This is a genomic window from Pseudomonas proteolytica, assembly GCF_007858275.1.
GTDB lineage: Bacteria > Pseudomonadota > Gammaproteobacteria > Pseudomonadales > Pseudomonadaceae > Aquipseudomonas > Aquipseudomonas proteolytica.
The window spans coordinates 57,672-113,076 of the sequence record NZ_VFEV01000012.1 but is presented as its reverse complement, the minus strand read 5'-3'; the positions used below and the strand labels follow the sequence as shown (position 1 = coordinate 113,076).

Annotated in this window: 59 protein-coding genes and 2 tRNA genes (2 of these 61 only partly in view); 27 read left to right on the top strand and 34 right to left on the bottom strand. The window is 60.1% G+C overall.

Going from position 1 to position 55,405, the window contains the following annotated elements; translation table 11 throughout:
- Both FIV38_RS11165 and FIV38_RS11160 read left to right on the top strand, forming a co-directional pair.
- On the top strand, positions 1-1,555 hold the 3' portion of the coding sequence (locus FIV38_RS11165; RefSeq protein WP_029295351.1) for a proline--tRNA ligase. It extends 161 nt beyond the left edge of the window; 1,555 of the gene's 1,716 nt are visible here — the last part of the coding sequence; its start codon lies beyond the left edge, outside the window; it ends in the stop codon at positions 1,553-1,555.
- Between the two features lie 20 nt (positions 1,556-1,575).
- Entirely contained in the window at positions 1,576-2,529 is a 954-nt protein-coding gene (locus FIV38_RS11160) for a hypothetical protein (RefSeq protein ID WP_029295348.1), read from the top strand.
- Positions 2,530-2,557: 28 nt separating this feature from the next.
- Here FIV38_RS11160 and dinB read toward each other — a convergent pair whose 3' ends face one another.
- The gene (gene dinB / locus FIV38_RS11155) at positions 2,558-3,616 is read right to left on the bottom strand and encodes a DNA polymerase IV (protein ID WP_092237906.1); all 1,059 of its coding nucleotides are present in this window, start codon (positions 3,614-3,616) and stop codon (positions 2,558-2,560) included.
- Positions 3,617-3,907: 291 nt separating this feature from the next.
- Here dinB and FIV38_RS11150 point away from each other — a divergent pair.
- From FIV38_RS11150 to FIV38_RS11135, 4 genes are all read left to right on the top strand, one after another.
- Positions 3,908-3,984: transfer RNA gene (locus FIV38_RS11150), tRNA-Met, on the top strand.
- A 269-nt stretch (positions 3,985-4,253) separates the two neighbouring features.
- A tRNA-Met gene (locus FIV38_RS11145) sits at positions 4,254-4,330 on the top strand.
- 279 nt (positions 4,331-4,609) lie between these two features.
- Positions 4,610-7,252 (top strand): bifunctional lysylphosphatidylglycerol flippase/synthetase MprF, encoded by a 2,643-nt coding sequence (mprF, locus tag FIV38_RS11140; RefSeq protein WP_029295344.1) that lies wholly within the window; start codon positions 4,610-4,612, stop codon positions 7,250-7,252.
- Positions 7,252-8,532 (top strand): virulence factor family protein, encoded by a 1,281-nt coding sequence (locus FIV38_RS11135; RefSeq protein WP_029295343.1) that lies wholly within the window; start codon positions 7,252-7,254, stop codon positions 8,530-8,532. The genes mprF and FIV38_RS11135 overlap by 1 nt, the downstream gene beginning before the upstream one ends.
- 80 nt (positions 8,533-8,612) lie before the next feature.
- Here the strand turns inward: FIV38_RS11135 and FIV38_RS11130 are convergent, their stop codons facing one another.
- On the bottom strand, positions 8,613-10,514 hold the full coding sequence (locus FIV38_RS11130) for a potassium transporter Kup (protein ID WP_092237909.1): 1,902 nt from the start codon (positions 10,512-10,514) through the stop codon (positions 8,613-8,615).
- Between the two features lie 303 nt (positions 10,515-10,817).
- Between FIV38_RS11130 and rimO the strand changes: the two genes are divergently transcribed.
- From rimO to tsaA, 5 genes are all read left to right on the top strand, one after another.
- Complete coding sequence (rimO, locus tag FIV38_RS11125; RefSeq protein WP_029295337.1) at positions 10,818-12,158, top strand: 30S ribosomal protein S12 methylthiotransferase RimO; 1,341 nt, start codon at positions 10,818-10,820, stop codon at positions 12,156-12,158.
- Between the two features lie 103 nt (positions 12,159-12,261).
- Positions 12,262-12,732: a GNAT family N-acetyltransferase gene (locus FIV38_RS11120; protein ID WP_029295335.1), complete on the top strand. Its 471-nt coding sequence runs from the start codon at positions 12,262-12,264 to the stop codon at positions 12,730-12,732.
- A 425-nt stretch (positions 12,733-13,157) separates the two neighbouring features.
- Positions 13,158-13,868 (top strand): rRNA pseudouridine synthase, encoded by a 711-nt coding sequence (locus tag FIV38_RS11115; protein WP_029295333.1) that lies wholly within the window; start codon positions 13,158-13,160, stop codon positions 13,866-13,868.
- 66 nt (positions 13,869-13,934) lie between these two features.
- Positions 13,935-14,396: a YehS family protein gene (locus FIV38_RS11110; protein WP_029295331.1), complete on the top strand. Its 462-nt coding sequence runs from the start codon at positions 13,935-13,937 to the stop codon at positions 14,394-14,396.
- Positions 14,397-14,399: 3 nt separating this feature from the next.
- Positions 14,400-15,095 (top strand): tRNA (N6-threonylcarbamoyladenosine(37)-N6)-methyltransferase TrmO, encoded by a 696-nt coding sequence (gene tsaA / locus FIV38_RS11105; RefSeq protein WP_092237912.1) that lies wholly within the window; start codon positions 14,400-14,402, stop codon positions 15,093-15,095.
- 177 nt (positions 15,096-15,272) lie between these two features.
- Here tsaA and fpr read toward each other — a convergent pair whose 3' ends face one another.
- Positions 15,273-16,052 (bottom strand): ferredoxin-NADP reductase, encoded by a 780-nt coding sequence (gene fpr, locus FIV38_RS11100; protein WP_003172178.1) that lies wholly within the window; start codon positions 16,050-16,052, stop codon positions 15,273-15,275.
- Positions 16,053-16,177: 125 nt separating this feature from the next.
- Here fpr and FIV38_RS11095 point away from each other — a divergent pair, with 125 nt between their 5' ends.
- Entirely contained in the window at positions 16,178-17,104 is a 927-nt protein-coding gene (locus FIV38_RS11095; RefSeq protein WP_029295328.1) for a LysR family transcriptional regulator, read from the top strand.
- Here the strand turns inward: FIV38_RS11095 and FIV38_RS11090 are convergent.
- The 3 genes from FIV38_RS11090 to FIV38_RS11080 form a co-directional block, all read right to left on the bottom strand.
- Complete coding sequence (locus FIV38_RS11090) at positions 17,101-17,463, bottom strand: diacylglycerol kinase (RefSeq protein ID WP_029295326.1); 363 nt, start codon at positions 17,461-17,463, stop codon at positions 17,101-17,103. The two genes, FIV38_RS11095 and FIV38_RS11090, sit on opposite strands and share 4 nt — an antisense overlap.
- A gap of 74 nt (positions 17,464-17,537) precedes the next feature.
- On the bottom strand, positions 17,538-18,188 hold the full coding sequence (erdR, locus tag FIV38_RS11085; RefSeq protein WP_029295324.1) for a response regulator transcription factor ErdR: 651 nt from the start codon (positions 18,186-18,188) through the stop codon (positions 17,538-17,540).
- A gap of 161 nt (positions 18,189-18,349) precedes the next feature.
- Positions 18,350-19,060, bottom strand: a complete 711-nt coding sequence (locus tag FIV38_RS11080; RefSeq protein WP_092237915.1) for a tRNA-uridine aminocarboxypropyltransferase — start codon at positions 19,058-19,060, stop codon at positions 18,350-18,352.
- Between the two features lie 193 nt (positions 19,061-19,253).
- Between FIV38_RS11080 and FIV38_RS11075 the strand changes: the two genes are divergently transcribed.
- Both FIV38_RS11075 and FIV38_RS11070 read left to right on the top strand, forming a co-directional pair.
- Positions 19,254-19,688 carry a PA3611 family quorum-sensing-regulated virulence factor gene (locus tag FIV38_RS11075; RefSeq protein ID WP_092237918.1) on the top strand — a complete coding sequence of 145 codons (435 nt, stop codon included), beginning with the start codon at positions 19,254-19,256 and terminating at the stop codon, positions 19,686-19,688.
- 273 nt (positions 19,689-19,961) lie between these two features.
- Positions 19,962-21,074 (top strand): LOG family protein, encoded by a 1,113-nt coding sequence (locus FIV38_RS11070; RefSeq protein WP_092237921.1) that lies wholly within the window; start codon positions 19,962-19,964, stop codon positions 21,072-21,074.
- A 168-nt stretch (positions 21,075-21,242) separates the two neighbouring features.
- Here FIV38_RS11070 and recX read toward each other — a convergent pair whose 3' ends face one another.
- From recX to FIV38_RS10955, 23 genes are all read right to left on the bottom strand, one after another.
- A complete protein-coding gene (recX, locus tag FIV38_RS11065; protein WP_092237924.1) occupies positions 21,243-21,710 on the bottom strand; it encodes a recombination regulator RecX in 468 nt (155 codons plus the stop codon).
- Positions 21,711-21,718: 8 nt separating this feature from the next.
- Positions 21,719-22,777 (bottom strand): recombinase RecA, encoded by a 1,059-nt coding sequence (recA, locus tag FIV38_RS11060; RefSeq protein ID WP_029295312.1) that lies wholly within the window; start codon positions 22,775-22,777, stop codon positions 21,719-21,721.
- A gap of 83 nt (positions 22,778-22,860) precedes the next feature.
- The gene (locus FIV38_RS11055) at positions 22,861-23,361 is read right to left on the bottom strand and encodes a CinA family protein (RefSeq protein ID WP_029295310.1); all 501 of its coding nucleotides are present in this window, start codon (positions 23,359-23,361) and stop codon (positions 22,861-22,863) included.
- A gap of 81 nt (positions 23,362-23,442) precedes the next feature.
- Entirely contained in the window at positions 23,443-23,931 is a 489-nt protein-coding gene (locus FIV38_RS11050; protein ID WP_235861105.1) for a lysis system i-spanin subunit Rz, read from the bottom strand.
- 8 nt (positions 23,932-23,939) lie between these two features.
- Positions 23,940-24,488 (bottom strand): glycoside hydrolase family 19 protein, encoded by a 549-nt coding sequence (locus tag FIV38_RS11045; protein ID WP_029295304.1) that lies wholly within the window; start codon positions 24,486-24,488, stop codon positions 23,940-23,942.
- Positions 24,489-24,507: 19 nt separating this feature from the next.
- On the bottom strand, positions 24,508-25,518 hold the full coding sequence (locus FIV38_RS11040) for a contractile injection system protein, VgrG/Pvc8 family (RefSeq protein WP_092237930.1): 1,011 nt from the start codon (positions 25,516-25,518) through the stop codon (positions 24,508-24,510).
- 9 nt (positions 25,519-25,527) lie between these two features.
- The gene (locus FIV38_RS11035) at positions 25,528-25,740 is read right to left on the bottom strand and encodes a tail protein X (protein ID WP_070994803.1); all 213 of its coding nucleotides are present in this window, start codon (positions 25,738-25,740) and stop codon (positions 25,528-25,530) included.
- Positions 25,733-26,116: a phage tail protein gene (locus FIV38_RS11030; protein WP_029295297.1), complete on the bottom strand. Its 384-nt coding sequence runs from the start codon at positions 26,114-26,116 to the stop codon at positions 25,733-25,735. Before FIV38_RS11030 ends, FIV38_RS11035 begins: the two co-directional genes overlap by 8 nt.
- Positions 26,116-27,480 (bottom strand): hypothetical protein, encoded by a 1,365-nt coding sequence (locus FIV38_RS30340; RefSeq protein WP_235861108.1) that lies wholly within the window; start codon positions 27,478-27,480, stop codon positions 26,116-26,118. The genes FIV38_RS11030 and FIV38_RS30340 overlap by 1 nt, the downstream gene beginning before the upstream one ends.
- A 128-nt stretch (positions 27,481-27,608) precedes the next feature.
- A complete protein-coding gene (locus tag FIV38_RS11020) occupies positions 27,609-28,175 on the bottom strand; it encodes a phage tail assembly protein (RefSeq protein ID WP_029295295.1) in 567 nt (188 codons plus the stop codon).
- 170 nt (positions 28,176-28,345) lie between these two features.
- Entirely contained in the window at positions 28,346-28,852 is a 507-nt protein-coding gene (locus FIV38_RS11015; protein WP_092237933.1) for a phage major tail tube protein, read from the bottom strand.
- Entirely contained in the window at positions 28,852-30,018 is a 1,167-nt protein-coding gene (locus FIV38_RS11010) for a phage tail sheath protein (RefSeq protein WP_092237936.1), read from the bottom strand. Before FIV38_RS11010 ends, FIV38_RS11015 begins: the two co-directional genes overlap by 1 nt.
- A gap of 2 nt (positions 30,019-30,020) precedes the next feature.
- The gene (locus FIV38_RS11005) at positions 30,021-30,224 is read right to left on the bottom strand and encodes a hypothetical protein (protein ID WP_029295291.1); all 204 of its coding nucleotides are present in this window, start codon (positions 30,222-30,224) and stop codon (positions 30,021-30,023) included.
- 92 nt (positions 30,225-30,316) lie between these two features.
- Positions 30,317-30,589, bottom strand: coding sequence for a UBA domain-containing protein (locus FIV38_RS11000; RefSeq protein ID WP_092237938.1), 273 nt, complete (start codon positions 30,587-30,589; stop codon positions 30,317-30,319).
- Entirely contained in the window at positions 30,589-31,434 is an 846-nt protein-coding gene (locus FIV38_RS10995; RefSeq protein ID WP_092237941.1) for a hypothetical protein, read from the bottom strand. The genes FIV38_RS11000 and FIV38_RS10995 overlap by 1 nt, the downstream gene beginning before the upstream one ends.
- Before the next feature lie 39 nt (positions 31,435-31,473).
- Positions 31,474-32,004 (bottom strand): phage tail protein, encoded by a 531-nt coding sequence (locus FIV38_RS10990; protein ID WP_092237944.1) that lies wholly within the window; start codon positions 32,002-32,004, stop codon positions 31,474-31,476.
- Complete coding sequence (locus tag FIV38_RS10985) at positions 32,001-32,639, bottom strand: phage tail protein I (protein ID WP_092237947.1); 639 nt, start codon at positions 32,637-32,639, stop codon at positions 32,001-32,003. The genes FIV38_RS10990 and FIV38_RS10985 overlap by 4 nt, the downstream gene beginning before the upstream one ends.
- Entirely contained in the window at positions 32,636-33,631 is a 996-nt protein-coding gene (locus tag FIV38_RS10980; RefSeq protein WP_029295282.1) for a baseplate J/gp47 family protein, read from the bottom strand. The genes FIV38_RS10985 and FIV38_RS10980 overlap by 4 nt, the downstream gene beginning before the upstream one ends.
- A complete protein-coding gene (locus tag FIV38_RS10975) occupies positions 33,628-33,960 on the bottom strand; it encodes a phage baseplate protein (protein ID WP_029295280.1) in 333 nt (110 codons plus the stop codon). The genes FIV38_RS10980 and FIV38_RS10975 overlap by 4 nt, the downstream gene beginning before the upstream one ends.
- 9 nt (positions 33,961-33,969) lie before the next feature.
- Positions 33,970-34,581, bottom strand: a complete 612-nt coding sequence (locus tag FIV38_RS10970; protein WP_092237950.1) for a phage baseplate assembly protein V — start codon at positions 34,579-34,581, stop codon at positions 33,970-33,972.
- A 3-nt stretch (positions 34,582-34,584) separates the two neighbouring features.
- Complete coding sequence (locus tag FIV38_RS10965) at positions 34,585-35,097, bottom strand: hypothetical protein (RefSeq protein ID WP_092237953.1); 513 nt, start codon at positions 35,095-35,097, stop codon at positions 34,585-34,587.
- Between the two features lie 21 nt (positions 35,098-35,118).
- A complete protein-coding gene (locus FIV38_RS10960) occupies positions 35,119-35,451 on the bottom strand; it encodes a phage holin family protein (protein ID WP_029295276.1) in 333 nt (110 codons plus the stop codon).
- A 601-nt stretch (positions 35,452-36,052) separates the two neighbouring features.
- Positions 36,053-36,781 carry a LexA family transcriptional regulator gene (locus FIV38_RS10955; RefSeq protein WP_071610020.1) on the bottom strand — a complete coding sequence of 243 codons (729 nt, stop codon included), beginning with the start codon at positions 36,779-36,781 and terminating at the stop codon, positions 36,053-36,055.
- 406 nt (positions 36,782-37,187) lie between these two features.
- Between FIV38_RS10955 and mutS the strand changes: the two genes are divergently transcribed.
- The gene (mutS, locus tag FIV38_RS10945) at positions 37,188-39,779 is read left to right on the top strand and encodes a DNA mismatch repair protein MutS (RefSeq protein WP_070994791.1); all 2,592 of its coding nucleotides are present in this window, start codon (positions 37,188-37,190) and stop codon (positions 39,777-39,779) included.
- Positions 39,780-39,921: 142 nt separating this feature from the next.
- Positions 39,922-40,245, top strand: a complete 324-nt coding sequence (gene fdxA / locus FIV38_RS10940) for a ferredoxin FdxA (protein WP_029295271.1) — start codon at positions 39,922-39,924, stop codon at positions 40,243-40,245.
- 497 nt (positions 40,246-40,742) lie between these two features.
- On the opposite strand, the gene apbC is transcribed toward fdxA, so the two are convergent.
- Positions 40,743-41,837: an iron-sulfur cluster carrier protein ApbC gene (apbC, locus tag FIV38_RS10935; RefSeq protein ID WP_092237956.1), complete on the bottom strand. Its 1,095-nt coding sequence runs from the start codon at positions 41,835-41,837 to the stop codon at positions 40,743-40,745.
- A 171-nt stretch (positions 41,838-42,008) separates the two neighbouring features.
- Here apbC and metG point away from each other — a divergent pair, with 171 nt between their 5' ends.
- The 8 genes from metG to FIV38_RS10895 all read left to right on the top strand — a co-directional run bounded on the left by metG (position 42,009) and on the right by FIV38_RS10895 (position 48,918).
- Positions 42,009-44,060: a methionine--tRNA ligase gene (gene metG / locus FIV38_RS10930; RefSeq protein ID WP_029295265.1), complete on the top strand. Its 2,052-nt coding sequence runs from the start codon at positions 42,009-42,011 to the stop codon at positions 44,058-44,060.
- A 106-nt stretch (positions 44,061-44,166) separates the two neighbouring features.
- Positions 44,167-44,718 (top strand): Rnf-Nqr domain containing protein, encoded by a 552-nt coding sequence (locus FIV38_RS10925; protein ID WP_092237959.1) that lies wholly within the window; start codon positions 44,167-44,169, stop codon positions 44,716-44,718.
- Complete coding sequence (rsxB, locus tag FIV38_RS10920; protein ID WP_092237962.1) at positions 44,715-45,923, top strand: electron transport complex subunit RsxB; 1,209 nt, start codon at positions 44,715-44,717, stop codon at positions 45,921-45,923. The genes FIV38_RS10925 and rsxB overlap by 4 nt, the downstream gene beginning before the upstream one ends.
- On the top strand, positions 45,910-46,875 hold the full coding sequence (locus tag FIV38_RS10915) for an RnfABCDGE type electron transport complex subunit D (protein WP_092237965.1): 966 nt from the start codon (positions 45,910-45,912) through the stop codon (positions 46,873-46,875). Before rsxB ends, FIV38_RS10915 begins: the two co-directional genes overlap by 14 nt.
- Positions 46,872-47,477, top strand: a complete 606-nt coding sequence (locus FIV38_RS10910) for an RnfABCDGE type electron transport complex subunit G (RefSeq protein ID WP_092237968.1) — start codon at positions 46,872-46,874, stop codon at positions 47,475-47,477. Before FIV38_RS10915 ends, FIV38_RS10910 begins: the two co-directional genes overlap by 4 nt.
- On the top strand, positions 47,470-47,973 hold the full coding sequence (locus FIV38_RS10905) for an Rnf-Nqr domain containing protein (RefSeq protein ID WP_092237971.1): 504 nt from the start codon (positions 47,470-47,472) through the stop codon (positions 47,971-47,973). The genes FIV38_RS10910 and FIV38_RS10905 overlap by 8 nt, the downstream gene beginning before the upstream one ends.
- A 16-nt stretch (positions 47,974-47,989) precedes the next feature.
- Entirely contained in the window at positions 47,990-48,628 is a 639-nt protein-coding gene (gene nth, locus FIV38_RS10900; RefSeq protein ID WP_029295251.1) for an endonuclease III, read from the top strand.
- 107 nt (positions 48,629-48,735) lie between these two features.
- The gene (locus FIV38_RS10895; RefSeq protein WP_029295249.1) at positions 48,736-48,918 is read left to right on the top strand and encodes a PA3496 family putative envelope integrity protein; all 183 of its coding nucleotides are present in this window, start codon (positions 48,736-48,738) and stop codon (positions 48,916-48,918) included.
- Positions 48,919-48,979: 61 nt separating this feature from the next.
- Here the strand turns inward: FIV38_RS10895 and FIV38_RS10890 are convergent, their stop codons facing one another.
- The 3 genes from FIV38_RS10890 to FIV38_RS10880 all read right to left on the bottom strand — a co-directional run bounded on the left by FIV38_RS10890 (position 48,980) and on the right by FIV38_RS10880 (position 52,574).
- Complete coding sequence (locus FIV38_RS10890; RefSeq protein ID WP_029295246.1) at positions 48,980-49,612, bottom strand: response regulator transcription factor; 633 nt, start codon at positions 49,610-49,612, stop codon at positions 48,980-48,982.
- 623 nt (positions 49,613-50,235) lie between these two features.
- Entirely contained in the window at positions 50,236-51,453 is a 1,218-nt protein-coding gene (locus tag FIV38_RS10885) for an argininosuccinate synthase (protein ID WP_029295244.1), read from the bottom strand.
- A gap of 212 nt (positions 51,454-51,665) precedes the next feature.
- Positions 51,666-52,574, bottom strand: coding sequence for a flagellar protein MotY (locus FIV38_RS10880; protein ID WP_070994784.1), 909 nt, complete (start codon positions 52,572-52,574; stop codon positions 51,666-51,668).
- A gap of 156 nt (positions 52,575-52,730) precedes the next feature.
- Here FIV38_RS10880 and pyrC point away from each other — a divergent pair, with 156 nt between their 5' ends.
- Together pyrC and rnt are read left to right on the top strand one after the other, a co-directional pair.
- A complete protein-coding gene (gene pyrC / locus FIV38_RS10875) occupies positions 52,731-53,777 on the top strand; it encodes a dihydroorotase (RefSeq protein WP_070994783.1) in 1,047 nt (348 codons plus the stop codon).
- Complete coding sequence (gene rnt / locus FIV38_RS10870) at positions 53,774-54,445, top strand: ribonuclease T (protein ID WP_029295237.1); 672 nt, start codon at positions 53,774-53,776, stop codon at positions 54,443-54,445. Before pyrC ends, rnt begins: the two co-directional genes overlap by 4 nt.
- A 70-nt stretch (positions 54,446-54,515) precedes the next feature.
- Here rnt and FIV38_RS10865 read toward each other — a convergent pair whose 3' ends face one another.
- The gene (locus tag FIV38_RS10865; protein ID WP_003172097.1) at positions 54,516-55,118 is read right to left on the bottom strand and encodes a peroxiredoxin; all 603 of its coding nucleotides are present in this window, start codon (positions 55,116-55,118) and stop codon (positions 54,516-54,518) included.
- A gap of 235 nt (positions 55,119-55,353) precedes the next feature.
- On the opposite strand from FIV38_RS10865, the gene FIV38_RS10860 reads away from it, so the two are divergent.
- Positions 55,354-55,405: the start of a bacterioferritin-associated ferredoxin gene (locus FIV38_RS10860; protein ID WP_038442994.1), read on the top strand. 167 nt of this gene lie beyond the right edge of the window; only the first 52 of its 219 coding nucleotides appear in the window; it begins with the start codon at positions 55,354-55,356; the stop codon falls past the right edge of the window.

Below are 55,405 nucleotides of genomic sequence, written 5' to 3'. Positions count from 1 at the left end.
AGCGATCGTTCGCGAAGAAATGAACGCCGCCGGCTCTCTGGAAGTATTGATGCCGAGCACTCAGCCGGCTGAACTGTGGCAGGAATCCGGGCGCTGGGAAGAGTACGGTCCGGAATTGCTGCGCTTCAAGGATCGTCATGGCCGCGACTTCTGCGCAGGCCCGACCCATGAAGAAGTGATCACCGACCTGATGCGCAACGAGTTGAGCAGCTATAAACAGCTGCCCCTCAACCTGTATCAGATCCAGACCAAGTTCCGTGACGAAATCCGCCCACGCTTCGGCTTGATGCGTGGCCGCGAATTCATTATGAAGGACGCCTATTCGTTCCACGCCGACCAGCCTTCGCTGCAAGTCACCTATGACCGCATGCACCAGGCCTATTGCAACGTGTTCACCCGCCTGGGCCTGAAGTTCCGCCCAGTGGAGGCGGATAACGGTTCGATCGGCGGCGCGGGCTCCCACGAGTTCCACGTACTGGCAGAATCTGGCGAAGACGACATCGTCTTCAGCGACGGCTCCGACTACGCAGCCAACATCGAGAAAGCCGAAGCCGTGCCACGGGAAACGTCCCGTCCGGCGCCGGCTGAAGAGCTGCGCCTGGTCGATACCCCAGACACCAAGACCATCGCGGCCCTGGTCGAGAAATTCAATCTGCCGATTGAAAAGACCATCAAGACCCTGATCGTGCATGCCGAAGAAGAAGGCAAGCTGATCGCCCTGGTTATCCGTGGCGACCACGAGCTCAACGAAATCAAGGCGGCCCAGCAACCTGGCGTGGCCAGCCCGCTGGTCATGGCCTCGGACGCCGAACTGCGTGACGCCATTGGCGCCGGCGCTGGCTCCCTGGGCCCGCTGAACCTGCCACTGCCGATCATCATCGACCGTTCGGTCGAGCTGATGAGCGACTTCGGCATCGGTGCCAATATCGACGACAAGCACTACTTTGGCGTCAACTGGGAACGTGACCTGCCGGTGCCTACCGTGGCCGACCTGCGCAACGTGGTTGCCGGTGATCCAAGCCCGGATGGCAAGGGCACCCTGGAAATCAAGCGCGGTATCGAAGTGGGGCACATCTTCCAGCTGGGCAACAAGTACAGCAAGGCGATGAAGTGCGAAGTACTGGGCGAAAACGGCAAGCCGGTAACCCTGGAAATGGGTTGCTACGGCATTGGTGTTTCCCGCGTGGTGGCGGCTGCCATCGAGCAGAACCACGACGACAAAGGCATTATCTGGAGCGACACTTTGGCGCCGTTCCAGATCGCCCTGGTACCCCTGCGCTACGAAACCGAGCAAGTTCGCGAAGCCACCGACAAGCTGTATGCCGAACTGACGGCCGCTGGCTTCGAAGTACTGCTGGACGATCGCGACAAGAAGACCAGCCCGGGCATCAAGTTTGCCGACATGGAACTGATTGGCATCCCTCACCGGATCGTGGTCAGTGACCGCGGCCTGGCCGATGGCAATCTGGAATACAAGAGCCGGACCGAAGCCCAAGCCCAACCGTTGCCGGTGGCTGACGTGCTGCCCTTCCTTCAGGCGCGTATTCGTCGCTGAAAACCAGATCAAGAGAAGTCATGTTCAAGCGAAACACCAAAGCCCTGGGGGGCGCCGCCTTGTGCGGCGCCCTGCTGGTCAGCGGCTGTGCCAATCAGATGTCGCAGCGTAGCGAGCACGAGGAACGGATCGAGCGCAAATTGCTCGACCACAGCCTGCAGATTGATGTGGGCGAACCCAAAGTACTCGAGTTGCCGCAACGCCGCGTGCGCATTCATGAGCAGCGGACTTTCGAAGTCACTGAATTTGAAGTCACGCGTCACTATGATCGCTACACGCCCTACCAGCCCTGGCGCGAACTCTACGAGATCCCGCTGGGTGCCGTGGCAGTGGTGGCGGGCGCCGGGGCCAATGTGGCGAACATCTTTGCCCTGGGCAACCTGCCAGACAGCATGACCCATGACTGGATCAGCTACGGCGTGGCCGGGCTCAACCCGTTCATGAACGTGCAGTCCCATGGCAGGGCGCAACAGAACCTGGCAGGTATCGATGAAGTCCAGCGTGACCGACGCCTGGAATACACCAGCCTGCCGTGGAGCGAGCGACCGGTGCAGGTAAAGGCCGGCAAGCAGACCCACGAGATGACCACCGACCGCAACGGCGTCCTGCGCCTGAACCTGTTGGACAGCCCGTTTGCCGAGCAGGACCTGAGCAAGGTCCGCACCTTGCGGATCAGCATTGAAGATGCTCAGGACGATGTGCATTCGGACTCATCCCTGGCCATCAGCACCACCCTGCGTGGCAAGCTGCTGGAAGCACACGCCTTGATCTACGACGACCTGGAGGATGACGAAGTGAACCAATGGGTCCATCGAGTCAAGCGCTTGTCGGAACTGGGCCTGGAAGAAGAAGCCAGCGAACTGGAACAGAGCCTGATTGAACTGACACGCAATGATCCTGAATTGCAGCAGGAATTTCTCAAGGCCCTGACCAAGGACGGCGGCCGACTGGTGGCCGACCCCGGCACCCGCTGACCCTCTGTAGGAGCCGGCTTGCCGGCTCCTACAGGGACAGCTCTAGCTGTTCATTTCCTACGCTCAAATCGAGCAGCCGCACACCAATCCCCAGCAAACGCACCGGTTTTGCGCCGCGATTGAACGCCTGGGTCAGCAACTGCCGATAGCTCTCCAGATCCCGCCCCGCACCCGCCTGCTCCAGAGTGGTCTGGGTAAAGTCATGGAACTTCACTTTGACAAAGGGTTTGCCCGGCCGATAACTGCTGTCGATACGCTGCATGCGCCCGGCCAGGGTTTCCATCAGTTCCGGTAGCTTTTCCAGGCAACTGGGCAGGTCCGGCAGGTCGACATCGTAGGTGTTCTCCACGCTGATCGATTGACGGCGACTGTCGTTATGCACCGCGCGATCATCAATCCCACGCGCCAAACTCCATAACCGCTCACCAAAGCTGCCGAATTCGCGCACCAGCGCCAGCTTGTTCCACTCGCGCAATTGCAGGCAATCCTCGATCCCCAGGCGTGCCAGCTTGTCGGCGGTGACCTTGCCGACGCCATGCAACTTGCTCACCGGCAGCTGCGATACGAAGTCTTCCACCTGGTTCGGGGTGATCACAAACAGCCCATTGGGCTTTTTCCAGTCGCTGGCGATCTTGGCCAGAAACTTGTTGGGGGCAACTCCCGCAGAAACCGTGATGTGCAACTGATTGGAAACGCGCCGACGGATATCCTGGGCAATGCGCGTGGCGCTGCCGCCAAAGTGCGCGCAATCGGAAACATCCAGGTAAGCCTCGTCCAGGGACAACGGCTCGATCATGTCGGTGTAGTCACGGAAAATCGTGTGGATTTCCTTGGACGCTTCTTTATAGGCATCCATGCGCGGCTTGACGATGGTCAGGTCAGGGCAGAGCTTCAACGCATGGCGCGACGACATCGCCGAACGCACGCCGTAGGCCCGGGCCTCGTAGTTGCAGGTAGCGATCACCCCGCGCCGATCAGCCGAGCCCCCTACCGCCAGCGGCTTTTGCGCCAGGCTCGGGTTATCCCGCATTTCGATGGCAGCGTAGAAACAATCACAGTCGACATGGATGATTTTGCGCTGCGTCATATAAAGGGAGGCGTGATCGGGACATAAAGTAGACGGATCGCCAGTATCGCATTCACACCTGTATATAGCACCAGTACTTTGAATCATCTGACAAAGCAGTCGGAAAAAACCTTGATGAATTCATTTTCTCAATCGAAAGGCTCCCCTCAATAGAGCTGGAAGCCACGGCCAGACTGGCCCCAAACCCTTCCAGCAGCCCTCTTGGAGAGCTAAGCGATTGAAGCACAAGCGCTTTTCTTTAAATCAGCGGTTGACACACCGCCATTCCTCTGTAGAATGCCGACACACAGACGCGGGATGGAGCAGTCTGGTAGCTCGTCGGGCTCATAACCCGAAGGTCGTCGGTTCAAATCCGGCTCCCGCAACCAAACATCAAAAAAGGCTACTCGAAAGAGTGGCCTTTTTTGTGCGCGTCTATTTCCTCCCCCCTGTAGGAGCGAGCTTGCTCGCGAAGGTCGTCAACGATAACGCGCACATCCAGCATCAACCCGCCGCCCTCGAGCTTTTCGCGAGCAAGCTCCCCCTACAGTGAAAACTCGTTTTCAATCGAGCACTTAGGCTGATTGGCAGTTATTTTGCCCTTTATGTCATTAACGGTTGACACCTCGTCGCTGCGCTGTAGAATGCCGCCCACAGACGCGGGATGGAGCAGTCTGGTAGCTCGTCGGGCTCATAACCCGAAGGTCGTCGGTTCAAATCCGGCTCCCGCAACCAAACATCAAAAAAGGCTACTCGAAAGAGTGGCCTTTTTTGTATCCGTAGAAAAAGTTCTTTTGAAACAATGGCATGGCATCTTTCATGAAACCGCGCGCGGGTTTCGGAGTCCTTCCATTTGCAGGCTATGCTCAAGTCTCGAGCACATCCTTGCGCGACTAATGGACGCTGTCGCCGGCCCCGGTGATCCGCGTTACTATTTGTAATTATTTTGTCCATAGGGATTGGTAACTTGGCTGGATACCCCCATCCTGTCGCGCACAATCCAAGAGGTGATTGATGCGCGCCAATTCGTCTGAACCACAAGACAACATCACAGCTACACAACCGATCGCGCCCACCCGCCTGCGCTGGCTGGATCTGTTGAGCAAGTATCGACAACCCATTGGGTTGGCGGTCACGTTGCTGCTATTTGCAATCGCTTTGATCGCCTGCCGCCACTTGCTGCTAGAGCTGGATCTGTACGCCCTCCACGATTCGATCCTGGAAGTACCGAAGCCGTCCCTGTTGGGCGCCTTCGCCGCTGCGATCGCCGGGTTCATCATTCTATTGGGCTACGAATTTTCCGGGGCGCGCTATGCCGGAGTAAAACTTCCCGCCAGGACCCTGGCCTACGGCGGCTTTACTGCTTTCGCCATCGGCAATGCGATTGGCCTGTCGATGCTGTCTGGCGGCTCAGTGCGCTACCGTTTATATGCACGGCATGGCATTGGGGCTTCGGAAGTGGCCCATATGACCGTATTTGCCAGCCTGGCCCTGGGCTGCGCCCTGCCGCCGCTCGCCGCACTGGCGACCTTGAGCAACCTGCCCGCCGCGTCCAGTGCCTTGCATTTGCCTGCAGCACTGCTCGGCGCAATCGCAGGCGCGGTACTGCTGCTCTCTGCCGTGCTGTGTATCGGGATCTATCGCCGCCGTCTGCCAGAACAACCCTACCCCGATAACCTGCTGGTCAAGGCCGGCCGCCGCACCTTGCGCCTGCCTGGGCGCCGCCTGACCTTCCTGCAATTGATCATCACTGCCCTGGATGTCGCTGCCGCCGCGACCGTTCTCTATCTGTTGCTGCCAGAAGCCCCGCCGTTCGGCCCGTTCCTGCTGGTGTACCTGCTGGCGCTGGCGGCGGGTGTCCTCAGCCATGTACCGGGCGGCGTCGGCGTGTTCGAAGCGATTTTGCTGGCCGCGTTTGCCGACAAGCTCGGCGCCGCGCCGCTGGCCGCCGCCCTGCTGTTGTATCGCATGATCTACGTTGTGCTGCCGTTACTGATCGCGTGCATCTTCCTGCTGATCAACGAGGCCCAACGGCTGTTCCAGACCCAGCAGAGCCTGCGGGTCGCCTCAGGCCTCGCGGCCCCGGTACTGGCCGTGCTGGTTTTTTTGTCCGGGGTGGTGCTGCTGTTCTCCGGCGCCACCCCGGAAATCGACTCACGCCTGGAAAACATCGGCTTCCTGATTCCCCACCGCCTGATTGACGCCTCGCACTTTGGTGCCAGCCTGATCGGCGTGCTGTGCCTGCTGCTGGCCCAAGGCCTGCGTCGACGCCTGTCGGCAGCCTGGATGCTGACCATGGTGCTGTTGCTGGTGGGCGCCCTGCTCTCGCTGCTCAAAGGCTTCGACTGGGAAGAAGCCAGCCTGATGACCACCACCGCAGTGCTGCTGGCGATCTTCCGGCGCTCGTTCTACCGTGCCAGTCGCCTGACCGAGCTGCCCTTTTCGCCGCTGTACCTGGTGGCCAGCGTCTGCGTGCTGGGCGCTTCGATCTGGCTGCTGCTGTTTGCTTACCAGGATGTGCCTTATAGCCATCAACTGTGGTGGCAGTTCACCCTCGACGCCAACGCCCCGCGCGGCCTGCGCTCGCTGCTGGGCGCCGCCATCTTGCTGGTGATTGTGTCCCTGACCTGGCTGTTGCGCACCGCCCGCCCTGTGATCCACCTGCCAACCGCCGATGAACTGGAGCGCGCCACCAAGATCCTGATGGCCTCGTCGCAACCCGACGGCGGCCTGGCACTGACCGGCGACAAGGCCCTGCTATTTCACCCCAACGACGAAGCGTTCCTGATGTACGCCCGGCGCGGCCGCAGCCTGGTGGCGCTGTACGACCCGATCGGCCCGACCCAGCCCCGGGCCGAGATGATCTGGCAGTTCCGCGACCTCTGCGACATTCACCACGCCCGCCCGGTGTTCTACCAGGTGCGCGCGGAGAACCTGCCCTTCTATATGGACATTGGCCTGACTGCGATCAAGCTGGGCGAAGAGGCCCGGGTCGACCTCAAGCGCTTTGACCTGGAAGCCAAGGGCAAGGAGATGAAGGATTTGCGCTACACCTGGAACCGCGGGACCCGGGACGGCCTGTCCCTGGAAATCTTCGAGGCGGGCCAGGCGCCGATGGACGCACTGAAAGTCATCTCCGATGCCTGGTTGACCGGTAAGAACGTGCGCGAAAAAGGCTTCTCCCTGGGCCGTTTCAGCGACGAATACCTCAAGCACTTTCGCATTGCGGTGATTCGCTTCGAAGGCCAGCCGGTGGCCTTCGCCAACCTGCTGGAGACCTACAGCCATGACCTGGCCAGCCTCGACCTGATGCGCGCGCATCCCGAGGCGCCAAAGCTGACCATGGAGTTCATGATGATCGGCTTGATCCTGCACTATAAGAGCCACAACTATGCACGCTTCAGCCTCGGCATGGTGCCGTTGTCGGGCCTGCAGCCGCGCCGTGGCGCACCGCTGACCCAGCGCCTGGGCTCGATGGTGTTCCGCCGTGGCGAGCAACTGTATAACTTCCAAGGTTTGCGCCGCTTCAAAGACAAGTTCCAGCCTGACTGGGAACCTCGTTACATGGCCGTGCCCGCAGGACTTGATCCGCTGGTGGCACTGGCCGATACCGCCGCCCTGATCGCGGGCGGCTTGACTGGATTGGTGAAACGCTGATGATTCGACGCTCCTGGCGGTATGTATTGGCAAGCCTGGTGGTGCTGGCCCTGATCCTCGGTGGCGGCTACTGGTACTGGAATCGCCCCGCCCCTCAACCGACCCTGGAACAACTGCCCCAGGCCGACGGCTCGACCATGACCCGTGTGACCCCAGGCACCAGCGCCAAGGCCCGTGTAGCGGTAGCCGTGATGGCCGACGCCAGCCTGACCGACAGCCAGCTGATTGCCCTGAGCCAGGGCGGCAGCGCGCAGATCGTGCAAGTGATCCTGCCCAAGGACGACTGCAAGCTGCAAGAACAAGCCCTGCAAGCGGCCCTCGGCCAGCTCAAGGGCCCGGCCACCCTGGTCAGCGGCATCGGCCCTGGCGCCGCGCTGGCCTGGCGCTGGCTGGCAACGCAGAACGACGACAAGGCCAACGCCATCTCCGTAGGCTTCGCCCTGGTCCAGGAAGGTTGCAAGGACCCGCTGCCCAAGACTGCCGCCCACGGCAACTGGCTGGTGGCCTGGAACGATAACCCTGACGACGAAAGCGCCAGCTTCGTACGCGACACGCCGCGTGCCACCACCAGCATCAGCGACTACGACATCAACTACCCGCAGGTATTGAACAACGAGCTGCGCAAGCAACTGGTGGGTTCGGACAATGGCGGCCTGGCGATCCCGGTGGTTGAAGTGCCGGCTGGCCAGGCCAAGGACACCGTGACCCTGTTCCTTTCCGGCGACGGCGGCTGGCGCGACCTGGACCGCGACGTGGCCGGCGAGATGGCGAAGATCGGTTACCCGGTGGTCGGTATCGACACCCTGCGCTACTACTGGCAGCACAAAAGCCCGGAGCAGAGCGCCAAGGACCTGACCGAGCTGATGCAACACTACCGGCAAAAATGGGGCACCAAGCGTTTTGTGCTGACCGGCTATTCGTTCGGCGCCGATGTGCTGCCAGCCATCTACAACCGCCTGCCGGAAGCCGAACAGCAACGGGTAGACGCTATTATCCTGCTGGCCTTCGCCCGCACCGGTAGCTTTGAGATCGAAGTGGAAGGCTGGCTGGGCAATGCCGGCAAAGAGGCAGCCACCGGCCCGGAAATGGCCAAGCTGCCAGCGGCCAAGGTGGTGTGCATCTACGGCGAAGAAGAAGTCGACGAGAGTGGCTGCACCGACAAGACCGCCGTGGGTGAAGCCATGAAGCTACCGGGCGGCCATCACTTCGACGAGAACTACCCGGCACTGGCCAAGCGCCTGGTGGATATCATCGAGAAGCGCCAGGCCAAGGCCGAGTAAACGCCCATCCTGTAGGAGCCAGTTTCCTCAGGCACTAAAAAGCCCCCGCTGCCGCACGGCAACGGGGGCTTTTTGTTGGGCTACATTTCTACCTGGGTGCCCAGCTCAATCACCCGGTTCACCGGCAGCTTGAAGAAGCGCAGGTTGCCGTTGGCGTTCTTCAGCATGAAGGCGAACAACCCTTCCCGCCAGCGCGCCATGCCCTCAAGCTTGGAGGCGATGACCGTCTCGCGGCTGAGGAAGTACGTGGTGCGCATGGGGCTAAAGTCCAGGTCATCCAAGTGGCACAGCTTCAGGGCTTCGGGCACGTCCGGCTCATCGGTAAAGCCGAAGTGCAGGATCACCCGGAAGAAGCCGTCACCGTAGGAGTCCACCTCGAAGCGGCGCTGGGCCGGGACGCGCGGGATATCTTCATAGACCACCGTCAACAGCACCACTTGCTCGTGCAGCACCTGGTTGTGCAGCAGGTTGTGCAACAAGGCGTGGGGCACCGCGTCCGGGCGGGCGGTGAGGAACACCGCCGTGCCCTGTACGCGATGGGGCGGTTGCACGCGGATGCTGCTGATAAAGATCGGCAGCGGCAGCCCGCCCTCGTCCAGGCGCTCCACCAGCAATTGCTTACCGCGCTTCCAGGTGGTCATCAACACAAACAGCACGATCCCCGCCAGCACCGGGAACGCGCCGCCCTGGACGACTTTCGGCACGTTGGCCGCGAAGAACAGGCCATCCACCAGCAAAAAGCCCAGCAAAACAGGCACTGCCAATACCGGCGGCCACTTCCACAGCAGCAGCATCACGGCGGATACCAGGATGGTGGTCATCAGCATGGTCCCGGTCACGGCCACCCCGTAAGCCGAGGCCAGGGCGCCCGAGGACTCGAAGCCCAGCACCAGCAGGATTACACCGACCATCAGCGACCAGTTCACCGCGCCAATATAGATCTGGCCCTGTTCGGCGCTGGAGGTGTGCTGGATATGCATGCGCGGGATGTAACCCAACTGGATCGCCTGGCGCGTCAACGAGAACGCACCGGAAATCACCGCCTGGGAAGCAATCACCGTCGCCAGGGTGGACAACCCCACCAGCGGCAGCAATGCCCAGCTTGGCGCCAGCAGGTAGAACGGGTTGCGCGCGGCTTCGGGGTCGCCCAGCAACATCGCGCCCTGGCCAAAATAGTTGAGCACCAGCGCCGGCAGCACCAGGATGAACCAGGCGCGGGCAATGGGTTTGCGGCCGAAGTGACCCATGTCGGCATACAGCGCCTCGGCACCGGTCAAGGCCAGCACCACCGCGCCAAGGATCGCCACACCGATACCCGGATGCACCATGAAGAAACGCACGCCCCACATCGGGTTCATCGCGTTGAGCACTTCGGGGTGCTGGACAATGCCATAGATGCCCAGGCCGCCCAGCACCAGGAACCAGGTGACCATCACCGGCCCGAACAGCTTGCCGATGCGGTCTGTCCCATGTTTCTGGATCAGGAACAACCCCACCAGCACCACCAGCGCCACGGGCACGACCCAGTGCTCCAGGCCATCGAACGCCAGTTCCAGGCCCTCGATGGCCGACAATACCGAAATCGCCGGGGTGATCATGCTGTCGCCATAGAACAGCGCCGCGCCGCACAGGCCGCACACCACCAGGAAACTGCGCAACCGCGGGTGATTGCCGGCCGCCCGTCGGGCCAGTGCGGTAAGGGCCATGATGCCGCCCTCACCCTGGTTGTCGGCGCGCAGTACGAACAACATGTACTTGATCGACACCACCCAGATCAGCGACCAGAAGATCAGGGCCAGGATCCCCAGCACCCCATCATGATTGACCTGAACCCCATAGTTGCCAGAAAACACCTCTTTAAGGGTGTAGAGCGGGCTGGTACCGATATCGCCGTAGACCACCCCGACAGCTGCCACCAACATGCCAATTGGCTTTGCGCTGGAATGCCCGGCATCCGCCGCCTGACTATTTGCCTGACCCATCAACCACTCCTGCCCTTTTGACCTGAGGTCTTTTATAAACAGCACAGCTGTACAGCTAAGCCTAAGCTGTCCACAGCATGCGCTGTTTTACTTCTAGTAACAGATGATTTGTTGACCATCGGCTTTACACAAGTGCAACGGCGCGAAGCATAGCGCAGCACTCGTCGTATTTCCCTGCATAAAGCTGGTCAAGCGCGTTTCCCGCCGCTAGAATTGCGCACTTTTTGATCAGAGGCACATCAAGTGCCCGTCCGCTGCCCTGTCGTGCCCGACTGGCGGCGTCATTCAATACCGAGGTTAGACATGTCCACCACCATCGCAAAAGCCAACCCCAAGGTTGGCTTTGTTTCCCTGGGTTGCCCGAAGGCGCTCGTCGACTCCGAGCGCATCCTCACCCAACTGCGCATGGAAGGCTACGACGTCGTGTCCACCTACCAGGACGCCGATGTGGTGGTAGTCAACACCTGTGGCTTCATTGACTCGGCCAAGGCAGAGTCTCTGGAAGTGATCGGCGAAGCCATCAAGGAAAACGGCAAGGTGATCGTCACCGGCTGCATGGGTGTGGAAGAAGGCAACATCCGCAACGTGCACCCAAGCGTGCTGGCCGTGACCGGCCCGCAGCAGTACGAGCAGGTGGTCAACGCCGTGCATGAGGTGGTGCCGCCGCGCCAGGATCACAACCCGTTGATCGACCTGGTGCCGCCGCAAGGCATCAAGCTGACGCCACGTCATTACGCTTACCTGAAGATTTCCGAAGGCTGCAACCACAGCTGCAGCTTCTGCATCATCCCGTCGATGCGCGGCAAGCTGGTCAGCCGCCCGGTGGGTGATGTGCTGGACGAAGCCCAGCGCCTGGTCAAGTCTGGCGTCAAAGAGCTGCTGGTGATCTCCCAGGACACCAGCGCCTACGGCGTCGACGTGAAGTACCGCACCGGTTTCTGGAATGGCGCGCCGGTGAAAACCCGCATGACCGAACTCTGCGAAGCATTGAGCAGCCTGGGTGTGTGGGTACGCCTGCACTACGTGTACCCGTACCCACACGTCGACGAGCTGATCCCGCTGATGGCCGCCGGCAAGATCCTGCCGTATCTGGACATCCCGTTCCAACACGCCAGCCCGAAAGTGCTCAAGGCCATGAAACGCCCGGCCTTTGAAGACAAGACCCTGGCGCGGATCAAGAACTGGCGCCAGATCTGCCCCGAGCTGATCATCCGCTCGACCTTTATCGTCGGCTTCCCCGGCGAAACCGAAGAAGACTTCCAGTACCTGCTGGACTGGCTGACCGAAGCCCAACTCGATCGCGTCGGCTGCTTCCAATATTCGCCAGTGGAAGGTGCGCCAGCCAACCTGCTGGACCTGGCCGTGGTGCCGGATGACGTCAAGCAGGACCGTTGGGAGCGTTTCATGGCCCATCAGCAGGCCATCAGCTCGGCCCGCCTGCAACTGCGTATCGGCAAGGAAATCGAAGTACTGATCGACGAAGTGGACGAGCAAGGCGCGGTCGGCCGTTGCTTCTTCGACGCTCCGGAAATCGACGGTAACGTATTTATCGACGACGCCAGCGGTCTCAAGCCAGGCGACAAGGTGTGGTGCACAGTCACCGACGCCGACGAGTACGACCTCTGGGCGCAAAAACGCGACTAAGCTGTAAAAAATTGAAAAAGCCCTGCTTCTGGACAAGATGCGGGGCTTTTTTAGGTCTATCGTTTGCCCCATCACCGCCAACAAGCAGCAAGGAGCAGCGGGCATGGGCCAGCACTCGGTTATTCACACGCCTAAACCCAGCGACTATCAGGAGCTGACCCGGATCTGGGAGGCATCGGTGCGGGCCACCCATGACTTCCTGCCGCAAAGCTACATCGAGCGCCTGCGACACCTGGTGCTGACGCGCTACCTCGATGCGGTGATGCTGATCTGTACCAAGGACGCGCGCCAACGGATCACCGGGTTTGCCGGCGTCGCCGCAGGCAAGGTCGAGATGCTGTTCATCGATCCGCAGTACCGGGGCCAAGGCCTGGGGCGGCAATTGCTGCACTATGCCGTTGCGTCGATGAATGCCGATGAACTGGACGTCAACGAACAGAACCCACAGGCCCTGGGCTTCTATATCAAACAAGGTTTTGAAGTGATCGGACGCACCGAGCATGACGGCATGGGCCAGCCCTACCCTTTGCTGCACATGCGTTTGCGCCAGGCCCAGCAAACACGCAGCGGCTGACACAACCCAAATCAAATGTAGGAGCTGGCTTGCCTGCGATGCGCATAGGTATCTACACAACTTTGCCGCAACGCCTAGATCCAGGCAGATAGCGCAGTTGTGGCGAGCGGGCTTGCCCGCGCTGGGCTGCGAAGCAGCCCCAATAAGCCGAATGCGTTGTACCAGATACACCGCAGCGGCTGGTTTTGGGGCTGCTTCGCAGCCCAGCGCGGGCAAGCCCGCTCGCCACAGGGGAGTTCGTCAGTTTCTGAAAGTTGTGTAGATACTTACGCTGCGATGCGGTCAACTCGGTGCATCAGGTAGGCCGAGGTGATGCCATCGCAGACAAGCCAGCTCCCACAAAAAGCGCGAGCACTGAAATGGGGCCGGGATTAACCGGCGCCAGGCAGGTACAATAGCGGCCCCCTTTTGTTACGGCCCTTGTCATGACTGACCCCATACGCCTCTCCAAACGCCTTATCGAACTGGTCGGTTGCTCCCGTCGGGAGGCCGAGCTGTTCATCGAAGGCGGCTGGGTCTCGGTGGATGGCGAAGTGATCGACGAGCCGCAGTTCAAGGTCACGACACAAAAAGTCGAACTTGATCCCGAGGCCAAGGCCACGGCTCCGGAGCCGGTGACTATCCTGTTTCATGCCCCGGCCGGCGTGGACGTCGACAGCGCGATGCAATCTCTGAGCGCCGAGACGCTGTCGGAAGAACACCGCTTCAGCAAGCGCCCGCTCAAAGGCCACTTCCTGCGCCTGACCGCCAGCGCCGATCTGCAAGCCAAGGCCAGCGGCCTGCTGGTGTTTACCCAGGACTGGAAGATCCTGCGCAAGCTGACGGCCGACGCCGCCAAGATCGAGCAGGAGTATGTGGTCGAGGTCGCAGGTGACGTGGCAGAGCACGGCCTGAACCGCCTCGCCCACGGCCTGATGTACAAAGGCAAGGAATTGCCGGCGGTCAAAGCCAGCTGGCAGAACGAGAACCGCCTGCGCTTTGCCCTGAAAAACCCGCAGCCCGGCATCATCGCCCTGTTCTGCGAAGCCATTGGCCTGAAGGTTGTGGCCATTCGCCGCATCCGCATTGGCGGCGTGTCCATCGGCAAGGTGCCGGTCGGCCAGTGGCGCTACATGTCCGGCAAAGAAAAGTTCTAAGCCACCCTATCTATCGACATCGCCCGCCCGGGCGGTGTCTACAGTCGAATACCAGGATTGCCCACCATGATTCACAATGACGTACTGCGCAGCGTGCGCTACATGCTCGACATCAGCGACAACAAGATGGTCGAGATCATCAAGATCGGCGGCATGGAAGTGTCCAAGGAAGACCTGCTGACCTACCTCAAGAAAGACGAGGAAGAAGGCTTCGTGTTCTGCCCCGACGAGGTCATGGCGCATTTCCTCGATGGCCTGGTGATCTTCAAGCGCGGCAAGGATGAAAGCCGTCCACCACAGCCGATCGAAACCCCGGTGACCAACAACATCATCCTCAAGAAGCTGCGCGTGGCCTTCGAACTCAAGGAAGACGACATGCACGCCATCCTCAAGGCTGCCGAGTTCCCGGTGTCCAAGCCAGAGCTGAGCGCGCTGTTCCGCAAGTTCGGCCACACCAACTATCGTCCGTGTGGCGACCAGTTGCTGCGTAACTTCCTCAAGGGCCTGACCCTGCGGGTTCGCGCGTAAGCCATGAGTTACAACGTCTCGCCCGTGGGCTTCGTGCGCTCCTGCTTCAAGGAGAAGTTCGCCATCCCGCGCCAGCCACAACTGGCGCCCGCCGCACGGGGCGTGTTGGAGTTGGTGGCGCCGTTCGACCAGGGTGAGGCGGTGCAAGGCCTGGAGCAGGTCAGCCATGTGTGGCTGCTGTTCCTGTTTCATCAGGCCCTGGAAGACAAGCCGCGCTTGAAAGTGCGCCCACCGCGCCTGGGCGGCAACACATCCATGGGTGTATTTGCCACCCGCGCAACCCATCGCCCCAATGGGATCGGCCAGTCGGTGGTGAAACTGGACAAGGTGGAGCCGGGCCGGCTGTGGGTTTCCGGGATCGATCTGCTCGATGGCACGCCGGTATTGGATATCAAGCCGTATGTGCCGTATGCCGACATCATCGACACGGCCACCAACAGCATTGCCAGTGCCGCACCGGCGCTGATCCCCGTGCAATGGCTGAAGACCGCCCTGCAACAGGCTCACACTCACGCTCAGCGCCTTGGCGAGCCGTTGGTGGAGCTGATTGAACAATGCCTGGCGCAGGATCCACGCCCGGCCTATCAGACGCCCGGGCCAGAGCGCGAATACGGCGTGCGGTTCTGGGATGTGGATGTGCGTTGGCACTATCCCGAGGCGGGGATGATTTGTGTGCTTGAAGTGGTTGCCGCGCAGTAAATCGCAGCAATGAAAAAGCCCGCACTGCCTTCACAGGCAATGCGGGCTTTTCTTTGCAAACGCCTTCACCTGTAGGAGCGAGCTTGCTCGCGAAGAACCCAAGGGCAACGCGTCAACTCGACCGAGTTAACGTTGACGACTTTCGCGAGCAAGCTCGCTCCTACAGGTGTGCCGGGGTCACTTCTCGACGAAGGCGCGTTCGATCAGGTAGTCACCCGGCTCACGCATCCGTGGCGAAACCTTCAGGCCGAAGCTGTTCAGCACTTCGCTGGTCTCATCCAACATGCTTGGGCTGCCGCACAGCATGGCGCGGTCGTCTTCAGGGTTGATCGGCGGCAGGCCGATATCGCTGAACAGCTTGCCGCTGCGCATCAGGTCGGTCAGGCGGCCTTCGTTTTCGAAGGGTTCGCGGGTCACGGTTGGGTAGTAGATCAACTTTTCACGCAGCGCCTCGCCGAAGAATTCGTTCTGCGGCAGGTGTTCGGTGATGAATTCGCGATAGGCGACTTCGTTGACGTAACGCACACCGTGGCACAGGATCACTTTTTCAAAGCGCTCGTAGGTTTCCGGGTCCTGGATCACGCTCATGAAGGGGGCGAGGCCAGTACCGGTGCTGAGCAGGTACAGGTGCTTGCCCGGCTTCAAATCGTCCAGCACCAGGGTGCCAGTCGGTTTTTTGCTGATGATGATCTCATCGCCTTCCTTCAAATGCTGCAATTGGGAAGTCAGCGGGCCATCCGGAACCTTGATGCTGAAGAACTCCAGATGCTCTTCCCAGTTCGGGCTGGCGATGGAGTAAGCGCGCATGAGCGGGCGGCCGTTAGGCTGTTGCAGGCCGATCATCACGAACTGACCGTTCTCGAAGCGCAAGCCCGGGTCGCGGGTGCACTTGAAGCTGAACAGAGTGTCGTTCCAGTGATGAACACTGAGGACACGCTCGTGGTTCATGTTGCTCATGTACGGGGAACTCCTGGAAATGGGTCTGCGCCAAAATGATAGGTGCGCAATTGCACAGTATTCTAATGGCGGCGACAATATCTGTTAACTGGATTATTAAGATAAGGGTTATCGGTTATATCGATATGCGATTTACTCTCCGTCAACTGCAAGTCTTCGTCGCCGTCGCCCAGCAGGAAAGTGTGTCACGCGCTGCTGGCCTTCTGGCCTTATCTCAATCCGCCGCCAGCACCTCGATCACCGAGCTGGAGCGCCAATCCAGCTGTCAATTATTCGACCGCGCCGGTAAACGCCTGAGCCTCAACGCCCTGGGCCATCAACTGCTACCCCAGGCGGTGGCGCTGCTGGACCAGGCCAAGGAGATCGAAGACCTGCTCAACGGCAAGTCTGGCTTCGGTTCCCTGGCGGTCGGCGCCACCCTGACCATCGGCAATTACCTGGCCACCCTGCTGATCGGCAGTTTCATGCAGCAGCATCCCGAGAGCCAGGTGAAGCTGCATGTACAGAACACTGCGCATATCGTGCATCAGGTTGCGCATTACGAAATTGATCTGGGTCTAATCGAAGGCGACTGCAGCCACCCAGACATCGAGGTGCAAACCTGGGTCGAGGATGAGCTGGTGGTGTTCTGCGCGCCGCAGCATCCCCTGGCCCAGCGCGGTCAGGCGACCATGGAGCAACTGACCCATGAAGCCTGGATCCTGCGGGAACAGGGCTCCGGGACACGCCTGACCTTTGATCAAGCCATGCGCCATCATCGCAGCGCGCTGAACATCCGCCTGGAGCTGGAGCACACCGAGGCGATCAAGCGGGCCGTGGAGTCCGGATTGGGGATTGGCTGCATTTCACGCCTGGCGCTACGGGATGCGTTCCGCCGTGGCAGCCTGGTGCCAGTGGAGACGCCGGACCTGGACCTGGCCCGGCAGTTCTACTTTATCTGGCATAAACAGAAGTACCAGACCTCGGCCATGCGCGAGTTCCTCGAACTGTGCCGCGCCTTCACCGCTGGGGTGCAGCGCAGCGACGAGATCGTACTGCCGAATATCGCCTAGATCAGGATTACGGCCCACACCACGGTGATCATGGTCAGCGCCACGAATTGCGCGGCGCTGCCCATGTCCTTGGCGTTTTTCGACAGGGGGTGGCGATCCAGGGAAATCCGGTCGATTGCCGCTTCCACGGCCGAGTTGAGCAACTCGACAATCAACGCCAGCAGGCACACGGCGATCAGCAGTGCGCGCTCTACGCGGCTGACCGTGAGGAAGAAGCTCAACGGAATCAGGATGACATTGAGCAAGACCAACTGGCGAAAGGCCGCCTCGCCGGTGAAAGCCGCACGCAGGCCATCAAGGGAGTAACCCCCTGCGTTGAAGATACGTTTGATACCGGTTTGACCCTTGAAAGGCGACATAGGTAGGCAACTGAGCAAAAAAGATGGGAGGAAGCTAGAGCACGCCTGGTCAAAAAAGCGTGAATCGAGCCACCCTACGAGTGGGAAATTGACTCAAGTTGTTGCAACAGCAGCGCCGCCTGGGTCCGGGTGCGCACACCCAGCTTGCGGAAAATCGCGGTAACGTGCGCCTTGATGGTCGCTTCGGACACGCTCAATTCATAGGCGATCTGCTTGTTCAGCAAGCCTTCGCAGACCATGGTCAACACACGGAACTGCTGGGGCGTAAGGCTGGCGAGTCCTTCCTGGGCAGCCTTGGCTTCGGCGGACACGTTGATTTCTTCGAAGGCCTGGGGCGGCCACGAGACGTCACCGTCCAACACCGTACGCACCGCGGTTTGAATCTGCTCCATGGAACTGGATTTGGGGATAAAACCACTGGCCCCGAACTCCCGGGAACGCACTACGATATCGGCCTCTTCCTGGGCCGACACCATCACCACCGGAATCTGCGGATATTGCCCGCGTAACAGCACCAAGCCGGAAAACCCGTAGGCGCCGGGCATATTCAGGTCCAGCAGCACCAGATCCCAATCGGTCTTGTCAGTCAGGCGGGCTTCCAGTTCCGCGATGCTGCCCACTTCCACCAGGCGTACATCCGGGCCCAGGCCCAGTGTGACCGCCTGGTGCAGCGCGCTGCGAAAAAGTGGGTGGTCATCGGCAATCAGGATTTCGTATGTGGCCATTTATTAAATGATCCTGTTTTTTATGGGAGCACCGATGGGTTCGGTGCTCACCAACGTACGAGGTGCCAGCCAGCGGCTGTCACGAACAGTTACGCTTGATGGCATTTTAGCCGGCTCAGGCGTTGCAGTGCCATCATGCAAAGGTCATCTGGCCCCAATGCCTACAGATAAGGGGCAAGACGCGTGTGGACGCTGTCCGTCGGGTCCAGGGCCAACTGGAACTTGGCCGCCAGGTAATGGGTACTGAACACATCCAGGTAGGCATCCAGCACTTCACTGGCCTGCTGGTCCTGGGCCAGTTCCAGGCACAAGGCAGCCACTTCGGCCGTGCAGAAATGGTCATCGCGCTTGGAACGGCGCAATTTGTAGCGCGATAGCTGCTCCGGCTCCAGGCTCAGTACCGGCAGGTGTTCCAGATACGGGCTCTTGCGGAACATCTTGCGCGCTTCGCTCCAGGTGCCGTCCAGCAGGATAAACAACGGGCGCTTGCCATCCGCCACCTTGACCTGGTTGACCACCCGCTGCGGCGCCACAAACTCGCCGGGAAAGACGATGTAGGGCTGCCATTGCGGGTCGGCCAGCAGCGCCAGCAGTTCAGGTTCGACGGCCGTGCGCGTCCAGGGGAAGGCGCTGGTGTCGTCGATGACATCAGCGATCAGCCAACCGGTATTGCTGGGTTTCATCGGTTCCACGTCGTGCATCAACAGGCACATGGCCGACTTGGCCGCAACCTTGGGGCGCCAGGCGCACAGGCAGTATTCGGGGATGACCCGGCACCTGGGGCAACGTTCGGCACGCGAGCCACGGGCAACAAAGGGGCTCACGGCACGGGCCAGGCGCTGGGTACGCAGACGGAACACTGCGTGGCTCATAGCGGGTGCCGTTGTGAAGCGATGAAAATCAACACGGACAAAACTCGGGGCAGGCAAAAGTGCCGGCAGTTTACCAGAGCCGCCCAGCCAATACGCCTGGCCGTCGCGGCTGCCGGTCACCTATAATCCCGCGCCACTGAACGCACAGCGCAGTGACGGGTCTATGGACCAGTAACCGAATCAGGAGAGTTTCATGCTGCGTCTTATGTTGCGTCTTGCCGCCCCCACCGTCGCCCTGGCGCTGGTATTGCCCTTGGGCGCCCAGGCAGCCTCCCTGGTGGAGCTGCAAATGAACAAGAAACTGCAAAGCGTCGCGGCAGAAAGCAACAAAGACCTGCCCAGGGAAATTGATGAACAAACCCTGGAAGTGGCCTACACCGTTGAAGGCATGCATCTGATTGACCACCTGAGCGTGCTGCCAGAACGGGCCGAACAAATGCGCGCCAACCCCAAAGCTGTGTATTTCCAGCTGGGGCAAAGCGTTTGCCTGAACAAAGGCTATCGCGAGTTGATGGCCAAGGGCGCCGTGATGCGCTACGAAATCTCCGAGAACAAGACCAATCGCCCGGTGGCGTCGGTCAAGTTCGTTGAAGCTGATTGCCCGGCCCCGGCCAAGAAGAAAAAGTAAGTACCTTCCCCAAGAGCCATGTGGCGAGGGGGCCTGTCCTCTCACCACAACTCCTCCTGCAAAACCTTCGTCAATCCCCATTAAGTTATTGCCAGACAAGACTTTAGGGGCTCATGATCGAGTGATCCGGTAACATTTCCAGGGTAAAAAAGGTTGCCCTCGAGTGGCTTGCAGTGCCAAGGTTTTTAATCACAAGGAACATACAGAGCCTGTTTCGTCGCCGTCAGCAGCCTGCAATAAGACGCCTGGGCTCTGTAACGAAGGAGAAGCTGAATGCCTGATCAACCGAATGACCTCCTGACCCGTCATTTTCCAGAGAACGGGGCCGACCTCACGCAGCAGGTCGAAGCGCAACTCAACCTGATTGCCCCCAGCAGCCCGAATATTTCACTGTATCGCGACATGATCCTCACCGTGCTACGCATGGCCCAGGACGACCGCGACCGTTGGAACGCAAAGATCACCTTGAAAGCCATTAATGAACTGGACCATGCATTTCGCGTGCTCGAACAGTTCAAGGGCCGCCGCAAGGTCACTGTCTTCGGTTCGGCCCGTACCCCGGTTGAAAGCCCGCTCTATGCCCTGGCCCGGGAAGTGGGCGCAGCCCTGGCCCGCTCAGACCTGATGGTCATTACCGGTGGTGGTGGCGGCATCATGGCCGCGGCCCACGAAGGCGCTGGCCTGGCCCACAGCCTGGGGTTCAATATCACCCTGCCCTTTGAACAGCATGCCAACCCGACCATTGATGGCACGGAGAACCTGCTGTCGTTCCATTTCTTCTTTACCCGCAAACTGTTTTTCGTCAAGGAAGCCGACGGCTTGGTGCTGTGCCCGGGGGGCTTCGGCACCCTGGATGAAGCGCTGGAAGTACTGACGCTGATCCAGACGGGCAAGAGCCCACTGGTTCCCGTGGTGCTGCTAGACGAGCCAGGCGGTGGATTCTGGAAAGGCGCCCTGGATTTTATTCGCAGCCAGTTGGAGGCCAACCGCTACATCCTGCCTACGGATCTAAAGCTGGTGCGCCTGGTACACAGCGCGGAAGAGGCAGTGAATGAAATCAACCAGTTCTACGCCAACTTCCACTCCACCCGCTGGCTCAAGCGTCAGTTTGTGGTACGCATGAACCACCCGCTCAGCGAGCGCGCATTGGCGCATATGCAGACCGAATTCGCTGACCTGCGGTTGAGTGATGACTTCCAGCAACTGGCCTATGGGGGTGAAGAACACGATGAAGCACGCTTCAGCCACCTGACGCGGCTGGTGTTCAATTTCACCGGCCGCAACCAGGGGCGGTTGCGGGAGTTGGTGGATTACATCAACTTGCCGGAAAACTGGGCGCAGGCCCAGGGTAAAACGCAGCAACGGCTGACGCCGGAGCCAGCGTGATGCCGTAAAACGCAAAAAAGGCCCGCTATTTTCATAGCGGGCCTTTTTGTATAAACGCAAAATCCTTGTAGGAGCTGGCTTGCCAGCGATAGCGGTCTATCTGTCATTGTACTGATACCTGGCCCACCGCTATCGCCGGCAAGCCGGCTGCTACAAGGGGCTCACGCTTCAGTCGTCCAGATCACGACCGCTCAACAAGCGGCTGATCATCTCCATCGAAAATCCGCGATAGCTCAAAAAACGCCCTTGCTTGGCACGCTCACGGGCATCAATCGGCAGATGGCCGGCAAACTTGCGGCGCCAGGTGTCTTCCAGTTGTGCTTGCCAACTGATGCCACACTCACGCAGCGCCAGATCGATATCGGCGCGTTGCAAGCCTCGCTGGCTCAGCTCTTCGCGAATCCGCGCAGGCCCGTAGCCCGAGCGTGCCCGGTAGGAAACAAAACTTTCGAGATAACGGGCTTCCGAAAGCAGCCCCTCTTCCGTCAAGCGGTCGAGGGCTGTTTCGATCATTTCGGGAGGGGCGCCACGCTGACGCAGTTTACGCGTCAGCTCGACACGACCATGCTCGCGACGTGCGAGCAGGTCCATTGCCGTACGCCGTACCGCAACCAGCGTATCGAGTACAACGGTCATCGTTGGGCTCAGATATCAGCGTCGGCTTCTGCCATGTCGTCAACAGGTTCGCGGTTGGCGGCGGCCTTGACGTCTGGCGCTGGGGTCAGCAGCTTGTCGCGGATCTGCTTCTCAAGGGTCGCCGCGATATCGGGGTTGTCCTGCAGGAACTTGGCCGAGTTGGCCTTGCCCTGACCGATCTTGCTGCCGTTGTAGGCATACCAGGCACCGGACTTCTCGACAAAACCGTGCAGCACGCCCAGGTCGATCATCTCGCCGTTCAGGTAAATACCCTTGCCGTAGAGAATCTGGAACTCAGCCTGACGGAATGGCGGAGCCACCTTGTTCTTCACTACCTTGACGCGGGTTTCGCTACCGACAACCTCGTCACCTTCCTTCACCGCGCCGGTACGACGGATGTCCAGGCGGACCGAAGCGTAGAACTTCAGCGCGTTACCACCGGTAGTGGTTTCCGGGCTGCCGAACATCACGCCGATTTTCATCCGGATCTGGTTGATGAAGATCACCAGGCAGTTGGCGTTCTTGATGTTACCGGTGATTTTACGCAGGGCCTGGGACATCAGACGGGCTTGCAGGCCGACGTGCATGTCGCCCATTTCGCCTTCGATCTCGGCCTTCGGCACCAGGGCCGCCACGGAGTCGACCACGATCACGTCGATGGCGTTGGAGCGCACCAGCATGTCGGTGATTTCCAGCGCTTGTTCGCCGGTGTCCGGCTGCGAAACCAGCAGGTCGTCAACATTGACGCCCAGCTTGCCAGCGTATTCAGGATCCAGGGCGTGCTCGGCATCGACGAACGCACAGGTGGCGCCCATTTTTTGTGCCTGGGCAATCACCGACAGGGTCAGGGTGGTTTTACCAGAAGACTCTGGACCGTAGATTTCAACGATACGGCCTTTTGGCAAGCCGCCAATGCCGAGCGCGATGTCCAGACCCAGAGAGCCAGTGGAAATAGCCGGGATCGCCTGACGGTCGTGATCGCCCATACGCATTACGGCACCCTTGCCGAATTGACGTTCGATCTGACCCAGGGCCGCAGCCAAGGCTTTCTTCTTGTTGTCGTCCATTAAAGTCCTCACGTAATCAATAAGGCCTGACGGCCAACACCTGTATAAGTAGACAGTATTGTTCCATAAAGATCGGGGATCGCCTACCCCTGATTTTCTATTTCTGCTGCAGCTCGTCGCAACAGCCCCTCTAATGCGGCCTTTACCGTTTGTCGGCGGACCTCGTCGCGGTTGCCAGGGAAGTGCTGGCACTCGGCCGTAACCTCGTCACCCACCCCCCAGGCCAGCCAGACGGTGCCTACCGGTTTGTCCGGCGAGCCGCCATCGGGGCCCGCCACACCGCTGACCGCCACGGCAAACCGCGCCAGGCTTTTTTCCTGGGCGCCACGGGCCATGGCCTCGACCACTTCACGGCTCACCGCGCCGACCTTGGGGAACAACCCTTGCGGCACATTCAACTGGCGGGTCTTCTGCCGATTGGAGTAGGTCACGTAGCCGGCCTCGAACCAGGCCGAACTTCCGGGGATCCGCGTGATGGCTTCAGCGATACCGCCACCGGTACAGGATTCGGCGGTGGTGACGTGGGCATTGAGCACCTGCAAACGCCGGCCAAGTTCGGCGGCGAGTTGGGTTATTTCCTTCACGGTCGTCTCCAGGAAAGTGCGGGGGTTTGCCTACCCTACAGGAGCCCATCGGCCACGCAAGCTGCAGACAGCGTCAACAGATTACCGGGCGATAGCCTGCACATAGGCCTGGCAGGCCCGCAGCGCGATCAGTCCGTTATCACCGGCATCGGTGATGCCGATAATTCGTTGAGCATGCGCCGGGTCAAGTCGGCCTCGCGGGGCTCCATGAACCACGCCGCGGGTGGCGGCGGTGGCTCGCATTGCGGGGCTGTCGACGGGGTCGCTGGCGTCGAGAAGGACTGACAGGCGCACATCAGCAGTGGCCAACCGATCACGCAGATAAACCTGATTACGCTGTGCATCGCTCAACTCCCGTGTGTGCTGTTGGTCGCTGGCGCGCAGTTGTTGCTCCAGAGCCTGGCGCTTGTGTTGTTCGGCCTGGTGTTGAGCCAGTGCCGCATGGCTTTGCTGGTTGAGCACCTGTGAATGCCGCGCGGCCTGGCGTTCAAAGGCCAGGCCATGGCGCCAGGCCTGGACCTGCCAACTGGCCGCCGCCGGGATGAGCATCAGCAGAGCAATAACCAGCATGCGCCCGCTCAGTTGCATAGCACCGCCCTCGCCTTCGCCCACAGTTGCTGGCGATGCTCCAACCCATTGAGCCCGCCATTGATCCGGCGGGTGATGGTGGTGAATTGGTCCTGGTCAGCCAGCTCATTCAAGCCATGGCTGTGCCAGAACCAGGCGGCGGATTCAGCGGCCCATTGCGGTTGCTCCAGCAACTCAGGAAAGTGCAGCAGGCGCTCATCGCCAAACAGCGCCCGGCTACAGGCCAGGTAATTGCTTCGCCCGGTAATCTGGATCAGCCCACGGCCGCGGTACTTCTGGCCGTCACCGTCGGCTTCGGGGCTATTACCCAAACGTGCGGCCAAGGTGCCAGTGTCGTACTTGCTCAGGTAGCGCTCGCCACCCAGTTCACGCACGTAGCGCAACTCACCGGACTCATGGCCGACCTGGGCGATAAAGGCTGCCATGCGTTGGGGGGCAGTGATGTCGCGGTGAAGCATGGCGGCGTTCAGCGCCGAAATAAAAACGCCCGCTTGGGCGCGGGCATTGGGCAGGATCTGTTGCAATTGCGTCAGTGTCATCATCCTTGATCTCCACGGCCTAAGAGGCCAATCCACGGGCCATGATCGAGCTGCGATAGCCCGTCGCCGTGTCACCTGCATGGGTCACCTTGTCAATCGACCAGCGCCCCTGCATATACCCCGGCCAGGTCTCATCCAGCAGCAACAGCCCTTCGGCGGACAGCAACGGGTTGCCAGGGCAATCGATGGCGATGGTCAGCCCTTCGCGACCCACCCGGCGCAACTCGCCCTCGGCCACGGAGCGCGCTTCGGTTTCGCTCTGGTAACGTTGGCGCAAGGTCTTGAACGGCGCGATCCCCACCTCGACCACACGCTGGCGAGAAGCCGCGGCATCCCACCAATTGACACGGCAGCCCTGGTATTTGGCCCGGGCATTTTCATCCACCCGCGCGCTGATAAACGCCTGCTCGCCAGGACGGTTGTCATGGGTCACCGACAGCCGCACATCCGGCAACTGCTGGCCCGACAACGACTTGACCTGACCGCTTTCGGCCAGCACATACAACTCGTTGATCGGTTTGGTCACTGCGTTGTAGCGCCTGGCCAGGCGGGTGATGAAGCCCATGTCAGTCTCATTCGACTGATCGATATGGTCGATCACAACCCCGTCCAATGCCGGCGCCACCCGGGGTGAAAACCCGTGCCGCGTGGCCAGTTGGCGAAACAACGCGCCCAGGGTCGTGGGACCATGGCTGGCGGAGCGGCGCTGACGGTAACCGCTTGGGTCCATCACGCTGAACGGCGCCGCCGTGGCCACGATCGCCAGGCGCATGGGAAACAGGTAGGGAGTGCGCTGGGTGATCACAAACTCGCCTTTTTCCACCAGCCCCGACTCGCGGTACCCCACGCGCAAGCCGATCTTGGCGCCCAGGCTCGGCAGGCCCTCCAGGCCCTCGATATTGATGGTCAGCTCCAGGCGGTCGGATTCGATGCCCGCCGCGTCGGTGTGTTTCCACTGCATCAGCCGTGGGTTGATCAACGCCGCGTTGGCGCCGTAGATCTCCACGACCGGGGTAAATCCCATAGCCATGCCGCCTCCTTAATCCCAGGCTGAAACGGGTGTTGCGACACCCGGTTGCGCATCCATCTCGGGCACGATCACCCATACGCCCGCCGGCAACACCGGGCCCTGCTCGGCAAGCCCGGGGTTCAAGCGCCAGAGGGTTTCTTCGGCTGCGTCATCGCAACGCCCCAGCTCGCGGTAAAGCAGCAGGTTGACCGAATCACCGGCAATACTTCGCACTCTACGCATTGACGAACTCCTCCAGCACCAGCGACCAGGTGACCACCATGGCCGTGCCGTCATCGATCACATTGGACTGGTTTTCCGTGAGCGCGGTTATGCGCCATAGCCCCCAGTTGCGGCCGATACCATCGACCAGCGGCAGCGGCGCCCGGGCATCCTGCAAGGCACGCAACTGGTCGAGGCGCTGCATGCCAACGGCCGCCATGGCGGTACCGGCGAAGGTCAGTTTTTCCAGCTTCTGGCCGTTCTGTCGCGACTGGGGCTTGCTGGCAATAATCTCCAGGTCGCCCCAGCCGCCATCACTGCTGCGCTGGAGCGTGGAATAGGCGAACCCTCGGGACAGCCCGAAAATAAAGTCGCCCAGCACCATCTGCTGTCGCATTAATCACCTCCATCGGTCAGTGCCGCATTGCGCCGGACCGCCAAAGAGTCGGTGAGCATCGGCACGCATTGGTTTTGCAGGGATTGCAGAACCCGGTCGACCACCTGCTGAGCGTCTGCGGGGTTGACGCCGGTGATCTGGATGCTCGGTGCCAGGGTGACCTGGACGTTGTCCGAGCGAGCGCTGTTGAGGTTTTTGCTCAAGGCCTCGGGTGATGGCAGGCGGTCACTGGGGCCGAACAATTTTTCACCGAGCCAACTACCGCCCTCGCCGCCCAACAGGCCACCGATAACGCCGCCCACCGCAGTGCCCACGCCAGGGAAGACCAGGGTGCCAAGGGCCGCTCCGGCAGAAGCGCCGGCCCATGCAGCACCGGCGGTACCGAGGCCGCTGCCGACGGCTCGCATGTTGCCGCTGCGCACGCCCTGGACGACGTTGATGGCGGCATCGGCGGAGCGCAATGGCGTCAACCTGCGCACGCCGATGGACCCCAGCCGGCTCAGGGTTGGGACCAGGCGGGAGGCTGGGGCCTTGCGCAGGCCGAGGGCTGATGCACTCTTTAATAGCAACGCCTTGCCTGCGCTCAACCCACGGGTAGAAACCCTTCGCCGGCTGGCGCTTACCGAAGTCACCCGCGCCAGGAACCCCGTTTTCAGGCCGTCAAAAACCTTGCCTGCGCGCTCGCCCAGGCTCCTCATGATTGCCATGGGCCCAGTGGCGCTCCTGCCGGTCCCTGAGGTTTTTCTCGGCATCGGTGGGCTGGTGCGGCCAGTGCCGTTTTGCCTCACCGTTTTTCGTGACCCTTTGGGCCCGTAACGAGCCCGCCCGGTCAAGGGTTCGCTGGCGCCTGGGCAGCAGCAGTCCTTGCTATCGTCCCGGAACAATTTCCCGACGTAGGGCAACTTGCCCAGCGTTGCATCGACTACCTTGCCCGATACCCGGCTCTTGACCGTATCAAGCAAGCTTTCACCCACCCATTTGGAACTCTTGCTCAACCAGGACTCAGTCGCCGAGGCCTTGTCTTCGGGCGCAGCTTGCGGCGCACTGGTCATGGCTTCAGCGACCGTGCCGCCCAGCGGTCCACCCGTGATAAACAGGGTGCCATTGAGGGTTTCCAGGCTCTCGCGCAGGCGCACCTGTTCCTCGGTCAACGCGTGGATATGCAGGCTGGCGTTGGCCAGGGCCAGGCTCAGCTCAGAAGGCGGCTCGGTTGCGCCGCCCACACTGGAGGCGCCAACCAGACTTTCGTCCTGTGCTTCAAGCAGGCCCGGCAGTTGCAAGGCTCCACTTTCGGCCAGCCCGGGAAAGGTCATCCAGCGTTTGTCTTCGTCGGCGAGCTTGAGCGTATATCGAGGGTCTTGCATCTCGCTCTACTCCTATTTGACGCCAAGGCGAATGATCGCGATGTCGTAGCGGCGCAATGCTTTGGCGGCATCCCATTCGAGAATTTCCGCTTCGTTTACCGAGTAAACCAGCGGGACGACGTCGAGGATTACTTCGATGTCGCGCTGCGAAAGAAGTCCGCCGGTTTGTTTAAAAAATCGTCGATGCGCTCCTGCAGTTGTGTCCAGTCGGGCACGGCCAGGCCGTCCAGGTCGGGGATCATCAGGCCGGTGCAGTGCGAGGTAATGAACTCGGCGCGCTCTTTGTTGGTGGCGAGTTTTTTCATCACCTTGGTGGCACGCAGGGCGGGCATTTCCAGGGTGACGCTGGTCAACACGCGGCCGGCCACTTCCAGCGGCAGCAGCAGTTGCACTTGCTCGCCGGGCTCGGTGGAGTCGCCCAGAAAGAACGAAGTCGGGCGCGTCGACATATCGTGTACGTGCTGGGCAATGCTCACGTAGTCCGGGCGCTTGAGTTGGTCGAGTTCCTTTTCCGAAAGGCCGGTGGCCAGTTTGGCCAGTTCGAAGAACTGGTCGTCCTCGTCCTCGCCGGCGCGGGCCAGCGCTTGTTTTTGCGCGGCGTAGAACAAGGGTTTGAGTTGGATCTGCTCGATGCTCGCACCGCTGTCGGCGGTGATCGGCGCCAGCAGGATATGCAGGGGTGGCTTCCAGGCCATGGGCGAAATTCCTTGAGTAAAAATGTTGGACCCGTCGTGGGCACGGTCAATGTAGGAGCTGGCTTGCCTGCGATACAGGCAGCGCGGTCTTTCAGTTGAACAGAGGTGATGCAATCGCAGGCAAGCCAGCTCCCACACTGACCGTGACTATTTCAGATCCGTGAAAAGGCTTACGGCATCAGCACCGCGCGCCGGGCATCACCGAGGATGTCGACGCCGTTGAGTATGAACTTCTGGGTGCGTACGTCGATGTCGATCACCGGCACGCCGTTGTCCAGGCGCTGGTAGGTGCGGCAGGACAGATCCAGTGTAGTGGTGGCCTTGTCGCCCATCTTCAGCTTGGCCTCGTCCAGGGATTTGAGCTTGCCGCCGACGGTGTGGTAGGTGAAATAGGTCTTGCCGTCCTGGTCCTGGCCCGCTTCACGCACGTTGAGCAGGATGTCCTCACCCAAGCGCACACCCAGGGCCAGCATGATTTCAGGACCGGCGCCTTGCAGCACCAATTTGGCGTTCAACACCTTGGCGCTCTTGGCCATTTCTTCGGCGATAAAGCGCCCGCCGGACATGGGCTCCATTTCGAATTCGATCTTCGGCGGGGTGAACTCTTCGACGGTCGCCGACAGCGGCAGGCCCTGGAGGGTGGCCGCAATGGCCTGTCTGACTCGGTTGGTAAACATTAGAGAACGTCCTCCAGGAACTGCTCGATGATTTCATCGCGGGCATTGAGTTGATAAACCATGTGTTCGTTCGGCGCGTAGCGGCCGTAGTCGATCACGATGAACCAGGTGCCGTTCTTGTACTTCTCGACACTGTTGAGTTCCGGGTGCAGGTACACGCTACCGCCCGGGATGGTCTCGTCGGCCACCAGGGTTTGCAGCCAGTCGTTGATACGCTTGACCTCCTGGTCCATGAACGACTTGGTCAGGTTGTGCGCCATGGCTTTCTGCCCGGCCTTGACCAGCTTGCGGCTGATGGCGTCTTCCAGGCCGACATAGCTGATGAACTTGCCGGTGATGGAGCGGTTACCCAGCAGCGAGAAGCCGCCGAGGATGGTGCGCGCGTAATAGCTCACGCCGTAGCGGTTGAGCAGGTCGCCCTCGGTGGAGGTGTCGAGGATGTTGTACTCGACCACCCGCGACACGTCTTCGGCGAAGGTCACCTGGTTGCCTGGGCTCTCCCACTGCTTGACCTTGGCCAAGGCGGCGATGGCCAGGGACGACGGCGCGAGGAACACGTTTTTCTTCGCCGCCTTGGAGTACACCGACGGCATGTTGTGTACCAGCAGGCAGCGGTCGAAACCCAGGTCGGCGCCACCCAGCTCGCCGCTGTAGGTCACTTGGTCGGCGACGCTGGCGTCTTTGCCGTCCAGCACCACGCGGGCCTTGATGCGCTTGCCGAAAGCGGCAAACTCACCGGCCACAGCCTTGGTCCCGGTAAAGCCTGGCGCGCCAATGATGGTCAGGTCTTCCGGGACGCTGCCAAGCGCCGCGAGACCCAGTTTGCGACCGGTCACCGGCTCATTGCCGCCGATCACGTTATTGAGCGTATCGGCGGGCGTGCTGCCCTCTTCGACGATCACCACATAGACCGGCACCTTGACCACTTTGAGGATCTGGTACACCGCATGAAACAGCGTGCCCGACTCGGCGCCGGTAGGGTCCAGCAGTGCCTGGGCGGTGAAGCTGTTGATGCGAAACGGGGCGTTTTTCGGGATCGACAGGTGCGCATTGGGCGCGGTACCGACCAGGCCGATCACGTTGCCACCCAGGCCACCCATGGCCTCGGGGGATTCGCTGGCATTGACGGTGATGCCGTTATGCTCGAAGTTCAAAACCTCAGCCATGATTATTCAGCCTTCTTGGTGACGGCCTTCTTGGCCGGTGGGGTGTCTTGGGCGGCAGCCAGCACGCTGGTCAGTTCCAGGCGGCCGGCAGTGCGCAGAGCGGATGCTTCGACGTCCAGCAGGTCCAGTTCCTGGCCGACGGTGGACCAGTGGCCACCTCCGGTGGGGAATGGGATGAGGACGGTGTAGGTTTGGCGGTTGGCCATGGGGGTACTCCAGAAACGCGAAAGCCCCAGCGATGGGGCTTTCTTGGATGCGAAAAAAAACCGCTCTCGCGGTGTTTATGGTTGCTGCCGGATTACTCACCCGGCAGTGGGTAGCGCGCCTTGATTTCGGCGACTTTAGCCCGCCACGCTTTCTCCTTGGCCTCGGTTTGATCGTACTGCCACTCCATATAGAGCGGGTCCGAATCTGTTCGGTAAGCCAGGCGACGATTGAAAGCTATATCAGCGGCCTGTTCGACCTGCAAAGCGGTGTCGACTTCGGCTTTAGAAAATCCCATCTCAAGCAACTGCTCTACAGTCACATTGTAGAAAGTCTGATCTTTATTTCTGAACTCTTTAATCATCATCAAACTCCAGCAGCTACGACGTTGCCGACATTACTCAGCAAATTGGACAAACTCCCACCGGAGTCCTTGACCAAACCACTAACAAGGTGCGCCCAAGTCTTGTTTTGGGTAATCGACGACGCAAACACCGACAACACCATCGTGGCACCGCTCAACTCAGCAAGTTTTGTTGAGAGCTCTGCATCTACAATAGAATACGTAAACTCTACCCTATAGTTCGCAGAGTACCCCGAGTAAAAAACATTGACCGCGCCTAACGTCAGCCTACTCCCTGAAAAGGTAACCGAGCCCTGCACGGAAGCGGACGGGCCATGTGCGCGATGAAATAGAGATGAAGCGAAGGAATACCAGCCAGACGTTCCTGCTTTTAATACCGTAGGCATAACAACATCAACAAATCGAAAGTAAACACTTCCCCCCTCTAGCGACAAGAAGTGAATATTTGAGCTGCCAGGCATATACTCGCCAACCTTCGGAGAAAAAACCGGTTTACTTCCTGTACCATACATCATGAAAATCAATTTATTCGAGATTGACCAATAAGGAGTTTGATCAGTAGGCGCCGCATATTCATGCGTCTGAGCAGCCTTCAAATAAATCGTTACATAAGGGGTAGTATTCGATCGCCCCATCGCCTCCTTAATTGATTTAAGTGGTGCCTCGACCGAGCCCAAGGCCAGATCGTTACCACTTACCGCATCGACATAAAACGACCTGGACATTTCAGGAATAGCGCGAACTGCTGCCACAACAGAAGCATCTATTTCAGCGACCTTCCCATTTACTGCACTCGTCAACTTATTTGCCGCCGCGACCAAACTGGTGATCGTAGTTTCCATACTCATAATTAACTTCCTATATTACTTATCTTTTGAGCCAACTCATCAGTTGACTTCCAAGGCCATGACCCGAAATAGCACACCAACATGCCGAGCCATATTGTCAACGCTGGCCGTAGCAAGCTGCGCAATCTCCTCCGTCAACAACACATTCAGGTTTTCACTGCCCACCACAATCGTCACGCTATCCACCGGCAACGGCGAAATATCCAACGTAAACTTCTGCAACACCCGCGCAGCCGCCGCCTTATACGTCAGCAACTTCCCCGCCACCGAGTACACGGCCAACAACGTGCCACTGGCGAGATAAAACCCAAACTCGCCAATCTCATACTCGCTATCGCCATCAAACAGCGCGGCCATGCGCAGTTGGCGCTGGCCCAGGTCTTCGTAATCCACAATCGCCACGCGCTGGCGCTCATTGCGCAGGGCGGTTTCGTTGCCGGTGGGGTTGTAGCGGCCGGTGCCGGCGGCGATGTGGGTGATTTCGCCTTTCAAGCCTTGGTTCTTTGCCTGCAGCACTTCATCCAACCCCTTGGAGGTGAAGCGCACCAGGCGCGTAGTGTCATCGGTCATGGCTGCGCCCTGAGGTCGTAGTCGTTAATGGTGTAGTGCTGGGCGACGCCCGCACTGTTAAGCCTTGAACTCAATACAAGTTCCGGCAGCGCGCCGCACAACGACAACTCGCCGTCGTTCAGCGCCCGGTGGACGGCGCCGGTGATCGGCAGCCCACCGAACACTTCATGCACCAGGGTGATGGTGGCCAGGTCGCGCTCGCTCTTGGCCGCGTTGATGCGGCGGATCAGGCGGTTGTGGTCGCCACTGGACCAACTGCGGCCGATGATCGCTTGCACGTCGAAGGTGTAGGGCTGGGCCAGCGGACGCTGTTGGTACCAGGCCAGGATGTTGGGGGTAAACCCCAGGGATTCGACCGCGTGGCTCAGCGCCTTGGGTGTGCCGGCCTGGCGCTGGATCTGCCAGGACAGGGCGACCGTGAGGCGCTTTTCGGTTTCGTCGGCTGCGGCGTTCCATTCACTCACGCCACGGTCGGCGGCCAGGTAAGGCAGGAATGCCTGCGGCGTTTGAAGCGGATTCATCAGCGTCGGGAACGGCGGCTCGACCCGGTCGAGCAGCTTGCCGAAGCCCAGGTCCAACGCCTTCTCCAGCGGTGAACTGTTGGCCGGCAATAAACTGGATGTGTGCTCACTCATAGCGTCAGCACCTGCACCTCGACACCCGTGCAATACGGAGCCTGGAAGGCTGTGGTGACGATCGGTGCCAACGGTTCGAGAATCTCCAGTTGCGCAGCCCCGGCGGTGTGAATGGTGTAGTCGATCCAACTCGGGTCCACGCGCCCTTCAAGGCGGTGGCAGGATTCAGCATAACGTTGCAGCAACTGCTGGGCCGCCACTTGCGTAAGCCCCGAGTCCGGGCCAGCGTTGATCCGGGCGACCACGCGGATCTTGTAGGGCACGATCTGCGCGCCCTGCACCGTCACCCAATCGGTTTCCGGGCGCACATCGGGCCGGGCGAAATGGCGGCGCACACCTTCAAGCAAGTCTGTCGATGGCGTGCCATTACCCGAGCGGGAAAGCACTGTGACCATTACCTCCCCAGGTGCCGTGCGCCGAGCGTTGCCATCCTTGACCTGGGCGGCATAACCATCCGGGTCGAAGGTATAACTGACCGTCACCACGCCTGCAGCGGCACTCTGTACTTTCACCACCGGCCGCTCGCCAAGGGTGAAGACCTCACGGCGATACTGCATGCGTGAACCCGCAGCCGGCGCGTGGGGCGCCAGGTAGTAGCGCAGCCGCGCATCGTCATCGCTTTCCAGGGTTGGCGGCACGGGCGGGAACGCCGCCGGGTCGCCCGGGTCGAGTACCTGGCGTTCCAGGCCCATATCGGCCAGGCGCGCATCCAGGTTACTGCCGGTGGCCCACCACGCCAGCATCTGCTGGATGCGGGCGTTGTACTTGCGCTCATGGGTTTGCAGGCGCACGCAAAAGGCTTCCAGGGCCAGGGTCAACAACTCGCTTTCGTTGTCCAGGCTGACCTTGAGCTTGGCCGCGCTTTGCGGGGCGCGGGCGGCCACATAGTCGACGACAAACGCCTTGAACTGCGCCAGCAACGGTTCGAATTCATCGACGGCGATGAGGTCGGGCGGCGCCAGTTGGTTTTGCCCAGGGATCAACATGCTCATGTCACCACCTCGAAGGATTGCTTGCGGTTTTTCCAGGTGCCGGCAAACCGCAACAGCAGGCCTGCGCCCTGGCGATTGGCGACGATGACTTGCGGCACAAAATCGCCGATGCCGTTCTGCGGGTTGTAAAAGGCCTGGGCGGCATGGCTTTGGGCGAGGATCAGCAGATCGTCGCCCAGGTTCTGCCCCAGCAGCTGCGGGATCAGCGAACCGTAGAGCGGGCGTTTCTGCCGTGTGCCCAAAGGTGTGGTCAGGGCCCGGGTGGCGCGCTGGACGAATTGCGGCCAGTCGTCCACCACGGCCCCGGTGTTTCTCTCAATTCCGATCATGGCAAATCCTTATGCCGTGCTGATAACTCGGCCCTGGTGATCCACCACCGGGCCACTCAAGTGCACGCCGGATGCATCCAGCAGCATGCCGACGGCTCCGACCTGCAGACTGATGGTTGCGGCGGTCATGACTAAACGGGCGGCGCCCAAACTCATTTCCACTTGCTCGCGAGAGCCGCTGAATGCCGCTGGTCCATTGTTCCAAGCCAATACATGTGCTGCGGCGTCGTAGGCGCTTTGCGTGCCGTCCTCATAACGCCGGCTCGTCAGGCTGGCCACACTGGACAGCGGCGGAAAGCGGTCACTGTTCAGGCCAAACAACGCCACCGACTGGCCCCCGCCCTCGCCGCCGCCGTAGTTGAGCAGCAGGCATTGTTCACCCACCGTGGGGATTCGCGTTTCCGTCTGCGCCCCGGCGCTGGGGTTGAAAAAGCGAATCGCCGGGGTCAGCAATTCACCATGGCTGACCTTGCAGGTATTGCTAGCCGCGTCGACCTCCTGGCACACGCCGATCCGGCAAAAGCTCTCGGCCCGCCGATAGAGGTCTTCAAGCTGGGTTTCCATCTGCGCCAGGCGCTCGACAATGGGCGCCAGTTGCAGGCGTAACAGTGCATCGAACATGGGCTACTCCTGCAATGGCCGGTATTGATCGGGGTCGTCGATATTCGACACCTCCCAGGTACAGGCAAACAGCGGCTTGCCGATGGGGTCGTCGAGCAGCGGCGGGCCGAGGTACAGGGTTTGGTTGAAGGACACGGTCCAACTGTCGTAATGGGTCTCGCCCCCCGCCACGGTCGCCGGCAGCGCGACAATATTCATGGGCACATCGCATTGGGCCGCCGGCAATTGCCAACGGTTATCCAGCACCAGGTCCATCAACTGGCTCGCCAGGTCACAGGCCTCAAAGGGCTGCGCGCCCTGGGCGACCATGATCTTGAGTGAAATCGACAGCACATGGGCCTTGCGCCCCTCAAGGGAGCGTACGCCCGGGCCATTACGCTCGAGCGTGATCGCCACACCGGTTTCATCCGCCGCCAGAACGCCCGGCGGGCTGCCTACCTGTAGCTTGGGGAACGCCGCACGCAGCGCCTGGCCGATGGCAATCGGCAGCTGTGAAGGTTTTTCAATGAGGGTCATGGTGTGGCTTCCTTGCAACAATCATTTTGAATCCGGGGGCTGGTTGATCCCGATGCGCTTGGCGGCCCAGCGCTCATAAAGGCCGATGGCGACATCGGCACCGGCCATGGCGGTCAGGCACCCCAAGGCACCGGCCGTCCAGATCGACATGCCAGCGGCGTACAGCAACATCAACGCTGAAACCCCGCACACCATGCATGCCCCGGAACGCAGGGCCAGGCGGCGGACCAGCGACCAACCGCGGGCGCCCTCCTTGTCGGCGCGCCACATCTCCCCGGATACGCCGCCGATCAGGGCCAGAATAATCACCAGCCAGATAGGCATTTCTGCCAACGCTTGCTGCTCGTTTGTCATGTCACGCCTCCTGGAATGCGTAGAACCGGCAGATGGCCGGTGCGTTGATAAATAGATGGATGGGGTTGTCGGTAGGCATTCCAAAAAGCCCGGTGGCCCGGGCTTTTCAGTAATACGGTCCGTGCGATCTTTCGGCGCTACTGGCGCGGTACGGATCTTTCCTCGATGTTTTTCCGACCACGATCCCTGTCTGCCGGATAACTGCTTCTGGTGCTTTACGCTGCACACCCGGGTCAGTTGCCAACCCTCTGAACCGTCAAGGCCGGTTCATCGCTGCCTGTTGTAAAACTGTGAAACTAAAGAGCGTCGGCATCCTTGCCGGTGTTGCCTGGCGTCCTTGCCATCACTCGATGGCGTCCATGCCAGTGTTGCGTGCCTTCCTTGTCTTCCTTGGCAGCATCCTTGCCGCCTCCACCAGGCCTTGTTGGCTGGCTTGAGATGGAGAATATGCATGTATGCATATACAGTCAATGCATAAATGCATTTAATTTTGCAGTTGAAATGCACAAACGCATTAAACCCTTGGGCAGCGGGCACTTGGAGGTTTTCCACAGGCGAAAAAAAGCCCGCTCTCAGGCGGGCTGTTTCTTACAGATACGGTTTAGCGAGCGTACATGCCCCACCAGAAAACGTGGCCGAGAATGCTGATCTGCTCCTCCTGGATATCCTGGAAGCTGTAGTCCTCATCCGGATGCTCATCGCGATTGAAACTGCGCAGGCGGATCCCCGAAGGTAGACGATAGAGCTGTTTGACCCGCAATTGGCCGTTGTGGTTGATGGCATACAAATCGCCATCCACGATATCGCCAATCCCGCTCTTGCCGGCGTTCACCCCCACCGTCGCCCCATCGCGCAACACCGGCAGCATGCTGTTGCCACGCACCGTCACACACTTGGCCTGGTCGAACTGCACACCGTTATGCCGCAGGCTGCGCTTGCCGAACCGCAAGCTGGCCTTCTCGCTTTCCTCGATGACGAATCTTCCTGATCCAGCAGCCAATTCAACCTCGCGCAAAAAGGGGATCGACACCTCGTCATCATTAACGGGCGTGTCGTCGTCCCACAGGCTTATGTCCTTGAGCTCCGAATGCATCGGGTCACGCTCTTCCTGCCACGCCGACCCCGCGCGCCCGCGCAACTGGTCAGTGCTCACCCGAAAATAATCGGCGATACGCGAGATGTGCTTGTCCGACGGATCAACGATCTTGCCGCTGAGAATCCGGGACAGGGTGGATTGAGGCACGCCGGTACGCCGGTGAAGCTCCGTGGGGGAGATCCCGTCGCGATCGAGCAGCTCTCTTAAGACGATTGAAACGTTGCGTTTTTGCATAAACGGGATAGTGACGGGAGTTTTGGGGGTTGGCAAATGCTAATTTGCATATTTTGTGCATGGCGTGTGACCTGTAAAGCACTGACCACGCACATCCACACCTACATGCCGGCTTTCTGTAGGAGCGAGCTTGTCTCCGGGCGGCGTTCCGACGAAGAACGTCAACGATAATGCGTGCTTGCTAGGTAAACGCGGTGCTCTGAGGTTTTTCGTCGGAACGCCGCCCGGAGACAAGCTCGCTCCTACAGTCAAGATCGGCGTTAGACGTACGCCTGGTGCGTTTTACCTGGCCGTTTGTGAACTGCGAAGCACTGACCTCGCATGTTAACCTTGCCGCCATCGCAAAAAATGCTGGGCCAAGCGCCCCCTTTGCCCCATCACTTTCAACGAATTTGCCTACTATCCAATGAGTAAAAACACGTCCGATCTGTCCTCCCACACGCCGATGATGCAGCAGTACTGGCGCCTGAAAAACCAGCACCCTGATCAATTGATGTTCTATCGCATGGGCGACTTCTACGAGATCTTCTATGAAGATGCGAAGAAGGCCGCCAAGTTGCTGGACATCACCCTGACCGCGCGCGGGCAGTCGGCTGGGCAGGCGATTCCGATGTGTGGGATTCCCTATCACTCGTTGGAAGGTTACTTGGCCAAGCTGGTCAAGCTCGGTGAGTCGGTGGTGATCTGCGAGCAGATCGGCGACCCGGCTACCAGCAAGGGGCCGGTGGAGCGTCAGGTGGTGCGCATCATTACACCGGGGACGGTGAGTGATGAGGCCCTGCTGGATGAGCGGCGTGACAACCTGATCGCGGCGGTGCTGGGGGATGAGCGGCTGTTCGGCCTGGCGGTGCTGGATATCACCAGTGGCAATTTCACGGTCCTGGAAATCAAGGGCTGGGAAAACCTGCTGGCGGAACTGGAGCGGATCAATCCGGTGGAGTTGATGATTCCGGATGACTGGCCCAAGGATTTGCCGGCAGAAAAGCGCCGTGGGGCCAAGCGTCGTGCGCCGTGGGATTTTGAGCGCGATTCGGCGCTGAAAAGTCTGTGCCAGCAATTTTCCGTACAAGATCTGAAGGGTTTTGGTTGCGAGACCCTGACCCTGGCCATCGGCGCCGCCGGTTGCCTGCTCAATTACGCCAAGGAAACCCAGCGCACCGCCCTGCCCCATTTGCGCAGCCTGCGCCATGAACGCCTGGACGACACGGTAGTGCTCGATGGGGCCAGCCGACGCAATCTGGAGTTGGACACCAACCTGGCCGGTGGGCGCGACAACACCCTGCAGTCGGTGGTGGACCGTTGCCAGACCGCCATGGGCAGCCGTTTGCTGACCCGTTGGCTGAACCGCCCGCTGCGCGACCTGACCGTGCTGCAGGCACGCCAGTCCTCTATTACCTGCCTGCTGGACGGCTACCGCTTTGAAAAGCTGCAACCGCAGCTCAAGGAAATCGGCGATATCGAGCGGATTCTCGCGCGCATCGGCCTGCGTAATGCCCGCCCGCGCGACCTGGCGCGCCTGCGTGACGCGTTGGGCGTACTGCCCGAGCTGCAACAGGCTATGACCGAGCTGGAAGCGCCGCACCTGCAGCAACTTGCCGTCACGGCCAGCACCTACCCGGAACTGGCTGCGCTGCTGGAAAAAGCCATTATCGACAACCCACCGGCGATCATCCGCGACGGCGGCGTGCTCAAGACCGGCTACGACAGCGAGCTGGACGAGCTGCAAGCCTTGAGCGAGAACGCCGGGCAGTTCCTGATCGACCTGGAAGCCCGCGAAAAGGCGCGTACCGGCCTGGCTAACCTGAAAGTCGGCTATAACCGCGTGCACGGCTACTTTATTGAGTTGCCGAGCAAGCAGGCCGAACAGGCGCCTATCGATTACCAGCGCCGCCAGACACTCAAGGGTGCCGAACGCTTCATTACCCCCGAGTTGAAGGAGTTCGAAGACAAGGCGCTGTCGGCCAAGAGCCGCGCCCTGGCCCGGGAGAAGATGCTCTATGAGGCCTTGCTCGAAGACCTGATCGGCAAGCTGGCCCCCTTGCAGGACACCGCCGCGGCGCTGGCCGAGCTGGATGTGTTGAGCAACCTTGCCGAACGCGCCTTGAACCTTGACCTGAACTGCCCGCGGTTTGTCAGCGAGCCGTGCATGCGCATTGTCCAGGGTCGCCACCCGGTAGTGGAACAAGTGCTGACCACCCCGTTCGTGGCCAACGACCTGTCGCTGGATGACGATACGCGCATGCTGGTGATCACCGGTCCGAACATGGGCGGTAAATCCACCTACATGCGCCAGACCGCATTGATCGTGTTGCTGGCCCATATCGGTAGCTTCGTGCCGGCAGCCAGTTGCGAGTTGTCCCTGGTGGACCGCATCTTTACCCGGATCGGCTCCAGCGATGACCTGGCCGGTGGCCGATCGACCTTTATGGTGGAAATGAGCGAGACCGCCAATATCCTGCACAACGCCAGCGACCGTAGCCTGGTGCTGATGGACGAAGTGGGACGCGGCACCAGTACCTTCGACGGCCTGTCCCTGGCCTGGGCTGCCGCCGAGCGCCTGGCGCATCTGCGGGCCTATACGCTGTTTGCCACCCACTACTTCGAACTGACCGTGCTGCCGGAAAGCGAGCCACTGGTGGCCAACGTGCATCTCAATGCCACCGAGCACAACGAACGCATCGTGTTCCTGCACCATGTGCTGCCAGGGCCGGCCAGCCAGAGTTACGGCCTGGCCGTGGCCCAGTTGGCCGGTGTACCGAACGACGTGATTTTGCGCGCCCGCGAGCACCTCAGCCGCCTGGAAACCACGGCCCTGCCCCATGAGAATGTGGTCGTCAGCCCAGCCAAGGCCGCCAGCAAACCGGCGGCACCGCACCAGAGCGATATGTTCGCCAGCCTGCCCCATCCGGTGCTGGATGAGTTAGCAAAGCTTGACCTGGATGACTTGACACCGCGTAAAGCGCTCGAAATGTTATATGCACTGAAGACTCGGATATAACGCAGACGCTTGCAAGCTGGTAGACTCTCGCGCGGTTTGGGATGCTGCGGGCTTTTAGCCTGGCCTGCAGACTATCGCTCCCGAACCTCGCGAGCCCTGCCACAAGGGGTTTCGCTGCCGCCGCCTGAGGAGAGAATTAGAAATGACCTTCGTCGTCACCGACAACTGCATCAAGTGCAAGTACACCGACTGCGTAGAAGTGTGTCCGGTGGACTGCTTTTACGAAGGCCCGAACTTCTTGGTAATCCACCCGGACGAGTGCATTGACTGCGCCCTGTGTGAGCCAGAATGCCCGGCCGTTGCGATTTTCTCCGAGGATGAAGTCCCGGAAGAGATGCAGGAATTTATTCAGTTGAACGTTGAGCTGGCGGAAATCTGGCCAAACATCACTGAGAAGAAAGACTCGCTGCCAGACGCAGCCGAGTGGGATGGCGTAAAAGGCAAGATCAAAGACCTCGAACGCTAACAGCGTCGCGCCCCTCCAAAAGGCCCCTTGCGGGCCTTTTTGCGTTTCTGCATGCCGGCCTTTCACTTTTCTGCAGACAAAAAAAGGGGCGGTTTGACCCGCCCACATTTTTTCCCTAGTCCCTGTGTTCCTTTTCATCGTCCTGATGAATCGCATCCTGCGAGGTTCCTTGAGTCATCGTTCCTTGATGACCGTGTCAATCCGTGGACACAGGGCTGATATTAGAGACTTCCCGAACAAGTTCAACGGGATCCATTCTCAAGCACAACACGCAACCGCCCTCATCATCAGAAAAATAAATGTTATTTTTCAATGAGATATAAATGTATCCGGGTAATTTGAGACGTCCCGGCACGGTTAAAAAACCAAACACTTACGAAAAAGTAAGCGAATGCTTACACGGGCCATTAGGGAAATGCGTACCCAGCCTCCCAAAAGGTTTACGCCAGACATTAAAAAGCCCCGACAAGGTCGAGGCTTTTTTACCTTGAGGTCGATCAGTCGTCGCTGACAGTGATGGTCGGCATTGCCTGGGAACCGGCTTCCTGCAAGACGATCCGCGCGCCCACGTGACGGGCAAGCTCCTGGTAGACCATGGCGATCTGCCCGTCGGGCTCGGCGACCACCGTCGGTTTGCCACCATCGGCCTGCTCACGAATGCCCATCGACAGCGGCAACGACGCCAGCAGCTCAACGCCATATTGGGTGGCGAGTTTCTCGCCGCCGCCTTCGCCGAACAGATGCTCGGCATGACCGCAGTTGGAGCAGATGTGCACCGCCATGTTTTCCACCACACCCAGCACCGGGATGCTGACCTTGCGGAACATCTCCACGCCTTTACGCGCGTCGAGCAGCGCCAGGTCCTGGGGCGTGGTCACGATCACGGCACCCGCCACCGGCACCTTTTGCGCCAGGGTCAGTTGGATATCACCGGTGCCTGGCGGCATGTCGATCACCAGGTAGTCGAGGTTGCCCCAATCGGTCTGCATCACCAACTGCATCAAGGCCCCGGAGACCATCGGCCCACGCCAGACCATGGGCGTGTTGTCATCGGTAAGGAACGCCATCGACATCACTTCCACGCCATGGGCCTGGATCGGCACGAACCACTTCTGGTCCTTGATCTTCGGCCGCGAACCTTCGGCAATGCCGAACATCACGCCTTGGCTGGGGCCATAGATATCGGCGTCGAGAATCCCCACCCTGGCCCCTTCACGGGCCAGGGCCAGGGCCAGGTTGGCCGCGGTGGTCGACTTGCCCACGCCGCCCTTGCCGGATGCCACGGCCACCACGTTCTTGACGTTGGCCAGGCCAGGGATCTGGGCCTGGGCCTTGTGCGCGGCGATCACGCACTGGATGTCGACCTTGGCCGAACGCACACCGTCCAGGCCTTCAATGGCCATTTGCAGCATCTGTGCCCAGCCACTCTTGAACAAACCTGCGGCGTAGCCCAGTTCAAGCTGGACCGTGACCTGATCGCCCTGCACATCAATGGCCCGGACACAGCCGGCGCTGACCGGGTCCTGGTTCAGATAGGGATCGGTGTACTGGCGAAGAACGGCTTCCACCGCTGCGCGATTGACGGCGCTCATGGGCTACTCCCGGAAAAGACAGACTAAAACAGGCGGCTATCCTAACCGTTCCCGCGCTTGAGGGGCACGCTTTCGCGACATTGGAAAACCCTGAAACAGCCTCACGGGGTGAAATAAATTTCCCGGCGCTTTATAGTGGCCGACCTCCGTTTCATCAAGTAGCCGAGCCCCATGTCCGAGCCACGCAAGATCCTCGTCACCAGCGCCCTGCCCTATGCCAATGGTTCCATCCATCTTGGCCATATGCTTGAGTACATCCAGACCGATATGTGGGTGCGCTTCCAGAAGCATCGCGGCAATCAATGCATTTATGTCTGCGCGGACGACGCCCACGGTTCGGCCATCATGTTGCGCGCCGAAAAGGAAGGCATCACCCCGGAACAACTGATCGCCAACGTCCAGGCTGAACATAGCGCCGACTTTGCCGAGTTCCTGGTGGATTTCGACAACTTCCACTCGACCCACGCCGAAGAAAACCGCGAGCTGTCGAGCCAGATCTACCTGAAGCTGCGTGATGCCGGGCACATTGCCACGCGCTCGATCACCCAGTATTTCGACCCGGAAAAGAAAATGTTCCTGGCCGACCGCTTCATCAAGGGCACCTGCCCCAAGTGCGGCACTGAAGACCAGTACGGCGACAACTGCGAAAAATGCGGTGCCACCTACGCACCGACCGACCTGAAGGATCCGAAGTCGGCGATCTCGGGCGCCACCCCGGTGCTCAAGGATTCCCAGCACTTCTTCTTCAAGCTCCCGGACTTCCAGGAAATGCTGCAGACCTGGACCCGCAGCGGCACCCTGCAGGACGCGGTGGCGAACAAGATCGCCGAATGGCTGGATGCCGGACTGCAACAGTGGGACATCTCCCGCGATGCGCCGTACTTCGGCTTCGAGATCCCCGATGAGCCGGGCAAATACTTTTATGTATGGCTGGATGCGCCGATCGGCTACATGGCCAGCTTCAAGAACCTCTGCGACCGCACGCCTGAGCTGGACTTCGACGCGTTCTGGGGCAAGGACTCCACCGCCGAGCTGTACCATTTCATCGGCAAGGATATCGTCAACTTCCACGCCCTGTTCTGGCCGGCAATGCTCGAAGGTTCGGGCTACCGCAAGCCAACCGGCATCGCCGTACACGGTTACCTGACGGTCAATGGCCAGAAGATGTCCAAGTCCCGTGGCACCTTTATCAAGGCGCGCACCTATCTGGACCACCTGTCGCCGGAATACCTGCGCTACTACTACGCCTCCAAGCTGGGCCGTGGCGTCGACGACCTGGACCTGAACCTGGAAGACTTCGTGCAGAAGGTCAATTCGGACCTGGTGGGCAAGGTGGTCAACATCGCCAGCCGTTGCGCCGGGTTTATCCACAAGGGCAATGCTGGCGTGATGGTGCCGGTCAACGCCGCGCCGGAGCTGACCGACGCCTTCCTGGCCGCCGCGCCAAGCATCGCCGATGCCTATGAAGCCCGCGACTTTGCCCGTGCCATGCGCGAGATCATGGGCCTGGCCGACCGTGCCAACGCCTGGATCGCCGACAAGGCGCCGTGGTCATTGAACAAGCAGGAAGGCAAGCAGGATGAAGTCCAGGCCATCTGCGCCACCGGCATCAACCTGTTCCGCCAGTTGGTGATCTTCCTCAAGCCGGTGCTGCCGTTGCTGGCCGCTGACGCCGAGGCGTTCCTCAACGTTGCACCGTTGACCTGGAATGACCACACCAGCCTGCTCAACAACCATCAGCTCAACGAATTCAAGCCGCTGATGACCCGTATCGACCCGGTCAAGGTACAGGCCATGACGGACGCCTCCAAGGAAGACCTGACTGCCAGCCAGACCGATACCGGCCAGGCAGCCCCAGCGGGCAATGGCGAGCTGGCCAAGGATCCGCTGTCGCCGGAAATCGACTTCGACGCGTTTGCCGCGGTGGACCTGCGGGTTGCACTGATCATCAAGGCCGAAGCCGTGGAAGGCGCCGACAAGCTGTTGCGCCTGACTCTGGATATCGGTGATGAGCAGCGTAATGTGTTCTCCGGGATCAAGAGTGCCTATCCGGATCCGTCCAAGCTCGATGGTCGGCTGACCATGATGATCGCCAACCTCAAGCCACGGAAAATGAAGTTCGGTATTTCCGAAGGCATGGTGATGGCGGCAGGTCCCGGCGGCGAGGAAATCTACCTGCTCAGCCCGGACAGCGGCGCCAAGCCTGGCCAGCGCATCAAGTAACCCGAAGTGCCCTGTCGCGGTGATTGGCCGCGACAGGGCGGTTTGCGCTAGTACCCTCTTCCTGCTTGCCGGATAATCAGGCCCTGTTTGCTTAACCGGCTCGACCATGACCGAACTGCTTGTCGCCCTTCTCAGCGCCGCCCTGATCAGCCATTACCTGCTGCGTCTGACGCTGCCCGGTGATCCACAGCTGGAGCGGCGGCGGGTGCATGCCCTGGGGTTGGCGACCATGTTGTTGGTCGCATTCAGCGGCCTATCGGCCTGCCTGCTGGATAAATTTGTATTACAACCCTTGGCGCTGGGCGCGTTATGGCTGTTTGCTTATGTACCCGTGGTGATTCTATTGAGCCAGCCGTTGCTGAATGCGCTTGCCCGCCGCGTGCCCGCACTGCCCTTCGATGGGTTATGGGTGCCGCTGCTGGCTAGCACCGGCGTACTCAGCGTGGCCCTCCTGGGCCCGGGCAACGCAGGCGAGCTGATCTATAGCCTGGGCATCGGCCCCGCGTTCTGGCTGGTCCTCAGCCTGTTCAACGACCTGCGCCAGCGAATAGACGAAAACGATATCCCCAGGCCCTTCAACGGCCTGCCCGTGGACCTGCTGAGTGCCGGGCTGCTGGCGGTGGCGTTCCTGGGCTTAAACGCAATGATCAAACCATGAGCCTGATTCAACGTATCGATGCCCTGCTGCCCCAGACCCAATGCGGCAAATGCGGGCACCCGGGTTGCAGCCCCTACGCCGAGGGTATCGCCCAGGGCGAAGCCATCAACAAGTGCCCCCCGGGCGGCACCGAGACCATTGCCGAGCTGGCGCAGTTGTTGAGCTTGCCCCCCTTGGAGCTGGACCGCGCCCGTGGCGAAGCCCCCGCGCAGGTTGCCTTCATCCGCGAGGCCGAGTGCATCGGCTGCACCAAGTGCATCCAGGCCTGCCCGGTGGATGCGATTGTCGGCGCGGCCAAGCTGATGCACACCGTTATCGTGGATGAATGCACCGGCTGCGACCTGTGTGTTGCGCCTTGCCCGGTGGATTGCATCGACATGCTGCCACTGCCCCAGGCCACGGTACTGCCGATTGTCGCGGGCTATGCCACTACGGCCGAGGAGCGCCAGGCGCGAGCGACCAAGCGTGATCGCGCCCGGCGTCGCTTCGAGCAGCGCAATGCACGGCTGCAACGCGAGGAAGCGCACAAGCTGGCCGAACGCCTCGCCCGCAACCAACGCCCGGCCCCCAGCGAAGCGATCAATAGCAATCCGCTACAGGCCGCCATCGAACGCGTGCGTGCGCAAAAAGCCGCAGACATCGACGCAGCGCTTAAAAAAGCCAAGATCAACCTGGCCATGAGCCGGGCCCAACTGCACAAATCCTTGAAAGCCTTTGGCCATCCGCCGACCTTTGAGCAGCAGTCGCAATTGATCATCCTGCAGCAGCAATTTGAGTGCGCCGAACAGGCATTGATCGCGCTTCAAGCAAACGCCCCTGCGGCGACGCCTCCCAAGGCCATTAAAGATCCTGGGCTCAAGCAGGCAAAAATCCAGCTGGCCATACGCCGCGCCGCGCTGAAAAAAGCCCAGGACACCCTGGCCGATGCCGAGCAACTGACCACGCTGTCTGCAGCCCTGACCGCCGCCGAACAGGCCTTGCATGCCGCCGAAGAAACCTCCGAGCAGCCTCGGCCTGACCTGCAACGTGTCGAGAAGCGGCCCATCGACAGCCAGCTTCGCCAGTTGAAGACGGCGCTGGCCTATGCCCGCGCCGACCTGAGCAAACTCGAGCGCCAACCTGCCAGCAGTACAACCGAGTTGACGAACGCCAGGCAGCGCCTGGATGAGGCCCAGCGCTTGGTGGATGAACATGTCGGCGCCTGACGTTATCGAGCGCCAGCAACAGGCCATGCAGCGCCTGTTAATGGCGGCAACGCCTGGCTTGCTGGTGCTGTTCTGGCTATATGGCTGGGGCGTGTTGATCAATCTGTTGCTGGCCGGCACCTGCGCATGGGCAGTCGAAGCCGGGGTGCGCCGGTTGCGCGGTCAGGGTTCCAACGACCTGAGCGGCCTGGTCAGCGCGACGCTGCTGGCCCTCGCGCTGCCCCCTTATTGCCCGTGGTGGTTATGCCTGGGCGCCGTCAGCAGTGGATTGCTGTTGGGCAAACACCTGTATGGCGGCAAACAGAACCCCTTCAACCCGGCCATGCTCGGTTATGCGCTGATGCTGCTGGCTTTCCCCCAACCGATGACCCATTGGCCGGCGTCCCATGGCTTCGACCTGCTGGCCGGCCTGCAGCAGGTGTTCGGCCTGCACGGCGAGACCGCCGATGCCTGGGCCCGAGCCACGGCGCTGGACGCTTTGCGCATCAACAACAGCCTGACCATCGATGAGCTGTTTGCCCGCCACCCGGCCTTCGGCCAAATCGCCGGTAAAGGCAGCGAGTGGGTGAACCTGGCGTTTCTCGCGGGCGGCCTCTTTTTGCTGCAGCAACGAGTCTTCAGTTGGCATGCGCCGGTGGGCATGCTTGCCAGCCTGTTTGTTATCAGCTTGCTGTGCTGGAACGGCTCCGGGTCCGACTCCCACGGCTCGCCGCTGTTTCATCTGTTGACCGGGGCCACCATGCTCGGGGCCTTCTTTATCATCACCGAGCCCGTGTCGGGTGCGAAAAGTGCGCGGGCGCGCCTGCTGTTTGGTGTGGGCGTGGGAGTGCTGACCTATCTGATCCGCACCTGGGGCAGTTACCCGGGTGGCCTGGCGTTTGCGGTGCTGATGATGAACCTGGCGGTGCCGGCACTTGAGCGCTGGACGCGGCCGCAGGCGGTGAAGGCATGAAGCGCACGTCTCAAGCCGTGATCGTGCTGCTGATCGCCATCGGCGTGGCGGGCCTGACGATAGGCCTGCAACAGCTGACCGCCAAGCCGATTGCCGCGCAGCTGCGTGAAATGCACAGTCGGGCGCTGTTGGATGTGCTGCCCGTTGGCAGCTATGACAATCAACCGCTGGAGCAGCCTTTAGGCATCACCTCGGGAATGCTGGACAACAGTCAACTGCTGGGTGGTTACCGCGCGACCTTGGCCGGCACCCCCAGTGCGGTGGTGCTGCGCTCGCAGGTCGATGGATACGGTGGGCGCATAGAGTTGCTGATTGCCATCGACCACAACGCCAAGCTGCTCGGGGTAAAGACCCTGGAGCACAGAGAAACGCCGAGCCTGGGCGGGCACATTGGCGAGCCTGGCAATGCGTGGCTGGCCTCATTCAAGGGCCTGTCGCGGGAAAACCCACAGGTTTGGGCGCTGAAGAAAGACAGCGGCCAGTTTGACCAGATGGCCGGTGCGACTATTACCTCCCGCGCGGTGATCAACGCAATCCATGATGCCTTGCGTTACTTTGACGAGCATCGTCAGGCGCTGCTGGAGACCACCGGCCATGACTAAGCCATTCGCCCTCGGCAGCCTGTTGCTGCTGCCTGCGCTGCTGGGTGTCAGCGCTACGCTGGCGAGCGCTGTGGCCTTCTGGGCTCTGTGGGTAACGATCTTGACGTTGCATGGCTGCAGCTGCGGCTGGGTACGCAACCACCTCAGTGGCAACTGGCGGCTGGCTGCCAATGTGTTGCTGGCCACCACTTGGGTCAGTTGCGCGCATTTAGTGGCGCAAGCCCTGGCCTTAGGCCCGTCTACACCCGTGGGGGCATACCTGGCGCTGATCGGTATGCAATGCGTACTGCTTGAGCATGAGGGTTTGTTCGCCACCGACCGGCGCAGGGCGCGGCTCCAACTGTTCGCCGTATCCGCCGGGTTGCTGCTCGCACTCACCCTATTGCGTTTTTTACTCGGCAGCAGCATCGCCATCCTTGCCCCTACAGGGTTTATCCTGCTCGGGTTACTGCTTGCCGGGTGGCAAGCCTGGACCCAACGCCGCACACCTCTTTGAAGGAACAGCTCGCGCCATGAATGCCGCAAAACGCCTGGAGATCTTTCGCCGGTTTCACGAGGACAACCCGGAGCCCAAGACCGAACTGGCCTACTCGTCGCCGTTCGAGTTGCTGATTGCCGTGATCCTGTCTGCGCAATCGACGGACGTGGGCGTTAACAAGGCCACGGCCAAGCTGTTCCCGGTCGCCAACACCCCGGCCGCGATCCACGCCCTGGGGGTTGAAGGGTTGTCGCAGTACATCAAGACCATTGGCCTTTACAACAGCAAGGCGAAAAACGTCATTGAAACCTGCCGGTTGCTGGTCGAGTTGCATGGTGGAGAAGTGCCAGAAACCCGGGAAGCACTCGAGGCACTGCCCGGCGTAGGCCGCAAGACCGCCAATGTGGTGCTCAATACTGCATTTCGCCAATTGACCATGGCGGTGGACACCCACATTTTCCGCGTCAGCAACCGCACCGGAATCGCTCCGGGCAAGAATGTGGTCGAAGTGGAGAAGCAACTGATGAAGTTTGTACCCAAACCTTACCTGCTCGACTCACACCATTGGTTGATCCTGCACGGTCGTTATGTGTGCCAGGCCCGCAAGCCGCGCTGTGGCAGCTGTCGCATCGAAGATTTGTGTGAATACAAGGAAAAGACGTCGGACGATTGAGCAATCATTGCTTTTATTGATCAGTCGATTGAAAAAATCTTTTTTACCCGGTGCAAGATTGTCGATATAAGGAGCCCCAACGGCAGTCTTAGCCTGGAGTTAACCTTATGAGCACTGGCAAAGAACAACTGGATGTAGAAGATGACTTTGTGGCCACCGACGCCGACGAGGCAGCCGAGGCACCTGTAGAAGTTGCCAAGACCAATTTGAGCAAACGCCGCACCATCGACAACCTTCTGGAAGAGCGACGCTTGCAAAAACAGTTGGCCGAATACGATTTCGATCTCTAGCCAAGCGATCACACAGAAGCCTCCGCCATGGAGGCTTTTCCTGCCTGTTGCTCCCTGCTTCTTAAACCAGGCCGTTACGCTGAGCGAGCTCGATCAGGTCCACCAGGGACCGGGCATTGAGCTTGAGCAGCAAGCGAGTCTTGTACGTGCTCACCGTCTTGTTGCTGAGGAACATCCCATCAGCGATCTCCTTGTTGGTCTTTCCCTGGGCCAATTGCTGCAACACCATCATCTCCCGGCCTGAGAGCCGCTCGACCATATCGGCTTCACTGGTGTTGCCCTGTGTGGAGCGCACCGAGTTGAGTGCTTGGTTGGGGAAGTAGCTGTAGCCAGACAGCACCGCCTTGATCGCGCTCAGCAACTCGGTGAGGTCCTGCTGCTTGCACACGTAGCCCGCTGCGCCGGCCTGCATGCAGCGCATGGAAAAGTGGCCGGGCGCCTGTGAGGTCAGCACCAGTACCTTGAACGGTTGCACCTGTTTTGTGGAAGACAGGCGACAAATAACTTCCAGGCCGTCAAGTTTGGGGATTCCAATATCCAGGATGACAATATCCGGCATATGCTCCCGTGCTAGTTGCAACGCGTCGACTCCGTTATCGGTCTCTGCAACGACCTCATAACCATGACGTTCCATTAGCATGCGTACAGCAAGACGAATGACGGGATGATCATCCACGATCAGCACTTTATTCATGGGCAAGTCCAATTTCGCTGTTCGAATTATTCAGAACCAGCACAATAGCCTAGTCGTTTCGTCCTTGGCATAGCACTCCCCCCCAAGTAACGACAAGCAGAGACCCAACCCACAAAGTTATGAGAATAGGACTACAAAAAAACGCCTATATGGATGTGTCGGTTTTTGTTCAGCCTTTCAGAACTTTCCGCGGCCAAACATATTTTGAGCAAAAAAAGCCCCCGGCGCCCCGGAAAAGTAAACGGGACGCACGCCAATCACAGCAAATACCTATTGCACGGCCCGCTTGTGCGGGCGCCGCAGCCGCCCAAGGCATTTCAAAAAAGTTCCCTTGTGCAATAGCTACTGACAATACCTGGAATTATCTGACAGATATTTCCACAAACTAAATAAAACACCCCGTCCGCCCTACTAAACAACCGAATGGATTTAAACACAATTAACACCACGCACCGGGCGGACCAACTTTCAGATACAAAATCCAAGCGCAAAAATACTAAGAAACACCGCAAGCCTCACTCTCGAGTGACAGCATTAAACATCAATAAACACCAACCCTAATTCGAGGCAAAAAAAAATGGCCCCTCTTACCGAGGGACCATTTTTATGAGGCTTCAGATACTTCAGAACAACTTGCGGCCTTTGTTCGCCGCAATGCGCATGCGCAGTGCATTGAGCTTGATGAAACCCGCAGCGTCAGCCTGATTGTAAGCACCGCCATCTTCTTCAAACGTGGCGATGTTGGCATCGAACAGCGACTCATCGGACTTGCGACCGGTAACGATCACGTTGCCCTTGTACAGTTTCAGGCGCACAACACCGTTCACATGGACCTGGGAAGCGTCGATCATCTGTTGCAGCATCAGGCGCTCAGGGCTCCACCAGTAACCGGTGTAGATCAGGCTGGCGTACTTGGGCATCAGCTCATCTTTGAGGTGTGCCACTTCGCGGTCCAGGGTAATGGACTCGATGGCGCGGTGAGCGCGCAGCATGATGGTGCCACCTGGGGTTTCGTAGCAGCCACGGGACTTCATGCCCACGTAACGGTTCTCTACGATATCCAGACGACCAATACCGTGCTCGCCACCGATACGGTTCAGGGTCGCCAGTACGGTGGCCGGGGTCATTTCGACGCCGTCCAGCGCGACGATATCGCCGTTGCGATAGGTCAGTTCAAGGTACTGCGGCTTATCGGGAGCGTTCTCCGGGGAGACGGTCCACTTCCACATGTCTTCTTCGTGCTCGGTCCAGGTGTCTTCCAGCACGCCGCCTTCATAAGAGATATGCAGCAGGTTGGCGTCCATCGAGTACGGGGACTTCTTCTTACCGTGGCGCTCGATCGGGATGGCGTGCTTTTCAGCGTAATCCATCAGTTTTTCGCGGGACAGCAGGTCCCACTCACGCCAAGGGGCAATCACTTTTACGCCGGGTTTCAAGGCATAGGCGCCCAGTTCGAAACGCACCTGGTCGTTGCCCTTGCCGGTGGCGCCATGGGAAATGGCGTCAGCGCCAGTTTCGTTGGCGATTTCGATCAGGCGCTTGGCGATCAGCGGACGTGCGATGGAAGTACCCAGCAGGTACTCGCCTTCGTAGACGGTGTTGGCGCGAAACATCGGGAAAACGAAATCGCGGACGAATTCTTCGCGCAGGTCGTCAATGTAGATCTCTTTGACGCCCATGGCTTGCGCCTTGGCTCGTGCAGGTTCGACCTCTTCGCCCTGACCCAGGTCAGCGGTAAAGGTCACCACTTCACAGTTATAAGTATCCTGCAGCCACTTGAGGATCACCGAAGTGTCCAGGCCGCCGGAATACGCGAGAACGACCTTGTTTACGTCGGCCATGCCATCACTCCACGGGGTTTTACGGAAAGGCGTCGATTCTACCGATCAAAACCGTGAAATTACAGGGGCGCGACAGCAAATGAAGATAAAGCGACAGATTATGTCGGGCGAGCGACGAATGGCCGCACCTCAAAACGCCTCAGCCGTGGGCATCAGATGCCCAGCGTCATCGTTAATGACCACCGCTGGCAGGCAGCTCCCGCAGAGTAATATCAGGAGGTCGCTGCCGCATTCGCCGGGGCCGTGGCCTGGGGTGCCGGTTTTTCGGGGGCCGGTACGCGGTCGAGGTGGATATTGACCCGCCGGTTCTTCGCCCGGTTGGCCGGATTGGTATTGGGTACCAACGGATAACGCTCACCATGGAAGCGCAGGACAATCTGCGACTCGGGGATGCCGTTGGCCTTGAAGAAGTCCATCACCGCCAAGCCCCGGCGCCGGGACAGGTCGCGATTGGTCAGGCGGTTGCCGCTGTTGTCCGAGTGGCCGTCCAGTTCGATATGGTTGACCGTAGGGTCGGCCTTGATGAATTCGAGCATCACCATCAGCTTGGCCTTGGCTGCCGGGTCCAGGTCGATACCCCCGCCCGGAAAACCTACTTCCGCCTGCTTGACCTGCTCGAAGTTCATCGGCAGCAACTTCGCGGTACACAACTGGTAGTCGCTATAGGCCTTATTGAATCGCACCGGCAGCAGGCGGATTTCCGAATAACCGCCGTCCCGGGAATAGTGGCGCACGGTGGGGCTGCGGCCATCCAGCAAACCGTTGAACAGGCGTCCGGCCTGGGCCTGGGAGCTGTTGAACAGCACATCGCCGCTGCCCGCACGCACGGCACCGAGGTTGATATCACCGCGCCCCGGCTGCCACGGCGCGGCCGCCGCCAATAGCGTGGCAGATCCAACGCCCAGCGCGCCGTTATAGGCTTTCAGACGAAATGTCGCCTGCTCGCCGGCCCTGCGCACGAACTCCCCCGAACCAAAATCGGCGATCGGCTGGCTCAAGCGGCACTCGAACTTGTCGCCTTCCACCTTCCACTCGATATTCTCCAGACGCGTCTGGAATGTCAGGGCCATCGCGGGCAGGCTGGCGAACACGCTGAGCAGGGCTAGATATTGCTGGCGCACGGGCGGCTCCACTGGTTTCTACAACACATCAAGGCGTCATACATCGTTAAGGCATACCCAGGGATATCGGTCGCACCCTGCAAAACTTGATAGCGAGTGCCTGCAAGAGTCTTTTCCGGTAGCATTCCCACCAGATTGACCCGCCTGGAATCCCCAATGTCCGACCGCCTGACCCTGCTGCGTCCCGACGACTGGCATATTCATCTTCGCGATGGTGCTGCGTTGCCCCAAACCGTGGCCGATGTTGCGCGCACGTTTGGCCGCGCCATCATCATGCCTAACCTGGTACCTCCGGTGCGTAATGCCGCTGAAGCCGACGCCTATCGCCAGCGCATCCTCGCTGCACGACCGGCCGGTAGCCGCTTCGAACCGTTGATGGTGCTTTACCTTACCGACCGCACCCAGCCCGCCGAAATCCGCGAGGCCAAGGCCAGCGGTTTCGTGCACGCCGCCAAGCTGTACCCGGCCGGCGCCACGACCAACTCCGACTCCGGCGTAACCAGTATCGACAAGATCCTGCCCGCCATCGAAGCCATGGCCGAAGTGGGCATGCCGCTGCTGATCCACGGTGAAGTCACCCGTGGCGATGTGGATGTCTTCGATCGCGAGAAGATCTTCATCGACGAGCACATGCGCCGTGTGGTCGAGCTGTTCCCGACCCTCAAGGTCGTGTTCGAGCACATCACCACCGCAGACGCCGTGCAGTTCGTCACCGAGGCTTCGGCCAACGTCGGCGCAACCATCACCGCGCACCACCTGCTGTACAACCGCAACCACATGCTGGTGGGCGGGATTCGGCCGCACTTCTATTGCCTGCCGATCCTCAAGCGCAACACCCATCAGGTGGCATTGCTCGATGCGGCTACCAGCGGCAGCGCGAAGTTCTTCCTCGGCACCGACTCGGCGCCCCACGCCCAGCACGCCAAGGAAGCCGCCTGCGGTTGCGCCGGTTGCTACACCGCCTATGCGGCAATCGAGCTGTACGCCGAGGCCTTCGAATCGCGCAACGCCCTGGACAAACTCGAGGCCTTCGCCAGCCTCAATGGCCCGCGTTTCTATGGCCTGCCGGCGAATACCGACCGTATTACCCTGGTCCGTGAAGACTGGACCGCCCCCACCAGCCTGCCATTTGGCGAGCTGACCGTTATCCCGCTGCGCGCCGGTGAAACACTGCGCTGGCGCCTGCTGGAGGAACACCCGTGAGTGAAGACCATTACGACGACGAACAGGAACACGGTGGCGGCGGTTCGCGTCACCCGATGGCCGAGCGTTTTCGCGGCTATCTGCCGGTCGTTATCGACGTAGAAACCGGCGGCTTCAATTGCGCCACCGATGCACTGCTGGAAATTGCGGCAACCACCATCGGCATGGACGAACAGGGCTTTGTGTATCCAGAACACACCCATTTCTTCCGCGTCGAGCCGTTTGAAGGCGCCAATATCGAAGCAGCAGCCCTGGAGTTCACCGGGATCAAGCTCGACCATCCGTTGCGCATGGCCGTCAGCGAAGAGGCGGCATTGACCGACATCTTCCGTGGCGTGCGCAAGGCCTTGAAGGCCAACGGCTGCAAACGCGCGATCCTGGTCGGCCACAACAGCAGTTTCGACCTGGGCTTCCTCAACGCCGCCGTAGCGCGCCTGGACATGAAACGCAACCCGTTTCACCCGTTCTCCAGCTTTGACACCGCCACCCTGGCTGGCCTGGCTTATGGCCAGACCGTATTGGCCAAGGCATGCCAGGCAGCCGGCATCGACTTCGACGGACGTGAAGCCCACTCGGCTCGCTACGACACCGAGAAGACCGCCGACCTGTTCTGCGGCATCGTCAACCGCTGGAAACAGATGGGCGGCTGGGAAGACTTCAGCGACTGATTGCGTCGCCAAATCCCACGCATAAAAAAACCGGCCTTCTCAGGCCGGTTTTTTTTACCGCAACCCTGGCTTACAGCTTGCCAGCGTTCTCGGTCAGGTAAGCGGCAACGCCTTCTGGCGAAGCGTTCATGCCCTTGTCGCCTTTTTTCCAGTTGGCTGGGCAGACTTCGCCGTGCTCTTCGTGGAATTGCAGAGCGTCGACCAGGCGGATCAGCTCTTCCATGTTACGGCCCAGCGGCAGGTCGTTGATGATCTGCGAGCGCACAACGCCCTTGTCGTCGATCAGGAACGCGCCACGGAAAGCCACGCCGCCTTCGGACTCAACGTCGTAGGCCTTGGCGATGTCGTGCTTCATGTCGGCAGCCATGGTGTATTTGACTTTGCCGATGCCGCCATCATTGATAGCGGTGTTGCGCCAGGCGTTGTGGGTGAAATGGGAGTCGATGGAAACGGCAACCACTTCAACGTTACGCGCCTTGAAATCGTCCATGCGGTGATCCAGGGCGATCAGCTCGGACGGGCAGACGAAGGTGAAGTCCAGCGGGTAGAAGAACACCAGGCCGTATTTGCCTTTGATGGCTTCAGACAGCTTGAAGCTGTCAACGATTTCGCCATTGCCGAGGACGGCTGGTACGTCGAAATCCGGGGCTTGTTTGCCGACGAGTACGCTCATTGGTTATCTCCTGATGGTAATTGAAGTAAATGGACCGCCCTTGAGTCTGCCGCAAATTGACGACAGGCCTGTGACGCGATCACGCTTCGTAAAGACCGACCATCATACCTGAAAAAAGCCGTTCGTCAGTGAGGGCCCCACGGGGGGCAACGGTTTGAGAAAGCACTTTGACAATCATTCTCGTTAACATTAAGATCCATCGCACTTAAGCCTTAAACCGCGATGGTTCTCCCTTATGTATGTCTGCCTCTGCACTGGCGTCACCGACGGACAAATCCGCGAAGCGA

Excerpts from the sequence above, each read along its gene's own strand:
- metG (WP_029295265.1), top strand. The coding sequence starts at position 42,009 with ATGTCCGAGCCACGCAAGATCCTCGTCACCAGCGCCCTGCCCTATGCC.
- apbC (WP_092237956.1), bottom strand. The coding sequence starts at position 41,837 with ATGAGCGCCGTCAATCGCGCAGCGGTGGAAGCCGTTCTTCGCCAGTAC.
- FIV38_RS11130 (WP_092237909.1), bottom strand. The coding sequence starts at position 10,514 with ATGGGTCAGGCAAATAGTCAGGCGGCGGATGCCGGGCATTCCAGCGCA.
- FIV38_RS10975 (WP_029295280.1), bottom strand. The coding sequence starts at position 33,960 with ATGATCGGAATTGAGAGAAACACCGGGGCCGTGGTGGACGACTGGCCG.
- FIV38_RS11090 (WP_029295326.1), bottom strand. The coding sequence starts at position 17,463 with ATGTCGCCTTTCAAGGGTCAAACCGGTATCAAACGTATCTTCAACGCA.
- FIV38_RS10980 (WP_029295282.1), bottom strand. The coding sequence starts at position 33,631 with ATGAGCATGTTGATCCCTGGGCAAAACCAACTGGCGCCGCCCGACCTC.
- FIV38_RS11010 (WP_092237936.1), bottom strand. The coding sequence starts at position 30,018 with ATGGCTGAGGTTTTGAACTTCGAGCATAACGGCATCACCGTCAATGCC.
- FIV38_RS11115 (WP_029295333.1), top strand. The coding sequence starts at position 13,158 with ATGACTGACCCCATACGCCTCTCCAAACGCCTTATCGAACTGGTCGGT.
- nth (WP_029295251.1), top strand. The coding sequence starts at position 47,990 with ATGAATGCCGCAAAACGCCTGGAGATCTTTCGCCGGTTTCACGAGGAC.
- FIV38_RS11030 (WP_029295297.1), bottom strand. The coding sequence starts at position 26,116 with ATGCGACAGCAGATGGTGCTGGGCGACTTTATTTTCGGGCTGTCCCGA.
- FIV38_RS11035 (WP_070994803.1), bottom strand. The coding sequence starts at position 25,740 with ATGCGTAGAGTGCGAAGTATTGCCGGTGATTCGGTCAACCTGCTGCTT.
- FIV38_RS11080 (WP_092237915.1), bottom strand. The coding sequence starts at position 19,060 with ATGAGCCACGCAGTGTTCCGTCTGCGTACCCAGCGCCTGGCCCGTGCC.
- FIV38_RS11110 (WP_029295331.1), top strand. The coding sequence starts at position 13,935 with ATGATTCACAATGACGTACTGCGCAGCGTGCGCTACATGCTCGACATC.
- FIV38_RS11160 (WP_029295348.1), top strand. The coding sequence starts at position 1,576 with ATGTTCAAGCGAAACACCAAAGCCCTGGGGGGCGCCGCCTTGTGCGGC.
- FIV38_RS11045 (WP_029295304.1), bottom strand. The coding sequence starts at position 24,488 with ATGACACTGACGCAATTGCAACAGATCCTGCCCAATGCCCGCGCCCAA.
- tsaA (WP_092237912.1), top strand. The coding sequence starts at position 14,400 with ATGAGTTACAACGTCTCGCCCGTGGGCTTCGTGCGCTCCTGCTTCAAG.
- FIV38_RS10910 (WP_092237968.1), top strand. The coding sequence starts at position 46,872 with ATGAAGCGCACGTCTCAAGCCGTGATCGTGCTGCTGATCGCCATCGGC.
- FIV38_RS11015 (WP_092237933.1), bottom strand. The coding sequence starts at position 28,852 with ATGTTTACCAACCGAGTCAGACAGGCCATTGCGGCCACCCTCCAGGGC.
- erdR (WP_029295324.1), bottom strand. The coding sequence starts at position 18,188 with ATGGCCACATACGAAATCCTGATTGCCGATGACCACCCACTTTTTCGC.
- FIV38_RS10965 (WP_092237953.1), bottom strand. The coding sequence starts at position 35,097 with ATGACCCTCATTGAAAAACCTTCACAGCTGCCGATTGCCATCGGCCAG.
- FIV38_RS10990 (WP_092237944.1), bottom strand. The coding sequence starts at position 32,004 with ATGACCGATGACACTACGCGCCTGGTGCGCTTCACCTCCAAGGGGTTG.
- FIV38_RS10960 (WP_029295276.1), bottom strand. The coding sequence starts at position 35,451 with ATGACAAACGAGCAGCAAGCGTTGGCAGAAATGCCTATCTGGCTGGTG.
- FIV38_RS11070 (WP_092237921.1), top strand. The coding sequence starts at position 19,962 with ATGCCTGATCAACCGAATGACCTCCTGACCCGTCATTTTCCAGAGAAC.
- FIV38_RS10905 (WP_092237971.1), top strand. The coding sequence starts at position 47,470 with ATGACTAAGCCATTCGCCCTCGGCAGCCTGTTGCTGCTGCCTGCGCTG.
- mprF (WP_029295344.1), top strand. The coding sequence starts at position 4,610 with ATGCGCGCCAATTCGTCTGAACCACAAGACAACATCACAGCTACACAA.
- recA (WP_029295312.1), bottom strand. The coding sequence starts at position 22,777 with ATGGACGACAACAAGAAGAAAGCCTTGGCTGCGGCCCTGGGTCAGATC.
- FIV38_RS10865 (WP_003172097.1), bottom strand. The coding sequence starts at position 55,118 with ATGAGCGTACTCGTCGGCAAACAAGCCCCGGATTTCGACGTACCAGCC.
- FIV38_RS10895 (WP_029295249.1), top strand. The coding sequence starts at position 48,736 with ATGAGCACTGGCAAAGAACAACTGGATGTAGAAGATGACTTTGTGGCC.
- rsxB (WP_092237962.1), top strand. The coding sequence starts at position 44,715 with ATGAGCCTGATTCAACGTATCGATGCCCTGCTGCCCCAGACCCAATGC.
- FIV38_RS11020 (WP_029295295.1), bottom strand. The coding sequence starts at position 28,175 with ATGGCCTGGAAGCCACCCCTGCATATCCTGCTGGCGCCGATCACCGCC.
- FIV38_RS11050 (WP_235861105.1), bottom strand. The coding sequence starts at position 23,931 with ATGCTGGTTATTGCTCTGCTGATGCTCATCCCGGCGGCGGCCAGTTGG.
- FIV38_RS10955 (WP_071610020.1), bottom strand. The coding sequence starts at position 36,781 with ATGCAAAAACGCAACGTTTCAATCGTCTTAAGAGAGCTGCTCGATCGC.
- FIV38_RS10925 (WP_092237959.1), top strand. The coding sequence starts at position 44,167 with ATGACCGAACTGCTTGTCGCCCTTCTCAGCGCCGCCCTGATCAGCCAT.
- FIV38_RS10995 (WP_092237941.1), bottom strand. The coding sequence starts at position 31,434 with ATGAGTATGGAAACTACGATCACCAGTTTGGTCGCGGCGGCAAATAAG.
- FIV38_RS11000 (WP_092237938.1), bottom strand. The coding sequence starts at position 30,589 with ATGATGATTAAAGAGTTCAGAAATAAAGATCAGACTTTCTACAATGTG.
- FIV38_RS11040 (WP_092237930.1), bottom strand. The coding sequence starts at position 25,518 with ATGGCTATGGGATTTACCCCGGTCGTGGAGATCTACGGCGCCAACGCG.
- FIV38_RS11005 (WP_029295291.1), bottom strand. The coding sequence starts at position 30,224 with ATGGCCAACCGCCAAACCTACACCGTCCTCATCCCATTCCCCACCGGA.
- mutS (WP_070994791.1), top strand. The coding sequence starts at position 37,188 with ATGAGTAAAAACACGTCCGATCTGTCCTCCCACACGCCGATGATGCAG.
- FIV38_RS10885 (WP_029295244.1), bottom strand. The coding sequence starts at position 51,453 with ATGGCCGACGTAAACAAGGTCGTTCTCGCGTATTCCGGCGGCCTGGAC.
- FIV38_RS30340 (WP_235861108.1), bottom strand. The coding sequence starts at position 27,480 with ATGCAAGACCCTCGATATACGCTCAAGCTCGCCGACGAAGACAAACGC.
- FIV38_RS10915 (WP_092237965.1), top strand. The coding sequence starts at position 45,910 with ATGTCGGCGCCTGACGTTATCGAGCGCCAGCAACAGGCCATGCAGCGC.
- fdxA (WP_029295271.1), top strand. The coding sequence starts at position 39,922 with ATGACCTTCGTCGTCACCGACAACTGCATCAAGTGCAAGTACACCGAC.
- FIV38_RS10970 (WP_092237950.1), bottom strand. The coding sequence starts at position 34,581 with ATGTTCGATGCACTGTTACGCCTGCAACTGGCGCCCATTGTCGAGCGC.
- FIV38_RS11120 (WP_029295335.1), top strand. The coding sequence starts at position 12,262 with ATGGGCCAGCACTCGGTTATTCACACGCCTAAACCCAGCGACTATCAG.
- rimO (WP_029295337.1), top strand. The coding sequence starts at position 10,818 with ATGTCCACCACCATCGCAAAAGCCAACCCCAAGGTTGGCTTTGTTTCC.
- FIV38_RS11075 (WP_092237918.1), top strand. The coding sequence starts at position 19,254 with ATGCTGCGTCTTATGTTGCGTCTTGCCGCCCCCACCGTCGCCCTGGCG.
- dinB (WP_092237906.1), bottom strand. The coding sequence starts at position 3,616 with ATGACGCAGCGCAAAATCATCCATGTCGACTGTGATTGTTTCTACGCT.
- FIV38_RS10985 (WP_092237947.1), bottom strand. The coding sequence starts at position 32,639 with ATGAGTGAGCACACATCCAGTTTATTGCCGGCCAACAGTTCACCGCTG.
- FIV38_RS10890 (WP_029295246.1), bottom strand. The coding sequence starts at position 49,612 with ATGAATAAAGTGCTGATCGTGGATGATCATCCCGTCATTCGTCTTGCT.
- pyrC (WP_070994783.1), top strand. The coding sequence starts at position 52,731 with ATGTCCGACCGCCTGACCCTGCTGCGTCCCGACGACTGGCATATTCAT.
- FIV38_RS11095 (WP_029295328.1), top strand. The coding sequence starts at position 16,178 with ATGCGATTTACTCTCCGTCAACTGCAAGTCTTCGTCGCCGTCGCCCAG.
- FIV38_RS11135 (WP_029295343.1), top strand. The coding sequence starts at position 7,252 with ATGATTCGACGCTCCTGGCGGTATGTATTGGCAAGCCTGGTGGTGCTG.
- fpr (WP_003172178.1), bottom strand. The coding sequence starts at position 16,052 with ATGAGCAACATGAACCACGAGCGTGTCCTCAGTGTTCATCACTGGAAC.
- recX (WP_092237924.1), bottom strand. The coding sequence starts at position 21,710 with ATGACCGTTGTACTCGATACGCTGGTTGCGGTACGGCGTACGGCAATG.